The sequence below is a fragment of the Pseudomonas sp. AC169 genome (assembly GCF_979258515.1).
This window is the reverse complement of the sequence record NZ_OZ409866.1, coordinates 339,686-397,356: the sequence shown is the minus strand read 5'-3', so window position 1 is coordinate 397,356 and position 57,671 is coordinate 339,686. Positions and strand designations below refer to the sequence as shown.

General features: G+C 60.9%; 40 protein-coding genes and 2 pseudogenes (2 of these 42 running past the window's edge). 23 read left to right on the top strand and 19 right to left on the bottom strand.

The window, feature by feature from the left end:
- The 3 genes in view from ACZZ0G_RS01720 to ACZZ0G_RS01710 are tightly spaced (at most 3 nt apart) and all read left to right on the top strand, a layout consistent with a single transcriptional unit that may run on beyond the window.
- A protein-coding gene (locus tag ACZZ0G_RS01720; protein ID WP_038362521.1) for a PepSY domain-containing protein crosses the window boundary here: on the top strand, positions 1 to 101 show its 3' end. The gene continues 211 nt to the left of window position 1, outside the view; 101 of the gene's 312 nt are visible here — the last part of the coding sequence; the start codon falls outside the window, past its left edge; the stop codon is at positions 99 to 101.
- 3 nt (positions 102 to 104) lie between these two features.
- The gene (locus ACZZ0G_RS01715) at positions 105 to 773 is read left to right on the top strand and encodes a response regulator transcription factor (protein WP_007915592.1); all 669 of its coding nucleotides are present in this window, start codon (positions 105 to 107) and stop codon (positions 771 to 773) included.
- Positions 770 to 2,083, top strand: coding sequence for a sensor histidine kinase (locus tag ACZZ0G_RS01710; protein ID WP_463555075.1), 1,314 nt, complete (start codon positions 770 to 772; stop codon positions 2,081 to 2,083). The genes ACZZ0G_RS01715 and ACZZ0G_RS01710 overlap by 4 nt, the downstream gene beginning before the upstream one ends.
- Before the next feature lie 249 nt (positions 2,084 to 2,332).
- Here the strand turns inward: ACZZ0G_RS01710 and ACZZ0G_RS01705 are convergent, their stop codons facing one another.
- Both ACZZ0G_RS01705 and ACZZ0G_RS01700 read right to left on the bottom strand, forming a co-directional pair.
- Positions 2,333 to 3,088 carry a methyl-accepting chemotaxis protein gene (locus tag ACZZ0G_RS01705; RefSeq protein WP_430947413.1) on the bottom strand — a complete coding sequence of 252 codons (756 nt, stop codon included), beginning with the start codon at positions 3,086 to 3,088 and terminating at the stop codon, positions 2,333 to 2,335.
- 102 nt (positions 3,089 to 3,190) lie between these two features.
- Positions 3,191 to 3,337 (bottom strand): annotated as a pseudogene (locus tag ACZZ0G_RS01700) (HAMP domain-containing protein); the annotation flags it as partial.
- A 1,399-nt stretch (positions 3,338 to 4,736) separates the two neighbouring features.
- On the opposite strand from ACZZ0G_RS01700, the gene ACZZ0G_RS01695 reads away from it, so the two are divergent.
- The 3 genes and pseudogenes from ACZZ0G_RS01695 (at position 4,737) to ACZZ0G_RS01685 (ending at position 7,938) form a co-directional block, all read left to right on the top strand.
- Positions 4,737 to 6,053: a Na+/H+ antiporter family protein gene (locus ACZZ0G_RS01695; protein ID WP_016987944.1), complete on the top strand. Its 1,317-nt coding sequence runs from the start codon at positions 4,737 to 4,739 to the stop codon at positions 6,051 to 6,053.
- A 202-nt stretch (positions 6,054 to 6,255) separates the two neighbouring features.
- A pseudogene (locus ACZZ0G_RS01690) lies at positions 6,256 to 7,032 on the top strand (cache domain-containing protein); the annotation flags it as partial.
- Between the two features lie 84 nt (positions 7,033 to 7,116).
- Positions 7,117 to 7,938, top strand: coding sequence for a methyl-accepting chemotaxis protein (locus ACZZ0G_RS01685; protein ID WP_463558809.1), 822 nt, complete (start codon positions 7,117 to 7,119; stop codon positions 7,936 to 7,938).
- A 206-nt stretch (positions 7,939 to 8,144) separates the two neighbouring features.
- Here the strand turns inward: ACZZ0G_RS01685 and ACZZ0G_RS01680 are convergent, their stop codons facing one another.
- The gene (locus tag ACZZ0G_RS01680; RefSeq protein ID WP_463555074.1) at positions 8,145 to 9,080 is read right to left on the bottom strand and encodes a LysR family transcriptional regulator; all 936 of its coding nucleotides are present in this window, start codon (positions 9,078 to 9,080) and stop codon (positions 8,145 to 8,147) included.
- Between the two features lie 112 nt (positions 9,081 to 9,192).
- On the opposite strand from ACZZ0G_RS01680, the gene ACZZ0G_RS01675 reads away from it, so the two are divergent.
- The 3 genes from ACZZ0G_RS01675 (at position 9,193) to ACZZ0G_RS01665 (ending at position 11,246) form a co-directional block, all read left to right on the top strand.
- Positions 9,193 to 9,678 (top strand): DMT family transporter, encoded by a 486-nt coding sequence (locus ACZZ0G_RS01675; protein WP_463555073.1) that lies wholly within the window; start codon positions 9,193 to 9,195, stop codon positions 9,676 to 9,678.
- 3 nt (positions 9,679 to 9,681) lie between these two features.
- Positions 9,682 to 10,137: a DMT family transporter gene (locus ACZZ0G_RS01670; RefSeq protein WP_463555072.1), complete on the top strand. Its 456-nt coding sequence runs from the start codon at positions 9,682 to 9,684 to the stop codon at positions 10,135 to 10,137.
- Positions 10,138 to 11,081: 944 nt separating this feature from the next.
- The gene (locus tag ACZZ0G_RS01665; RefSeq protein ID WP_007919030.1) at positions 11,082 to 11,246 is read left to right on the top strand and encodes a metallothionein; all 165 of its coding nucleotides are present in this window, start codon (positions 11,082 to 11,084) and stop codon (positions 11,244 to 11,246) included.
- Positions 11,247 to 11,271: 25 nt separating this feature from the next.
- Here the strand turns inward: ACZZ0G_RS01665 and ACZZ0G_RS01660 are convergent, their stop codons facing one another.
- Positions 11,272 to 11,544, bottom strand: a complete 273-nt coding sequence (locus ACZZ0G_RS01660) for a hypothetical protein (protein ID WP_095121132.1) — start codon at positions 11,542 to 11,544, stop codon at positions 11,272 to 11,274.
- Positions 11,545 to 11,583: 39 nt separating this feature from the next.
- Positions 11,584 to 11,811, bottom strand: coding sequence for a DUF6555 family protein (locus ACZZ0G_RS01655; protein ID WP_007919026.1), 228 nt, complete (start codon positions 11,809 to 11,811; stop codon positions 11,584 to 11,586).
- Positions 11,812 to 11,947: 136 nt separating this feature from the next.
- Here ACZZ0G_RS01655 and ACZZ0G_RS01650 point away from each other — a divergent pair, with 136 nt between their 5' ends.
- From ACZZ0G_RS01650 to ACZZ0G_RS01640, 3 genes are all read left to right on the top strand, one after another.
- On the top strand, positions 11,948 to 12,730 hold the full coding sequence (locus ACZZ0G_RS01650) for an AraC family transcriptional regulator (RefSeq protein WP_463555071.1): 783 nt from the start codon (positions 11,948 to 11,950) through the stop codon (positions 12,728 to 12,730).
- 224 nt (positions 12,731 to 12,954) lie between these two features.
- The gene (locus ACZZ0G_RS01645) at positions 12,955 to 13,128 is read left to right on the top strand and encodes a DUF1427 family protein (protein WP_007969534.1); all 174 of its coding nucleotides are present in this window, start codon (positions 12,955 to 12,957) and stop codon (positions 13,126 to 13,128) included.
- 31 nt (positions 13,129 to 13,159) lie between these two features.
- Positions 13,160 to 14,116, top strand: a complete 957-nt coding sequence (locus ACZZ0G_RS01640; protein WP_463555070.1) for a quinone oxidoreductase family protein — start codon at positions 13,160 to 13,162, stop codon at positions 14,114 to 14,116.
- A 123-nt stretch (positions 14,117 to 14,239) separates the two neighbouring features.
- Here the strand turns inward: ACZZ0G_RS01640 and ACZZ0G_RS01635 are convergent, their stop codons facing one another.
- Together ACZZ0G_RS01635 and ACZZ0G_RS01630 are read right to left on the bottom strand one after the other, a co-directional pair.
- Entirely contained in the window at positions 14,240 to 15,262 is a 1,023-nt protein-coding gene (locus ACZZ0G_RS01635) for a purine-nucleoside phosphorylase (protein ID WP_463555069.1), read from the bottom strand.
- A gap of 15 nt (positions 15,263 to 15,277) precedes the next feature.
- On the bottom strand, positions 15,278 to 16,237 hold the full coding sequence (locus ACZZ0G_RS01630; RefSeq protein WP_463555068.1) for a nucleoside-specific channel-forming protein Tsx: 960 nt from the start codon (positions 16,235 to 16,237) through the stop codon (positions 15,278 to 15,280).
- A gap of 510 nt (positions 16,238 to 16,747) precedes the next feature.
- Here ACZZ0G_RS01630 and ACZZ0G_RS01625 point away from each other — a divergent pair.
- The 7 genes from ACZZ0G_RS01625 (at position 16,748) to mnmH (ending at position 37,504) form a co-directional block, all read left to right on the top strand.
- Entirely contained in the window at positions 16,748 to 27,271 is a 10,524-nt protein-coding gene (locus tag ACZZ0G_RS01625; RefSeq protein WP_463555067.1) for an autotransporter-associated beta strand repeat-containing protein, read from the top strand.
- Between the two features lie 211 nt (positions 27,272 to 27,482).
- A complete protein-coding gene (locus tag ACZZ0G_RS01620; protein ID WP_463555066.1) occupies positions 27,483 to 29,486 on the top strand; it encodes a type VI secretion system Vgr family protein in 2,004 nt (667 codons plus the stop codon).
- Entirely contained in the window at positions 29,483 to 30,349 is an 867-nt protein-coding gene (locus tag ACZZ0G_RS01615) for a DUF4123 domain-containing protein (protein WP_463555065.1), read from the top strand. Before ACZZ0G_RS01620 ends, ACZZ0G_RS01615 begins: the two co-directional genes overlap by 4 nt.
- Complete coding sequence (locus ACZZ0G_RS01610; RefSeq protein WP_463555064.1) at positions 30,346 to 33,936, top strand: toxin VasX; 3,591 nt, start codon at positions 30,346 to 30,348, stop codon at positions 33,934 to 33,936. Before ACZZ0G_RS01615 ends, ACZZ0G_RS01610 begins: the two co-directional genes overlap by 4 nt.
- Before the next feature lie 355 nt (positions 33,937 to 34,291).
- Entirely contained in the window at positions 34,292 to 35,035 is a 744-nt protein-coding gene (locus ACZZ0G_RS01605) for a hypothetical protein (RefSeq protein WP_463555063.1), read from the top strand.
- Between the two features lie 331 nt (positions 35,036 to 35,366).
- Positions 35,367 to 36,401: a selenide, water dikinase SelD gene (selD, locus tag ACZZ0G_RS01600; RefSeq protein WP_463555062.1), complete on the top strand. Its 1,035-nt coding sequence runs from the start codon at positions 35,367 to 35,369 to the stop codon at positions 36,399 to 36,401.
- On the top strand, positions 36,401 to 37,504 hold the full coding sequence (gene mnmH / locus ACZZ0G_RS01595) for a tRNA 2-selenouridine(34) synthase MnmH (RefSeq protein WP_463555061.1): 1,104 nt from the start codon (positions 36,401 to 36,403) through the stop codon (positions 37,502 to 37,504). Before selD ends, mnmH begins: the two co-directional genes overlap by 1 nt.
- Positions 37,505 to 37,618: 114 nt before the next feature.
- On the opposite strand, the gene ACZZ0G_RS01590 is transcribed toward mnmH, so the two are convergent.
- Complete coding sequence (locus tag ACZZ0G_RS01590) at positions 37,619 to 38,293, bottom strand: histidine phosphatase family protein (protein WP_099756731.1); 675 nt, start codon at positions 38,291 to 38,293, stop codon at positions 37,619 to 37,621.
- 405 nt (positions 38,294 to 38,698) lie between these two features.
- On the opposite strand from ACZZ0G_RS01590, the gene ACZZ0G_RS01585 reads away from it, so the two are divergent.
- The 3 genes from ACZZ0G_RS01585 (at position 38,699) to hemB (ending at position 42,116) form a co-directional block, all read left to right on the top strand.
- Complete coding sequence (locus ACZZ0G_RS01585) at positions 38,699 to 40,105, top strand: hypothetical protein (protein ID WP_463555060.1); 1,407 nt, start codon at positions 38,699 to 38,701, stop codon at positions 40,103 to 40,105.
- Between the two features lie 84 nt (positions 40,106 to 40,189).
- Positions 40,190 to 40,888, top strand: coding sequence for a glutathione binding-like protein (locus tag ACZZ0G_RS01580; protein ID WP_463395540.1), 699 nt, complete (start codon positions 40,190 to 40,192; stop codon positions 40,886 to 40,888).
- A gap of 253 nt (positions 40,889 to 41,141) precedes the next feature.
- Entirely contained in the window at positions 41,142 to 42,116 is a 975-nt protein-coding gene (gene hemB / locus ACZZ0G_RS01575) for a porphobilinogen synthase (protein ID WP_038363454.1), read from the top strand.
- 123 nt (positions 42,117 to 42,239) lie between these two features.
- Here hemB and ACZZ0G_RS01570 read toward each other — a convergent pair whose 3' ends face one another.
- Positions 42,240 to 43,775 (bottom strand): FAD-dependent oxidoreductase, encoded by a 1,536-nt coding sequence (locus ACZZ0G_RS01570; protein ID WP_463555059.1) that lies wholly within the window; start codon positions 43,773 to 43,775, stop codon positions 42,240 to 42,242.
- Positions 43,776 to 44,090: 315 nt separating this feature from the next.
- Positions 44,091 to 46,295: a TonB-dependent receptor gene (locus ACZZ0G_RS01565; RefSeq protein WP_463555058.1), complete on the bottom strand. Its 2,205-nt coding sequence runs from the start codon at positions 46,293 to 46,295 to the stop codon at positions 44,091 to 44,093.
- A gap of 268 nt (positions 46,296 to 46,563) precedes the next feature.
- Between ACZZ0G_RS01565 and ACZZ0G_RS01560 the strand changes: the two genes are divergently transcribed.
- Positions 46,564 to 47,655 carry a DUF1615 domain-containing protein gene (locus ACZZ0G_RS01560; RefSeq protein ID WP_463555057.1) on the top strand — a complete coding sequence of 364 codons (1,092 nt, stop codon included), beginning with the start codon at positions 46,564 to 46,566 and terminating at the stop codon, positions 47,653 to 47,655.
- Between the two features lie 70 nt (positions 47,656 to 47,725).
- Here ACZZ0G_RS01560 and ACZZ0G_RS01555 read toward each other — a convergent pair whose 3' ends face one another.
- The 9 genes from ACZZ0G_RS01555 to ACZZ0G_RS01515 form a co-directional block, all read right to left on the bottom strand.
- Complete coding sequence (locus ACZZ0G_RS01555; protein WP_463555056.1) at positions 47,726 to 48,127, bottom strand: hypothetical protein; 402 nt, start codon at positions 48,125 to 48,127, stop codon at positions 47,726 to 47,728.
- Positions 48,128 to 48,259: 132 nt separating this feature from the next.
- On the bottom strand, positions 48,260 to 48,952 hold the full coding sequence (locus tag ACZZ0G_RS01550) for an anti-sigma factor (RefSeq protein ID WP_463555055.1): 693 nt from the start codon (positions 48,950 to 48,952) through the stop codon (positions 48,260 to 48,262).
- Positions 48,949 to 49,482 (bottom strand): sigma-70 family RNA polymerase sigma factor, encoded by a 534-nt coding sequence (locus tag ACZZ0G_RS01545; protein WP_463555054.1) that lies wholly within the window; start codon positions 49,480 to 49,482, stop codon positions 48,949 to 48,951. Before ACZZ0G_RS01545 ends, ACZZ0G_RS01550 begins: the two co-directional genes overlap by 4 nt.
- Before the next feature lie 166 nt (positions 49,483 to 49,648).
- On the bottom strand, positions 49,649 to 50,170 hold the full coding sequence (locus ACZZ0G_RS01540; RefSeq protein WP_463555053.1) for a DUF3455 domain-containing protein: 522 nt from the start codon (positions 50,168 to 50,170) through the stop codon (positions 49,649 to 49,651).
- A 118-nt stretch (positions 50,171 to 50,288) separates the two neighbouring features.
- Complete coding sequence (locus ACZZ0G_RS01535) at positions 50,289 to 51,974, bottom strand: ABC transporter ATP-binding protein (protein WP_463555052.1); 1,686 nt, start codon at positions 51,972 to 51,974, stop codon at positions 50,289 to 50,291.
- A gap of 1 nt (position 51,975) precedes the next feature.
- Positions 51,976 to 52,998 (bottom strand): ABC transporter permease, encoded by a 1,023-nt coding sequence (locus tag ACZZ0G_RS01530; protein WP_077573741.1) that lies wholly within the window; start codon positions 52,996 to 52,998, stop codon positions 51,976 to 51,978.
- Positions 52,998 to 54,062, bottom strand: coding sequence for a microcin C ABC transporter permease YejB (locus tag ACZZ0G_RS01525; RefSeq protein ID WP_463555051.1), 1,065 nt, complete (start codon positions 54,060 to 54,062; stop codon positions 52,998 to 53,000). Before ACZZ0G_RS01525 ends, ACZZ0G_RS01530 begins: the two co-directional genes overlap by 1 nt.
- Position 54,063: 1 nt before the next feature.
- A complete protein-coding gene (locus tag ACZZ0G_RS01520; protein ID WP_463555050.1) occupies positions 54,064 to 55,929 on the bottom strand; it encodes an extracellular solute-binding protein in 1,866 nt (621 codons plus the stop codon).
- A 154-nt stretch (positions 55,930 to 56,083) separates the two neighbouring features.
- A protein-coding gene (locus ACZZ0G_RS01515) for a TonB-dependent receptor (RefSeq protein ID WP_463555049.1) crosses the window boundary here: on the bottom strand, positions 56,084 to 57,671 show its 3' portion. The gene runs 1,124 nt beyond the window's last position; 1,588 of the gene's 2,712 nt are visible here — the last part of the coding sequence; its start codon lies beyond the right edge, outside the window — the gene reads right to left on this strand; the stop codon is at positions 56,084 to 56,086.

The following is a 57,671-nucleotide window of genomic DNA, read 5'->3' as shown; positions in this document are numbered from 1 at the left end:
TCTACATTTACGAAGTCGAGTTGCTCACCGTCGAAGGTGTCGCCCGTGAGTTGCACTTGAAAGCCGATACCGGTGAACTTGTGAAAGACAAGGAAGATTGATCGATGCGTTTGCTATTGGTGGAAGACCACGTACCGCTGGCCGACGAATTGCTCGCCGGCCTGCAACGCCAGGGCTACGCGGTGGATTGGCTGGCGGACGGTCGCGATGCGCTGTATCAGGGCAGCAGCGAACCCTATGACCTGATCATTCTCGACCTCGGCCTGCCGGGTGTGCCGGGGCTCGAGGTGCTAGCGCAATGGCGTGCCGGCGGTCTGGCGATTCCGGTGCTGATTCTGACGGCGCGCGATTCCTGGGCCGAGCGCATCGAAGGTCTGAAGGCCGGTGCCGACGATTACCTGACCAAACCGTTCCACCCCGAAGAACTGCAGCTGCGCATTCAGTCGCTGTTGCGCCGCTCCAAAGGCCAGGCCAATCAGCCGACGTTGCAGGCTGCCGGACTGCATCTGGACGAGGGCCGCCAGTGCGTGGTTCGCGACGGCGCCGACATTCAACTGACGGCCGCCGAATTCCGCTTGCTGCGCTATTTCATGCTGCATCCGGAGCAGATCCTCTCCAAAAGCCACCTCGCCGAACACCTCTACGACGGTGAAACCGAGCGCGATTCCAACGTCCTCGAAGTGCACGTCAATCATCTGCGCCGCAAGCTCGGCAAAAGCGTGATCGAAACCCGTCGCGGTCAGGGTTACCTGTTTGGCGGACAAGCTTCGTGAGGTCGATCCAGCGCCGCTTGAGCCTGGGTTTGATCAGCGTGATGGTGATCGTCGGTGTGGTGCTGGCGCAAACCAGTCTGTGGTTGTTCGAAGTGGGTTTGCAGCGCTACCTCGAAGCCGGTCTGCGCAATGACAGTGAAAGCCTGCTGGTGGCGCTGGTGCGCGGCCCGCAGGGTTTGCAACTGGATGAGCGTCATCTGTCGCCGGCCTATCAGCGACCGTTTTCCGGGCACTATTTCCGCATCGATTTTGCCGACAGCCATTGGCGTTCGCGCTCGTTGTGGGATCAGGACCTGCCGCTGCTCGAACACCCAGGTCTGCACAGCAACCTGCAACTGGGCCCGGACGGTCAGCAGTTGCTGGTGCTGCGCTCGGACTATCGACGCCTGGGCCAGTCGATCTCGATCAGCGTCGCGCAGGATTACACGCCGGTGCGCGAGAGCTTTCAGCGTATGCGCCAGATCGGGCTGGGTTTAGGTCTGGCGGCGTTGCTGCTGATTCTGATACTGCAACGACTGACCGTGCGCCGCGCGTTGAAGCCGCTGGAAAGAGCGCGCGAACAGATCGCGCAACTGCAGCAGGGCCAGCGTTCGCAACTGGATGATGAGGTGCCGGTGGAACTGGAACCGCTGGTGGCGCAGATCAACCATTTGCTCGCCCACACCGAAGACAGTCTCAAGCGTTCGCGCAATGCTTTGGGCAATCTCGGGCACGCGTTGAAAACGCCATTGGCAGTGTTGTTGAGCCTGGCGTCCAGCGAAAAACTTGATGCCCATCCTGAGCTGCGCAAGGTACTCAAGGAACAGCTGGAGCAGGTGCAGCAACGGCTCAATCGCGAATTGAACCGTGCGCGGCTATCCGGTGATGCGTTGCCGGGGGCGCTGTTTGATTGCGATGCGGAACTGCCGGGGTTGTTGGCGATACTGAACATGATTCATGGCGAGCATCTGGCGCTGAGTTATGTCGCGCCGGCGGGGTTGCAATTGCCGTGGGATCGCGAGGATTTGCTGGAGTTGCTCGGCAATCTGTTGGACAACGCCTGCAAGTGGGCGGACGCCGAAGTGCGCTTGAGTGTGATCGAGCGTACAGATGGCTTTGCCCTGAGCGTGGAGGATGACGGGCCGGGGATCCCTGAATTGCAGCGCGCTCAGGTCTTCAGCCGGGGGACGCGGCTGGATGAGCAGACTGACGGGCATGGCTTGGGGCTGGGGATTGTCCGCGATATTGTCGAAACCTGGGGCGGGTTGCTGGTGTTGGGCGAGAGTGAGTGGGGCGGGTTGAAGGTGGTGATCGAGTTGCCTCGGCGGTGAGCCTTTAGAAGCCCCTCACCCTAACCCTCTCCCGGAGGGAGAGGGGACTGACCGAGGTGTATGTTCGAGTTACACCGACCTGAAACACCGAGTCGAGCTCAGGTTTTGAAAGCTTCCCCGTGACCTGAAACACCGAGCCGAACTCAGTTTTCAATGACATGAAGATCGGCTCCCTTTCCCCCTCGCCCCCTTGGGGGGAGAGGGCTGGGGTGAGGGGGGGAATCCAGCTGACACCCCACAAACTTCGAATCAAACCCGGAACTGATCCATCAAACTCTGCTGCTGATTCGCCAGACTATTGAGCGACTGGCTCACCCGCGCCGACTCATTCGCCTGCCCGGACAACGACTCGGTCACATCACGAATCGTCGCCACGTTGTTGTTGATCTCTTCGGCCACCGCGCTCTGCTCTTCCGCCGCGCTGGCAATCTGCAGGTTCATGTCGCTGATCACCGTCACCGCCTCGCCGATCTGGCGCAACGCGGTCACGGCTTGGCCAACCTGTTCGACACTGCCCTGGGCCTGACGATGGCTGTTGCCCATCGAACCAACCACATCCTGCGTGCCGCTCTGCAACTGCTCGATGACCTGACGGGTTTCCTCCACCGACTCCTGTGTGCGGCGGGCGAGGTTGCGTACTTCGTCGGCGACCACCGCAAAACCTCGTCCGGCTTCACCGGCACGCGCCGCTTCGATCGCAGCGTTGAGCGCCAGCAGGTTGGTCTGTTCGGCGATGGCGCGAATGGTTTCCAGCACCGCGCCGATCTTCTCGCTGTTGGCGGCGAGGCCTTCGACCTGCACCATCGCAGCGCTCATGTCGGCGGCGAGGGTGTCGATGCTCGCGGTGGTGCGGTCGATCACAGTCAGGCCCTGGCGGGTCGCGCGATCGGCATCCTTGGCCGCCTCGGCAGCCTGCGCGGCGCTGCGCGCGACGTCTTGCGCGGTGGCGCTCATTTCGTGGGACGCAGTGGCGACCTGATCGACCTGACGGTATTGCTGTTCCATGCCGGCGCTGGTCTGGGTGGCAATCGCTGAGGACTGGTCGGCGGTGTTGCGCGCGTCCTGCACCGAGCGTTTCACTTCGGCGATGATCGGCTGCAACTTGTCGAGGAACTTGTTGAACCAACCGGCCAACTGACCCAGTTCGTCCTGCTTGTCGTAGGCCAGGCGCCGGGTCAAGTCACCTTCGCCGCTGGCGATGTCCTCAAGCATGTGCGCCACGCCGAGGATCGGTTTGGTCACACTGCGCGCCATCAGCCACACCAGCAGCAAGCCGATCAGCGCGGCCAGTACGCCGAGGCTCAATTCGATCAAGGTGCCGGAGTTGTTGCTCGCATCCAGTTGTTGCTTGAGCGCTTCGGCGCGGCTGACCAGGACTTTCTCCGGCACATCGAGCAACACGCCCCAAGACGGGCCGCCGGGAATCGGCGGGAACGGCGACAGCACTTTCAACTGGCCGTTGCTGTGCAGACTGCTGACGCTGCTGCTGGCAGCGAGTTTGCTGAGCAACTCGGCGCCGCTGGTTTTATCCACCGCGTCCAGACGCTGGCTGAGCTTGCCGGCGTCCGGGCTGTGACCGGCGAGCAGGCCGGCGGGGCTGATGATGCTCACAGCGGTCTGGCCGTCGTAGAGTTTTTTGCTCGCGCTCTGACTGATCGCCTGAAGGCTGTTGAGGTTGATATCGACGGACAGCGAGGCGATGACTTTACCGTTGACCATCAGCGGGAAAACGATGCTGGTCATCAGCACCTTCTGCCCGTCGATCACATAGAAGTAGGGTTCGATCACGCACGGCTTGAGCGTGGCGCGCGGGCAGGTGAACCAGGCGTTGGCCGCTTGACCGCTGGGGCCGGTGCTGGTGTCGGCCATGTCGCTTTCCGGCAGGGCCATCGAAGTGACTTTGCCCGGGGTCGGTTGCGACCAGTACAGGGCGAAACGGCCCTTGTCGTTACTGCCCAGTTCAGCCTGACCGGCGAACAGTTCGTCTTTGCCGTCCAGTGCGTTGGCTTCGAACACCAGCGACAGGCCGAGCAGATCCGGGTTGGCTTGCAGCGCGGATTTGACCTGACGGGTCATGTCTTCGCGCAGGTCGAAGGCGTCGAGGAAGCGCTTCTCGGCCTGTTCGCGCAGAAACAGCACCTGCCGCGAGAAGCCGTGGCCGTACTGATAGGCGTCCATGAACTGCTGGCGAATGCCGGCGGCCTGCACTTCACCTTGCGACTCGATACGCGCCTGCGCCGATTCAGTGAGCATTTCCATGCTCGAAGCTTTCACCAGTGCAGAACTGTGCTCCATGCGATACAGCGAAAGACCCACCAACAGGGTCACGATACCGGCCAGGCAGAGGCCGGCGAGCAGGGTGATTTTCCATTGGATGGAAAGTTGTCTGAGCGACATGGAGACGTCCTTATTCGATAAATATCTGAGACTTTGCACTGTAACGGCCAAAGAGCAGCTTTCTTGAGCTTCGAGCCGCAAGCTGCAAGCGAAAAACGCAAAAGCTTGCGGCTTGTGACTTGCAGCTTGCCGCTGCTTCATTCACAGTGCGCGCCCTTCTAATAAGACCCTCTTTGCAAATCCGCCGGTAAAGCGTTGGCGGACTCATTCTGTCTGGCGGTCGGTTTTCCACCGCAGTGTTTTTCGAGGTAGTGAAATGAATGCAGTCATAGCGGCGGTTGGCGTCATGCTGATACTCAGCCTGTCCCGCGTGCACGTGGTGATCGCCCTGATCGTCGGCGCACTGGTCGGCGGCCTGACCGGTGGTCTGGGCATCGATGCCACGCTCAAGGCCTTCAACAGTGGTCTGGGTGGCGGCGCCACGGTGGCGTTGTCCTACGCGTTGCTCGGCGCTTTCGCCGTGGCGATTGCCAAGTCTGGCCTGGCCCACGCGCTGGCCGACAAGGCTCTGGCCATGGTTGATCGTCAACATGCGACCGGCGGTGGCAGCGTCAAATGGCTGCTGATCGGCCTGCTGTGGGTGGTGGCGATCGCTTCGCAGAACATCCTGCCGATCCACATCGCGTTCATTCCGCTGCTGGTGCCGCCTCTTCTATATGTGCTGACCAAGCTGCAACTCGACCGTCGCTTGATCGCCTGCGTGATGACGTTCGGTCTGATCACGCCGTACATGTTTCTGCCGGTAGGCTTCGGTAACATTTTCCTCAACGAGATTTTGTTGGCGAATGTTGCGCGTAGCGGCGTCGACATCAGCGGCATCAACGTCACCCACGCCATGGGCATTCCGGCGCTGGGCATGGTCTTCGGCCTGGCGATGGCGTTCATCACATATCGCAAACGGCGCGTGTACGACCTGGCGAAGATCGAACAGGTTGAGCAAGTTGCGGTGCAGTACAACCCGCTGAGCCTGATGATTGCCGGCGTGGCGATTGCCGCCGCGTTCATTGTGCAACTGCTGCTGGACTCGATGATTATCGGGGCGCTGGTCGGTTTTCTGATCTTCTCGGTATCGGGCATCGTCAAGTGGCGCGAGACCGATGACCTCTTCACCGAGGGCATGAAGATGATGGCGATGATCGGCTTCATCATGATCGCCGCGTCCGGGTTTGCCGAGGTGATGAAAGCCACCGGTGAGGTGCAGACCCTGGTCGAGTCGTCGGCGTCGTGGATCAATCACAGCAAAGGCGTGGGTGCACTGTTGATGCTGCTGGTCGGGTTGCTGGTGACCATGGGCATCGGTTCGTCGTTTTCCACGGTGCCGATTCTGGCGGCGATTTTTGTACCGCTGTGCGTGCAACTGGGCTTCAGTCCGATTGCGATTGTCTGCATCGTCGGCACCGCTGGTGCGTTGGGCGATGCCGGTTCGCCGGCCTCCGACTCGACCCTCGGGCCGACCTCCGGCTTGAACATCGACGGCCAGCATCACCACATCTGGGACACCGTGGTGCCAACCTTCCTGCACTACAACCTGCCGCTGCTGGCGTTCGGCTGGGTGGCCGCGATGGTTCTCTGAACCTCACCGGTGATCGTTCCCACGCTCTGCGTGGGAATGCCTCTTGTGACGCTCTGCGTCACGTTGTTGGACGCGGAGCGTCCGGGGCTGCATTCCCACGCAGAGCGTGGGAACGATCCTCATACCGAAGCTCAACTTTTGTGATGGCGTGCCGTTAAAGCCTTTAACCACGCCAATAAAATCAAAAGAGTGAGCTCCCACAATGCGCCTGAGCCTTAAGGCTAAAGTCCTCTCCCTCGCTGTTCTTCCGGTGTTGCTGTTTGCGCTGGTCATCAGTCTGACCACGCTGTTCATTCTCCAGGAACAGGCGCACAAAGAGGTCGAACAGACCCGCGAACGCCTGCTCGGCGATGCCAAAGCCACCCTGCAAAGTTACGTTGCCGTGGCCATGACCACGATCAAACCGCTGTATGACGCGGCCGCGCCGGGCGATAACGAGGCACGCGCCCAGGCGATCAAACTGCTCTCCGGCATTCGCTACGGCAAGGACGGCTACTTCTTCGGCTACGACTCCGAGACCGTGCGCCTGTTCAAGGCCAACGACCCCGAAGGCGTGGGCAAAAGCTTCAAGGACAACCGCGACCCGAACGGCGTCTACGTCAACCGCGGCCTGGTGAGCGTGGCGAAGGACGGTACCCACTATCTGCAATACAGCTCGCCACTGCCGGGTAACGCGCAAGTGCTGGTGCCCAAACTCGGTTACACCGAATACCTGGCCAAGTGGGACATGGCGGTCGGCACGTCGGTCAACCTCGACGGCATCGAGGCGCAAGTGGCACTGGTTGAAGCGCAGGTGCAGGAACGCATGCAGGGCGTGGTGCTGAGCATCGTTGGTGTGGCGGTAGTGGTGCTGTTGGTGATTGCGGCGGCGGGGATGTTGCTGGCCAATACCATTTTGCGTCCGCTGACCCTGATGAAAGCCAACCTCGATGACATTGCAGCGGGCGAGGGCGATTTGACTCGTCGCCTGAACATCACCAGCCAGGACGAGCTCGGCGAACTGGCCGGCTCGTTCAACCGCTTCGTCGACAAGATCCATGGCCTGGTGCGGCAGATCACCGAGATGACCACGCAATTGACCGGGCTGGTGACGCAAGTGTCGGATCAGGCCCAGCGTTCCGATCAGGCAATGGAGCGTCAACGCCACGAGACCGATCAGGTCGCCACCGCGATCAACGAGATGTCCGCCGCCGCGCAGGAAGTCGCCAAGAGCGCGCAGAACGCCGCCGTCGCCGCCCAGCAGACCGATGAAGAAGGTCAGAGTGCCAAGCGTGTGGTGGCCGGCAGCATCAAGCAGATTCATGCGTTGGTGGATGATATTCGCAGCAGCGGCGTGTCGCTCGACAGCCTGCAGCAGGACGTGACGTCGATTGTCGGCGTGCTCGGGGTGATTCGTTCGATCGCCGAACAGACCAACCTGCTGGCGCTGAACGCGGCGATTGAAGCGGCACGCGCCGGCGAGGCCGGACGCGGCTTTGCCGTGGTGGCGGACGAGGTACGGGCGTTGGCCAGCCGTACGCAGATCAGCACCCAGGAAATTCAGGGCATGATCGACCGCTTGCAGGCGGGCACTCAGCAAGCGGTCGAGGCGATGCGCCGCTCCAGCGAGGCCGGTGACGGCACTTCGCAGCAGGCCAATCAGGCCGGGGCTTCGCTGGATGCGATGGCGGCGCTGATTGCGACGATCAACTCGATGAACGCGCAGATTGCCAGTGCGGCGGAAGAGCAAACGGCCGTGGCGGAGGAGATCAACCGTAGCGTGCATCAGATTGCGGTGGCGGTGGATAACGTGGCCGATGAAACGCAGTTGGGCGCGCAGACGTCGCGCAGTCTGGCGGATCTGGGGCAGCGGTTGGGCAAACTCGTGGGCCAGTTCCGGATTTGATCGCTTGAAAAGCCCCTCACCCTAACCCTCTCCCAGAGGGAGAGGGGACTGATTGGGGGATGCTATGGAGCTACGCCGACCTGAAACAGCTTTACCGAATCCATAATCGACTGAATCTTTCAGGTCGATGGATGACCCGAGACACCACGGTCAGTCCCCTCTCCCTCCGGGAGAGGGCTAGTGAGGGGCTCTTGATCTTCAGCACCTCAAGGTCTATCCCAGTAAGGCACTTCCCCGAAGCATTCAATAAAGAAATCAATCACCGTCCGCACCTTCACCGACAACCGCCGGCTCCCAGGCCACAACACCGCAATCTGCTGCGGTTCCAGGCTGTTCGACACCTGATATTGCCCCAGCACCGGCACCAGCGTGCCTTCGCGCACTGCCTCACCAATCAGCCACGACGGAAACATCACCAGCCCCAAACCCTGTTCGGCGGCTTGGGTGAGGGTGTCGGCGTGGTTACCGATGATCGGGCCTTTGACCGAGTAGGGCGTCCAGTCCTCGCCATCGCGGCGGAAAAACCAGCGCTGCTGGCCGCTCGCGCCTTTGTAGGCCAGGCATTGGTGCTGCGCGAGGTCTTCGGGAGTTTGCGGCGTGCCGTGGCGCTTGAGATACGCCGGGCTGGCCGCGACCTGAAAGCGGTGCGGCGCCAGGATCCGAGCCTGCATACTCGAATCGTGCATCGGGCCGATGCGGAACAGCAAATCCGCGCCTTCCTGAAGCGGGTCGACGTAATGATCGGTTTGCTGGATATCCAGTTGCAGCTTCGGATAGCGCGCGCACAACTTGCCCAGCCACGGCGTCAGATGGCGCTGGCCGAACACCACGGGGGCGTTGATGCGCACCAGGCCGGTGGGTTCACTTTGCTGTTCCTGCAACGCCTGTTCGGCTTCTTCCAGTTGCACCAGTACCAGCCGCGCATGATGACCGAGCATGCGCCCGGCTTCGGTCGGCGTCACCGCGCGAGTGTGGCGGTAGAGCAGTTGCTGGTTAAGTGCCTGCTCCATCAATTGAATCTGCCGAGAGATCGAGGAGGGCGCCACACCCTCGCGACGGGCCACTTCGGAAAAACTGCCATGGTCGAGCACCGCGACAAACAGTCGTAGCGCCTTGAATCCGAGTTCGTTTAGCCCGTGCATCGTTTGTCCTGCTGTGCGGGTTACGCAAAAGTGTTGTCCGGATGCTCCCATTTATCGCACAGCTGCGCCAGCCGATAATCCGCGCCATCGTTTATTTGAGTGGAAGTTGTTTATGCAGACGTTGGATGAGATGAGCGTTAGCGCACCGGCGACGAAATCGGGATTGCGCTTGTTGTTGCTGCCGCTGGTGATTCTCGCGGGCATGGGCTTGTCGGTGGAGGCGGGGTTGCTTGGGCCGTTGGGTGTGCAGGTCGGGCATCTGTGGGCCACCTTGAGCATCTTTGGCGTCGGCTCGGCGATTCTGTTTTTGCTGCTGTTGTTCGCTGGCCCACAAAAAGGGCCGGCGCTGACTGATCTGCCGCGCTGGCAGTTGATTGGTGGGTTTCTGGGGCCGATGTATGTGGTGGTGCTGACCCTGGCGACGCCGCATATCGGCATTGCCATGACGATGATCGCGATTCTGTCGGGGCAGGTAGGCAAGAGTGTGCTGATTGACCATTTCGGCTGGTTCGGGGCGACGCGCAAGAAGGTCAATGCCGAGCGATGGCTGGCGTTGGGGTTGATCGTGGTGGCACTGGTTTTGATTGCGCGGGGGTGAGTGATGAGTCTGGTTATTTTGTTGGCGGTGGTGGTGTTGGCCGGTGCGGTGTTGAGTGTGCAGGCGGCAATCAATGGGCGTTTGGGTGAGAGCGTTGGGGTGTTGCGCAGTAGTTTGCTGACATTCGTTGTCGGTGCGGTGTCGACCGGGTTGTTGATTCTGTTTTTTGAGCCTGCGCATGCGGTGAGCCTTTTGGATGTGCCGAAGTGGCAGTTGACCGGGGCGCTGTTTGGGGTGGTGTACATGATGGTGATGGTCGGGGCGGTGCCGGTGGTGGGGACGGCTGTGGCGACGGTGGCGGTGATTGTCGGGCAGTTGGGGATGGGGATGTTGATTGATAATTTTGGCTGGTTGGGGAATCCGGCGATTGAGCTGTCTGGTTCGCGGATTTTGGCGATGGTGTGTTTGGGGGTGGCTTTGGTGTTTATGTATCGGAGCAGTTCGCGTCGGGTTGGTTGATTTGATTTGATTTGAGTACATATCCGTTGCTGCGGTAACGGCTGCTTAGGGTTTCGCCCTTACGGCGACTCACTTTTTTTACAAACGCCTAAAAAAAGTAAGCAAAAAAACGCTTGCTCCTGCGTGCGGCCCGCTCGCTGGGGCTCGGGGTTCCTTCGCTCCGGGATCGATCCGGGCGCAGCGCCTACGGTTTGCTTCGCTGCACCTCCTCTCGCTGTGTTTGGCTTCGCCAAACGGTCGCTGCGCTCCCACGCCCGGATCAATCCCTCCACTCAGCCTTCCGACGTCGCCTTACAGATCAAGAGCTGCAGCCGAGCTAACGCTCATCCTGTTGAGTGGTGGAAGAGCACAGCGTGTTCGGCTTTGGTTTTGTGTTGGATTCGCCCCTCACCCCAGCCCTCTCCCGAGGGAGAGGGGGCCGATTTTTGTGCTTTTCAAAGCCTGAGTTCAACGCGGAATCGCACGTCGGCGTACATCTCCCAAACCACTCGGTCAGTACCCTCTCCCTCCGGGAGAGGGCTAGGGTGAGGGGCTCTTGATCTGGCTTTTGATTCGGCTTTTGATCTTGCTTCGGCTTTTGATCTTTTGCCCCTTCGGCAGGCCGAGCGAAGGTGTTCATCCGGGGGTAGGCGCGCAGCGCCGTTCGACGAAGTCGAACACATCGAGAGGAGGTGCAGCGAAGCAAACCGTAGGCGATGCCCCCGGATGGACACCGTAGCGAGGGGACACTGAGCCTCAGCGAAGTGCCGTACGCCGGGGCAAGCCTTTTTGGTTACTTTTTCGGCGTCTGGAAAAAGTGACCCGCCGTAAGGGCGGAACCCTAAGCAGCCGTTACCGCAGCAACGGATATGCCCCAAAAAAACCAAAACCCGGGCACCTCCTACACTGATTATCACGGCTTGCCCTTCAAGCCCCAGACAACCCCCACCCAAGGAGTCTGTCCCATGCCCGATAGAAAATGCGATTGTCCCAACTGCAAGTGCACGATCAAGGAAGGCGAGCATGCCTACGCCGTCCACGGCAAACACTATTGCTGTGAAGCCTGCGCCCACCACCACAAGAGTGGTGAAGAGTGCTCAACCAAAGGCTGTAAATGCGCCCACGGATAATGAGCGACGCATAAAAAAGTGGAGCCTAATCAGGCTCCACTTCCAGTTTCAGGCTCTCATCATCCAGCCGCTCCGCATGCCTTACCGTACCTTGCAGCCTTCGCCCTTCAACCCTGACCACCACGGTTTTCGCTTGATCAAGGTCTTCCGGCAGCGGTGCCGGCACACGCAGCGCAAAGCGAAACGGATCATCCTCGACCGCCTCCAGTCCAACGCGGCAGTCCACGCTTTTGGTGATACGCCCGAACAACGTATCGAGGCCGTAGTCCAGATGCGCCGGGCTGCTGATGTTAGTCATGGTGCATTCCCCCGAATGATGCCGGTCCCCAGGCTGAGCTTAGCTGGTCGGTCGCCACACGACGTTTTCCACGCCGAATTTTTCCGCCATCGGTTTGCTGGTCTTCTGCACCTTTTCGCGGCCAAAGCGCGGAATGCGACCGACGCCAGCGTCGCAGCTCGCCCAATGCCACGCCTCGGTATTGTCCATTTTGTCCGAGCGGATAATGAACGACTTGGGCGTGCCGTGAAGGGTGTATTCGATGACATAGAGTTTTGCGTTGTTCATAAAGCCCGTATTCCTCCCTGTGGTAATAGAGGGATCGCGGCGCACCGGGAAAATTCACTCGGATTGTCCGACGGTATCTATCGTTGGCGACGCCGTGGCGCACTGGTTACCATGGCGTTTCCGCCAAGCCCAATGAATGCTCGCCATGGCCCTCGCCGCACCCCCCGATCTCAGTGACACCGATGTGCCCGTGCAACGTGTGGCACGCACGTACCCGCGCGGCTTGTTCATCGAGCCGCACGAGCATGTCTGGGGGCAGTTGCTGTATGCGATGAGCGGGGTGATGTGGGTCGAAACCCCGCACGAGGCGTTGGTGGTGCCGCCGCAGCGCGCGGTGTGGTTGCCGCCGGGTGTGCCGCACGGGATTCGCGTGGTGTCGGATTTGCAGATGCGCAATATCTACCTGCGCCCGGCGCTGGCGGCGACGCTGGATCAGACCGTGCAGGTGATTGAGGTCGGCGGTTTGTTGCGCGAGCTGATTGTCGGGCTGGTGGAGCAGGGCGACAGCGGTGATCCGGGGTATTACGAAGCGTTGGTCGGGTTGGCGTTGCTGGAGCTGAAACGCGCACGGCGTTCGCAGTTGAAGATCCCGATGCCGGATGACTCCGACCGGCGTCTGATGAATCTGTGTCAGGCGGTGATGGCGGCGCCGTCGCTGGAGATACCTTTCGAGCAGCACGCGGAAAATGCCGGCGCCAGTGTGCGTACGTTGGCGCGGTTGTTCAAGGACAGCCTCGGCATGGGCTTCGCCGAGTGGCGGCGGCAGGTGCAACTGGCGACGGCGGTGGCGGAGTTGATTCAGGGCGTGGCGGTGAGTGTGATTGCTCGGGAACTTGGCTATTCACCCAGTAGCTTCAGCGACATGTTCCGCCGTGAATTGGGTGTCGCTCCTTCACAATTTGCTGTCGAACACGATTAAGCAAACCTGCATAAATCCACTGTGGGAGCGAGCTTGCTCGCGAATGCGGTGTACCAGTGAGTTGAGAGTGGACTGACACACCGCTTTCGCGAGCAAGCTCGCTCCCACAGGGTCTTGTGGCGACTGCGGCAGGTTTGTCCGAAATTCAGAAGTCCTTGGCCGATGCCATCCTCGCCGGTTCCCTAAACTTTGCCCATTCCTCTCCACGGGCGGAGTTCCTCCCCATGAACTACCTGATTTCGCTGGCCATCGGTCTGGGCGTCGGCCTGTTGTACGGCGCGCTGGATTTCCGTTCCCCTGCGCCACCGGCCATTGCGCTGGTCGGTTTGCTCGGCATGCTCGCGGGTGAGCAGTTGTGGCCGATGGGCCGGCAACTGGTCGCGGGCTGGCTGTCCTGAATTCCCTTTTTCTCCTTCGGTGGATGTGTCCATGAAAGCTTTGCAATTCGATAAAACCGGCGACCTGTCTTCCCTGCGTTATGTGGAGGTGCCGACCCCGGTTCCTGGCGCGAACGAAGTGCTGGTGCAGATCAAAGCGGCGGGTCTGAATCCCAGCGACGTGAAGAACGTGCTCGGGCGTTTCCCCTACACCACGCTGCCGCGGATTCCCGGTCGGGATTTCGCTGGTGTCGTCGTCGAAGGCCCGCAGGCGTTGATCGGTCAGGAAGTCTGGGGCACCGGGCGTGAGCTGGGTTTTTTTGCTGATGGCTCCCACGCAGAGTTCGTCAAACTGCCGGCCAATGGCGTGGCGCACAAGCCTTCGCACCTGAGTTTCGCCCAGGCCGCCAGCCTCGGCGTGCCGTACACCACGGCGTGGGATGCTTTGGAGCGCAGCCTTGTAACGGCCGACACGCGTTTGCTGGTAATCGGTGGCGGAGCAGTGGCGAACGCAGCATTGGCGCTGGCGAAAGTGCGTGGCGCGCAGTTGCTGGCAGCCGCGCGGCGTCCGGAGCAGGTGGCGGAGTTGCAGGCGCAGGGTTATCAGACGATTCAGCTGGATAAACCCGAAGCCCTCGGCGCGCAGGTCAACGCGGTGTATCGCGGCGGCGCCGATGTGATCTTCGACACCACCGGTTTCTGGTTGCCGGCGTCGGTGGCGGCATTGGCTACATTCGGGCGCATCGCGATCATCGCGGCGCCGGTGGATGGGCATGTGCAATTACCGGCGCTGGCCTTGTATCGCAAGGGCGGGTCGGTGGTCGGGATCAATTCGTTGTTGTATGGCGTTGAAGCTTGCGCGGCGATGCTCGAGGAGTTCGGGCGGTTCTTCGATGAAGGCTTGCTGCCGCTGCCGCAAGGGTTGGTCGAGGCGCCGTTGGCCGAAGGCCTGTTGCGCTACGCCGACGTCAATCAGGGCAGTGGTGACAAGGTCATCCTCATTCCCTGACACAGCCCAAAAAACCTGTGGGAGCGAGCCTGCTCGCGAAAGCGGTCTGTCAGCCAATATCTTCGTCGACTGACACAACCTCTTCGCGAGCAGGCTCGCTCCCACATTTTTTTGGTGTTGGGCTCAGGATTGCGGGACGCCGTTTTCCCAGGATGACCAGTTTTTCAGGATGTCCTGCACCAGCGGATTACCCGCGCGATAGAGATTCTCCAGCGCTGGCACAAAACCGCCCTGATCGGCGTATTTGAGTAGGTTGTCCACCTCACTGCCGCCGGGCTCAGGGCGATCAAAATCGGAGCCAGCGCGCACCACGGCCAGACGTTGCACATCCACCAGACCTTCGCGACTGGCACGCAGCAAGGCCTCATAGGTGGAGTTGTCTTCCTGCTGCGTCGTGCAGTATTCGCCCTTGTTGTCGGTCAGTAACTTGGTCCAGACCTCGGCCCGTTCGCTCAGCCGCGTGCCGGAAAACCAGGTGTTGCCTGCCAGTGTGTCGCAGCGCGTCACCACCGGTGGTTGATTGGCTGGCGCCGACGGATATTTCAGACGCCACGCGGCGGACTCCTTGCTTTCGCTCAGCTCGACCTTGTGGCTCAGGGCGAAGGCCTTGGCCTGCAGCTTCGGGTTGAGTTCGAAAACTTCAGTCTTGTAATCCAGCGGCGGTTTTTCGTTCGGGCCCTTGGTGTTGATGCCCAGATAGCCGGTTGGCCAGGTCGACGGCGCATCGCGCGAATCAATCTCCCATTGTGTGCCGAATTCCACCAGATAATGCGCCCATGCGGCGGTGCCGATAGTCCCGTGTTTCGGGCTGATCCCGGCAATGCCAGCGATCAGGAAGTAGCTTTTACGCAGGTCGAACTTCGGCGACAGGGCCAACGCCAGGGTCGAGGCGGCGGCGTTGGTCTGGCCCATGCCGGTGGTCAGCAGGCACACCTGCTGCGTGTTGCAGCGGATGCTCGGGTACTCGGCGGACAGGCCTGGCACGCGGATTTCCTGCTTCAATTCCAAACGGTCGATCCAGTGTTGTGCCTCCGGGGCGAACATGGTGATCAGCACGACTTTCGGTTGTATCGGTGCCTCGGCTGCCCACGCGGTGGAGGAGAGCAGGGCTGCAGCGGTCAGGGTCAAACGCATCATTGCTTGCATGGAGAACTCCTTGATTCAGAACTGATAACCGACGCCGGCGTAGTAACCCCAGCCGTTGGAACGTGCGCGGAAATTGCCATCGCCAAAATTCAGCTCGCTGCCGTCCTCCCAGTTGCCGCCGTTGTGGAAGTAACGGCCGACCAGGGTGAAGCGCAAGTGGGTGAACGAGTAGAGCAAGACGTTGGTCGCCACTGTCGCGTTGGCCGTGCGAGCGGGGTTGTCCTTGTGGATGTCCGAGCCGAAATCGAAGTTGGTAAAACCGATGTAAGTCAGCGAGGCGCCGTTGCTGAATTTGTCGATTGGCACGATGTACTTGAGTTGCGCGCGGTAGCCGTCCCACGAATATTCGTTGCTCGCGCCGTAGTTTTCCCACTGATAGCGACCGTACAGGTTGGCCGATAGATTGACCCGCGAATGGGTGTCGATGTCGGTGCCGAAACCGCTGTAAAGCGTGTTGGCGCGGTTCTCTTTGCGGCTGCCGTGGTCGTAGATCCAGTCGAACGCCACATACCATTCCTTGAACGGGCCGATGGCCAGGCTACGGCCGGCGAGGTAGTCGATGGAGATGCGCGGTTCGTGCTCCATGAACACCGGCGAGCCGTGATCCCACACGCCTTTGTCGTGGCTGTTGCCGATATTGAAGATCTTCGGGATGTCGACGTAGCCGTACAGTTCGAACGGGCCTTTGCGGCCGAAGTATTCGTATTCCAGATAGATGTCGTCGGCCGGTTGCGGGCCGAAACTGATGTCTTTGCTGCCGATCAGCATCAGGTCCTGGTTGTACCAGTCCGACAGGTAGGCGCCTTTTTTCGGCGGGCTGGCTTCGGGGCTGAGCGCTTCGCCTTGGGCGGATTCTTCTTGGGTTGCCGGTTGCGCCAGAGCGCTATGGCTGAGAAGTCCGGTAACGCCGGTCAGTAGCAGGGAAACAGCAAACGTGCACGAGAAAGGTGCGCGAACAGGGCAGGCGATGGGCATTCAAAGTCCTTTTTTCAGATCAAGGCCCGTGTTCCGTGGGCTTGTACGGTTTTGTTACGAAAACGTTGGTATTGACGTTACGCAAACGTTTGCACAAGGCGTACCAAAACCGTCAATCGGCTGAAAAATCTGTCCTTTTTCAGTATTTTCTGATGGATCGGTCAGGCGCGGGTTTGCAGACCCTACAGTTCCCTGTGGGAGCGAACTTGCTCGCGAAGGCGGGGAATCAGAAAAGTATCCGCAAGCTGCCACAACGCATTCGCGAGCAAGCTCGCTCCCACAGTTTTAACCTTTTCACAGTCAATGACTGCGGGCTGAAACCCTCATTCCAGACCCCTCTAGTATTAAAGTATTAACACCATTTAATCCGTGCCCCATTGCCGGGCGTCTACTAGCTTTGTCCCCAATCAGCGGTTTTTGTGATGACCGTCGCAGTCTTGATTCGCGTGTGGAATAAGCACGGCTCTTCGCGCGCTCAAGGAAGAAATTGGCCACGACAAGGAGTAGCCCGTGGAAGCAAGGTTTGGTGTCGCCCTCGTATCGCGCTTTTCCCCTCTTTCCCTTGCTGTGCACTTGAGCGTTGCCGGGCTGTTATTCGGCGGCGTCAGCGCACCTGCGTTGGCCACGTGCTCCACGGCGGGTTCAACGGTGACCTGTACCGGCGTGCCCAGTCTGCCGCTGTTTCTCAATAATTTTTCCAGCGCCACCAGTGGCCTGACGGTCAACGTCAACAGCGGGGCGCAAATGAACGCGACCCTCGGCGGCCATGTGATGGACCTGACCGGGGTGAACATTTCCCTGAACAACTCCGGCACCCTCGACCCGGCGCTGCTCGGCCTGGTCTCGGTGTTGAGCGGCGGTGCGTTTATCGGCAGCGGCGCAACGAGCACGGTCAGCGTGCTCAACAACGCCAGTGGCATCATGCGCGGCACCGGGATGCTGCTTGGGCTCAACCTGACCAGCATCGACGGTCTGGCGCTTGGCGTGAACAACGCGGCGGCCGGCACCACCAGCATCACCAACAACGGCACCATCACTTCGACCGGGCTCTCGATCGGCGGCATTACCCTGGCCGATACCCCGGTGATCGGCGTCTATGGCGGCTCGCAGGTCAACATGACCAACAGCAGCACCGGCGTCATCAACGGCCGGATCGCATTCGAGACGTCGGCGGCGGGCAACACCTTCACCAACGCCGGTGCGATTACCGGCGGCGTGTCGATGGGCGCGGCGAGCACCAACACCTTTACGGCGGTGACCGGTTCTTCGGTGCAGGTGGGTGACGGCGTGCAGATCAGTGTCGGCCTTGGTGGTCTGGTCAATATCAACCTGACGTTCGCCCCGACCGGTACGGTGGATGGCGGCGCGGGCGGCACCAACAGTCTGATCCTGCAAAACCCGGCGGGCGTCGGCGGCGGCACCACGGGTGTCGGCACTGCCTCGAGCGCGACTTACGTCAACTTCAACAACCTGACAATCAACAGCGGCACCTGGACCTTGCAGGGACCACTGGTCAGCGGCGCGACCACGCTCAATGGCGGTATCGCCCAGTTCAACAACAACGCCACGTTCGGCAGCGGTGTGCTCACTTCCAACGGCGGGATTCTGCAGGCCAGCAACGCCGGGTTGAACATCAGCAACCTGATCTCCCTCGGTGCCGGCGGCGTCAGTGTGCAAGGCACCAACGCCACCACCCTGAGCGGGGTGATTTCCGGCAGCGGCGGCTTGAGCAAAATCGGTTCCGGCCAGTTGACGCTCAGTGCCGCCAACACCTATCTGGGCAACACCACGCTCAATGGCGGCACCGTGCAGTTGGGCAACAATCAGGCGTTCAGTACTGGCACGCTCAACGTCATCGCCGCGACAACATTGAGTGCACCGGGCACCATTAGCCTGGCCAACGCCATCAGCCTCGGCGGCACCTTGACCGCTGGTGGCACCGGCGCACTGACCCTCGGCGGCCTGATCAGCGGCAGCAGTGGCTTGACCAAAACCGGCACCGGCAGTCTGACTGTCAGCGGTGCCAACAGCGGTTTCACCGGCACCACTACCCTCAGCGCCGGCAGCTTGCTGGTCACCAACAACAACTCGCTGGGCAGCGGCGCGCTGAACACCGCCGCCGGCACCAGCCTGGACAGCACCACCAACGTCACGCTGGCCAATAACATTGGCATGACCGGCGCGCTCAACGTGCTCGGCAGCAACGCGCTGACCCTCGGCGGCGTGTTGAGCGGAGCCGGCGGCATCACCAAAAGCGGCACCGCCAGCCTGACCCTGACCGGCAACAACAGTAACTCGGGCAACACCGCTCTCAATGCCGGCACGTTGTTCGTTGGCAGCAACACCGCGCTGGGGACCGGCGCACTGAATGCGGCGGCCGGCACTACGCTGGATGCCACCACCGCAGTGACACTGGCAAATGCCATCGCACTGGCCGGAGGGGTGACCCTTGGGGGCACGCAGGCACTGGGCCTGAGCGGCATCGTCAGCGGCACCGGCAACCTGATCAAGAACGGCACCGCCAATCTCAGCCTCAGCGGCAACAATACCTTCTCCGGCGGTACGGCATTGAATGCCGGGACGCTGATTGTCGGTTCCAACACCGCGCTGGGCACTGGCGCATTGACCACGGCGGCGGGCACTACGCTCGACGCCAGCACGGCAGTGGCGCTGACCAACGCGGTCTCGCTGGGCGGTAACCTCAACGTCGGTGGCAGCGCCAATCTGACCCTCGGCGGCATCGTCAGCGGCAGCGGCGGACTGACCAAGAACGGCGCGGCCAACCTGATTCTCAACGGTACCAACACCTTCCTCGGTGCCGTCGCGTTGAACGCAGGCACCATTACGGCAGGTGCCAACGCGGCGCTCGGCAGTGGCAACATCACCGTTGGCGGCGTGGCGACGCTCGACAGCAATGCAGCGGTAACGCTGAACAACAACATCATTGTCAACGACACGCTGAGGATTGGCGGCAGCAACGCGCTGACCCTCGGCGGCGTCATCAGTGGCACCAGCCAATTGGTGAAAAACGGCACTGCCAATCTCACCCTCAATGGGGTCAATACTCACAGCGGCGGTGTCGTGCTCGATGCCGGCAGCCTGACCGTCGGCAACGGCGCAGCATTGGGCACGGGTGCCTTGACGGTCGAAGGCGCAGGCACGCTCAACAACAGCTCCGCCGTGACCCTGAACAACAACGTGATTCTCAATGCCAACCTCACCGCTGGCGGCGCCAACGCGCTGACCCTTGGCGGGGTGATCAGTGGCAGCAACGGCTTGATCAAGACCGGCGCATCCAGCCTGACCCTCAACGGCAACAACACCTACACCGGCACCACGGCGCTGAATGCCGGTTCACTGATTGTCGGCAGCAACACCGCGCTGGGCGCCAGCACTCTGAACGCTTCAAACGGCACCACGCTGGATGCCAGCACCGCCGCGACATTGGCCAACAACGTCAACCTCGCCGGCAACCTGACCTTGGGCGGCACCAATGCGCTGACCCTGGGTGGCGTCGTCGCCGGTATCGGTGGGCTGGTCAAGAACGGCGCTGCCGACCTGACCCTCAACGGCGCCAACACCTATCTGGGCAACACCGCATTGAACACCGGCAAAATCACCGTCGGCAGTAACACGGCGTTGGGCAACGGCGCACTGAATGCAGCGGCCAACACCACGCTGGACGCCAATACGGCGGTCAGCCTGAACAATGCGCTGGCACTGGCCGGTGCCTTGAACATCGGCGGTACGGCGAACCTGACCTTGACCGGGCTGGTCAGCGGCGCCGGCAGTCTGGTGAAAGACGGTGCGGCCAATCTTATTCTCAACGCCGCCAACAACTACCTCGGCGGCACCACACTGAACGCCGGCACCCTGACCGTCGGTAACAGTTCGGCGCTGGGCTCCGGTGCGCTGACCGTCGCTGGCGCGGCAACGCTGGACAGCAATTCGCCGCTGGTCAGCCTCAACAACGCCGTCGCCCTCAATGCGGCGCTGACCGTGGGCGGCACGCAGAACCTGACCCTCGGCGGCGTCACCAGCGGCACCGGCCAACTGATCAAGAACGGCGCGGCCAACCTGACCCTTAACGGCAACAACACGTTCAGCGGCGGCACCACGCTGAATGCCGGTACGCTAACCCTTGGCAATGCCAACGGTCTGGGCAGTGGCGCATTGATCGTTGGCGGCACGGCGACGCTGGATAACAGCGCTTCGTTCGGCATCGGCAACGCGATCACGCTGAACGCTGGATTGACCGTCGCCGGCAACAACGATTTGAGCTTGAACGGCATCATCGATGGCGCCGGCAGCCTGACCAAAAACGGTCTTTCGGACCTGACCCTGGCCGGCAATAACACTTTCACCGGCGCGCTGAACATCGTGTCCGGCAGCGTCACCACCCTCAACACCAACGCCTTGGGCAACACCTCCGGGGTCAATATCAGCGCCGGCGCCGGGCTGAATCTCGGCAGCGACGCCAGCCTCGGCGCGCTGACCGGCAGCGGCAGTGTTCAGCTCACCGGCAGCAACACCCTGACCGTCGGCGGCGGCAACGTCACCAGCACGTTCGACGGCGATCTCAGCGGCAGCGGCGGCCTGGTCAAAGTCGGTACCGGCACCTTGAATCTCACCGGCATCAACGGCATTACCGGCAACACCGCGATCAATGGCGGTACGGTCGATCTCAGCGGTTCGCTGGGCAGTGCTCAACTCAACGTCAATACCGGCGGCACCCTGACCGGTACCGGCTCGGCGCTCGGCGCGGTCAACATCAACAGCGGTGGGCATCTGGCGTTGTCGTCGGGCAACACCTTGTCGGCGAGTGCCCTGACTCTCGGCGCCGGCAGCAACGTTGATGTGGCACTGGGCACACCGTCGACCGCGTCGCTGATGAACGTCGGCGGCAACCTCACCCTTGACGGCAATCTCAACGTCAGCGATGCCGGCGGTTTCGGCGTTGGTGTGTATCGCCTGTTCAACTACACCGGCGCCCTGACCAATCTCGGTCTCGACGTCGCCAGCGTGCCGGTCGGTTACGGCCTCGGCGACCTGGTGGTGCAGACCGGCGTGGCCAATCAGATCAACATTCAAGTCTCGGCGCCAAACGTCAACATCCGTTACTGGGATGGCAGCCAGACCATTGCCAACGGCGTGGTCGATGGCGGCAGCGGCACGTGGAATGCGGTCGGTACCAACTGGACCGACGCCAACGGTCTGGTCAACCAACCTTGGGCCGGCGACTTCGCAGTGTTCCAAGGCACCGCCGGCACGGTGACGGTGAACGGCACGCAAGCGTTCACCGGCATGCAATTCCTCACCGACGGCTACAACGTGGTCAACGGTGCGGCGGGGCAACTCACGGCGGTCAACGGTACCGGCGGCACCACTTCGTTGCGCGTTGATCCGGGCGTGACCGCGACCATCAATGCGAATATCGATGGCAGCGGCATCCTCAACAAGCTCGACGCCGGCACCCTGGTGCTCGGCGGTGCCAACGCTTATACCGGCGGCACGCAACTGGACGGCGGCAAAATCATCGTCGGCAGCAACACCGCGCTCGGCACTGGCACGTTGACCGCGAATGCCGGCACGCAACTGGACAGCAACGCAGCAGTGACACTGGCCAACGCCGCGACGCTCAACGGCAACCTCACTGTGGTCGGTAGCAATGCGCTGACCCTCAACGGCGTGATTGGCGGCACCGGTGGCCTGATCAAAACCGGCACGGCGAACCTGACCCTCGGTGGCAACAACGCCTTCCTCGGCCCGGTAGCGCTGAACGCCGGCGGACTGATTCTGGCATCGAACTCGGCGCTGGGTTCCGGCACGTTGAACGCGGCGGGTGGCACCACGCTGGATGCGAGCACGGCGGTTTCGCTGAACAACGCGGTCAACCTCGCGGGCAATCTTGGCATTGGCGGCACCGCGGATCTGACCCTGGCCGGCACGGTCAACGGCGCTGGCAGCCTGAGCAAAAACGGCGCGGCCAACCTGACCCTCAGCGGCAACAACAACTTCCTCGGCGGCACCACCCTGAACGCCGGCACCCTGACCGCCGGCAGCAACTCGGCGCTGGGCTTGGGCAACCTGACCGTGGCGGGTGCCTCGGCGCTGGACAGCAGCAGCGCGCTGAGCCTGGGCAACAACGTCGTGCTCAACGCCAATCTGAGCAACACCGGCAGCAACAACCTGACCCTCGCCGGCGTCGTCAGCGGCGCGGGCGGGTTGATCAAGAACGGCGCGTCGAACCTGACGCTCAACGGCATCAATACCTACTCCGGCGGCACCACACTGAACGCCGGTACGCTGACGCTCGGCAATGGCGGGTCGCTGGGCAGCGGCGCGCTGACCGTGGCCGGTGCTTCCACCCTCGATAACTCCGCACCACTGGTGCTGGCCAACAACGTCAACGTCAATGCCAATCTGGCCTTGGCCGGCAACAACAACCTGACCCTCGGCGGTGTCATCGCCGGCGCAGGTACGTTGACCAAGAACGGTCTGGCCGACGTGACGCTGAGCGGCAACAACACCTTCAGCGGCACCTTCGATGTGGCGTCCGGCAGCCTGACCACGCTGAGTGGCGCGGCGCTGGGCAACAACGCCACGGTCAATCTCGCGGGTGGCGCGGCGTTGAATCTCGGTGCCTCGGGCAGCCTCGCCAGCCTCACGGGCAGCGGCACGGCGCTGATCGGTACGGGCAATACGTTGAGCCTCGGTGGCAACAACGTCAGCGGCACCTTCGCCGGCATCCTCAGCGGTGACGGCAGTCTGAGCAAACTCGGCAGCGGCACCCTGACCCTCAGCGGCATCAGCGACCTGACTGGTGATACCAACGTCAACGCCGGCACCTTGCAGGTCAACGGCTCACTGGCCAGCGGCAATGTGTTGGTCAACAACGGTGGCACCCTCGGCGGCAGCGGTACGTTGACCGGTGCCGTGACGGTGGCCGACGGCGGTCATCTGGCGGGCGTTACCGGCAGTACTCTGAGCGTCAGTTCGCTGGTGTTCAACGGCAATTCCAACTTCGACGTCGGCCTCGGCACACCAGTGTCCGGCGGAGGTAATGCGTTGGTCAGCGTCGGCGGCAACCTGACCCTCGATGGCACCCTCAACGTCAGCGACATCGGTGGTTTTGGCAGCGGCGTCTATCGCCTGATCGACTACACCGGCGGCCTGACCGACAACGGCATGCTCTTCGGCACACTGCCGGGCAGCGTGACGCCGGGCGATTTGACCTTGCAAACCGCACTGGCCAATCAGATCAACCTGCTGGTGACTGCACCGGGCGTCACCGTGCAGTTCTGGGACGGCAATCAGCTGGTGGCCAACGGTTCAGTCGAAGGCGGCAGCGGCACTTGGGGCACCGGTACCACCAACTGGACCGACGTCAACGGCACCACCAACCAGGCCTGGACCAACAGCTTTGCGGTGTTCCAGGGCGCGGCCGGTACGGTCACCGTCAATGGCGCGCAAACCATCACGGGCATGCAGTTCGTCACCGATGGCTACAGCTTGGTGAATGGCACGGCGGGCTCGCTGAATCTGGTCAACGGTTCGCTGGGCAATGCCACGGTGCGGGTTGACCCGAATGCCACGGCAACCATCGGTGTCGCGCTCAACGGCAGCGGCACGCTGGGCAAATACGACACGGGTACGCTGGTGCTCAACGCGGCCAACGGCTACACCGGCGGTACCGCGCTCAATGGCGGCAAGATCGTGGTCGGCAACAACGCGGCGCTCGGCAGCGGTGTGTTGACCGCCGCCGACGGCACGGCGCTGGACAGCAATGCGGCCGTCAGCCTCGGTAACGACGTGGTCGTCAACGGTGGTTTGACCGTGGCCGGTTCCAACGCCTTGACCCTCGGTGGCGTAGTCAGCGGCAGCGGCAGCCTGATCAAGTCCGGCGCCTCAAGCCTGACCCTCAACGGCAGCAACACTTACAGCGGCGGCACTCAGCTTGCCGGTGGCACGCTGATTCTCGGCAACAACAGTGCAATCAGCAGCGGCGCGCTCAACGTAACCGGCAACGGCACACTCGACAGCACTTCGGCGCTGCAACTGGCCAACGCTGTCAACCTGGGCGCACAACTGACCCTTGCCGGTAATCAGAACACCACATTGATCGGTGCTGTGACCGGCACCGGCAGTCTGGTGAAAAACGGTGCTGGCGATCTCGTACTCAGTGGCGCCAACACCTACAGCGGCGGCACCACGTTGAACGGCGGCACCACGCGCGGTGACACCAGCAGCCTGCAAGGGGCGATCGTCAACAACGCGACGCTGACGTTCGAGCAAAACGCCGATGGCAGCTACACCGGCAACCTCACCGGCACCGGTACGCTGAACAAAACCGGCACGGGTGAATTGCTGCTGACCGGCAACAACACCTTCACTGGCAACACCTCGGTGCAGGCCGGTAACCTGATCGTCAACGGCGTGCTCAACAGTGCCAACGTCAACGTCGCCAGCGGCGCGAGCATTGGTGGTGGCGGCCAGCTCGGCGGCGCCGTGCAACTGGCCAGTGGCGCGACGCTGGCCGGCGGTGGCACCGCGACGCCGTTGTCAGTCGGTTCGCTGGCGCTATCGTCGGGGACCAATCTGGACTTCAGCCTCGGCTCGGCAGCGAGCTCGACCACCGTGGTCAACGTGGCTGGAAATCTGACCCTCGACGGCACATTGAACATCAACAATGCCGGCGGTTTTGGCACCGGTGTCTATCAACTGTTCAGCTACGGCGGCAGCCTGACCGACAACGGTCTGGTGTATGGCAGCCTGCCGGTGTCGGCGGCCAATCTGACGCTGCAAACGGCTATCGCCAATCAGATCAACCTGCTGGTGCAAGGCACGCCGGGTGAGGTGCAGTTCTGGAACGGTGGCACCACCAATCCGGACGGCAGCATCGGTGGCGGCAGCGGCGTATGGGGGCCGGGCACCAACTGGACCGATCCGAGCGGTACTCAGGCCCTGGCTTCAAATGGTCAGTTCGCGGTGTTCGGCGGTCAGGCGGGTACCGTGACCGTGCAGGGCAATCAGAACTTCACCGGTCTGCAATTTCTCACTGGCGGTTACAGCCTGGTTCCGGGGGCTGGCGGTACGCTGACGCCGGTCAATGGCACGGACGGCAGCCTTGCACCGGTGCGCGTCAACGCCGGTGCGAGTGCGGAAATCTCCGCACCGCTGGTGGGCACTGGCGGGATCGAAAAACTCGATTCCGGCACACTGGTGCTCAGTGGCGCCAATACCTACAGCGGCGGCACCACGGTCAGCGGCGGTACGCTGGTCGGTAACACCACCAGCCTGCAGGGCAATATTCTCAACAACGCTTCGCTGTTTTTCGCGCAAAACGTCGATGGTCAGTTCAACGGTCGCCTCAGCGGCCTCGGCGCGACGGTCAAACGCGGCGCCGGCACGTTGCTGCTGACCGGTGATAATCCGTTCAGCGGTACCGTGTCAGTCGACCAAGGTGTGCTGCAAGTCGGCAGTCGTCTGGCCCAGGCTTCGTTGGGCGGCCAGGTCACTGTGGCCAACGGCGCAGGCCTGAGCGGTAATGGCAGCGTCGGTTCGGTGATCAACCATGGTGTGGTGGCTTCCGGCGCCGAGGCCGGAACCCTGAGCGTGGCCGGTAACCTGACCAACGCATCCGACGGTGTGCTGGCGCTGACGGTCAGTTCGCCAACCGCAACGCCATTGGCGGTCGGCGGCACCGCGACCCTGGGTGGAGGCCTGCAGGTCAACACGCTGGCACCGTTCACCGGCAACACCACCTACTCGCTGATTACCGCGGGCGGTGGGGTTAACGGCACCTTCAGCGCTGCGGATCTGCCGCAATACGCGTTCCTCAACACGGCACTGGTGTATGACGCCAACGCGGTGAACCTGGTGGTCAGCCGCAACGGCAACTCCTTCGCTAATGTCGCCGCCACTGGCAACCAGTCCGGGGCCGCTACTGCGCTGTCGAACAACGGCCCGGCGGGCGCGGCATTGCAGAACGAGATCGTCAACCTCAGTGTCGCCGGTGCGCGCAATGCCTTCGACAGTCTGTCGGGTGAGATCCACGCCAGCACCGCCAGCGCCATCCTCGAGGATTCGCGTTATGTGCGTGACGCGGTCAACGATCGCATGCGCCAACCGTCGTGCAGCGCGGCGGATGATCCACGCCGTGCCCTGGCGCCAAGTGACAACCAACTGAGCAGCAACGGTTGCCATGGCGAAATGGTCGGCTGGGCGCGGGCTCTTGGTGCGTGGGGCGAGTCGGATGGCGACAGCAACGCGGCGAAGCTTGATCGCAACCTCAGCGGCTTCATGCTCGGCACCGACAAGCAGCTCGACGATCAGTGGCGCGTGGGCATGGCCGCCGGTTACACCCGCAGCGACCTCGATGCCCATGACCGTCGCTCGGATGCCACCGTCGAAAGCTACCACCTGGCGGCGTACCTCAACTCGCAGTTCGATGCCCTGGCCGTGCGCCTCGGCGCGGCGTACAGCTGGCACGACATCGAGACCAAACGCAACGTCAGCGTCGGCAGCTACAACGACCGCTTGAAAGCCAACTACGACGCACGCAGCGCCCAGGTGTTCGGTGAAGTCGGTTACGCCATCGACGCTGGCGGCATTGCCCTCGAGCCGTTTGCCGGTCTCGCCTACGTCAACTACGACACCGACAAAGCCAAGGAGAAAGGCGGAGTAGGGCGCCTGGAGGCCGATGCCGATCAAGACATCACCTTCTCGACCCTCGGCGTCCGCGCGGGCAAAGTCATCACCCTGGCCAACGGCGGGCAATTCACCCCGCGCGCGGCCATCGGCTGGCGCCATGCCTTCGGTGATACCAAGCCTGACGCTGATCTGACCTTTATCGACGGCGGCGCGTCGTTCAGCACCCAAGGCGTACCGATCGCCAAGGACAGCGCCATTGTTGAAGCGGGGGTCGACTTCCAGATCAGTCCGACCGGCAAACTCGGGGTCGGCTACTCGGGCCAACTGTCGAACGACAGCAACGACCATGCGATGACCATCAGCTTCAGCCTTGGCTTCTGATTTAGGGTCGAAGCACTTTTAGCCGCCCGTGAGGGCGGTTTTTTTTGCATGGGCAAAAAGTCGCGGTCATGTCTGTAGGAAATATGGCCTGAGTTCGACCGTCTCTCCCCGGTCGGAAAAACCTTACGTCAAACATCGAATCATCTGACTTCACCGATTCAGACGTTGCCCCCCAAAGTCCTGTGTCTTAAACAGACACAGGGAAATGTGGATGCTGACTGCTGGCAAGTCCGTGATATTCAGACTCGATATCGAAGGTTTTTCCCATGATCTCCAGGTATACGAATTCAGCGCGAAGGAGGCGCTCAATCGAACCTATGAGGTCGAACTGGACGTGGTCAGCGAACGCCCCGACCTTGATCTCGAATCCTTGCTGCACCGTCCCGCCTTCCTGTGCTTCAGTGCAGACGGCTCCGGCATTCATGGGCAGGTCTATCGAATTGCCCAGGGCGACTCGGGCAAACGTCTGACCCGCTACCAGATCGCGCTGGTGCCGCATCTCGCCTATCTGGCGCATCGGCACAATCAGCGAATCTTCCAGCAACAGAGCGTGCCGCAAATCATCGCCCAAGTGTTGCGAGACCACGGCATGCAAGCGGATGCCTGGCGTTTCCAGCTCAGTGCCGATTATCCGCCTCGGGTCTATTGCGTGCAGTTCGCGGAGACTGACCTGCACTTTATTCAGCGCTTGTGCGAGGAAGAAGGCATTCACTTTCATTTCCAGCACAGCCGCGATGGGCACTTGCTGGTGTTCGGTGATGATCAGAGCGTTTTCCTCCCGCCAGCCCAGCCCACGGTCTATGCACAGGGCAGCGGCATGGTTGCCGACGCGGCAGTGATCGACCGTTTCAACGTGCGCCTGGAAACGCGCACCACGCAGGTCAGTCGCCGTGATTACCACTTTGAAAAACCCAATGTGCAACTGGATGCCGACGCCAAAGAGGCGCGGGTGCCAGCGCTTGAGGATTACGCTTTTCCCGGGCAGTTCACCCACCGTGATCGCGGCAAACACCTGAGCCAGCGAGCCCTTGAACGCCATCGTGCCGATTACCGGCAGAGCCACGGGCGCAGCGACCAGACCCTGCTGCGCAGTGGCAGTTTCGTCGACATGCGTGAACACCCGCGCGACGATTACAACGGTTTATGGCTGCTGACCAGCGTCGATCATCTAGGTCGGCAACCGCAGGTACTGGAGGAGTCGGCGAGTACCGAATGCCCTGCGGATGGCTTGACTCAGGGCTACCGAAACCACTTCATCGCGACGCCTTGGGAGGTCAATTTTCGCCCCGCACTCGCCCATCAAAAATCGCGCATCCACGGCAATCAGCACGCCGTGGTGACGGGGCCGCCAGGCGAAGAAATCTACTGCGATGCCTATGGCCGAGTGAAGGTACAACTGCTGTGGGACCGCGAAGGGCAACGCGATGAGCAATCCAGTTGCTGGCTGCGCGTCACCACCGGCTGGGCCCATGACCGATACGGCAGCGTGCAGATTCCACGCGTCGGCATGGAGGTGCTGGTCGGGTTCACCGAGGGCGACCCGGACAAGCCGTTCGTGCTGGCGTGCTTGCCCAACGCGGTGACACCGGTGCCGCTGGACCTGCCGGCCGAACAGACGCGCAGTATCTTTCGCAGTCAGAGCAGTCCCGGCGGCGGTGGCTACAACGAGCTGCGTATCGAAGACCGCAAAGGCGCCGAAGAAATATCCATTCGCGCACAGCGTGACTTTACGCAACTGGTGCTCAATGACCAGCGCGTGCAAGTCGACCATCAGCGCACCCTGGTCGTAGGCGGTATCAGCAGCCAAGAGCTGCGCAGCGACGAACATCAAATGACCCATGGCAATCGTCTGACCGAGCTCAAGCAGGACGATCACCTGTGGGTACACGGCGACCGTCATATCCGGGTCGGCAGCCAGCGGCTCAGCGCTTCGCAGCACCTGCATTTTGGTGCCACTGCGCAAGTCGTTATCGATGGCGGCACGCAGTTGGTGCTGCAGTGCGGGGGGCATTGGTTGACGCTGGGGCCGGAAGGAATTTTCAGCAGCGTGCCGATTGTTCAGGGCGGTATGCCGGCGGTCGGATTGACGGCAGAGCCGTTGGTGCCAGGGGCGGTGCCCTTGTTGACCGTGGCATTTGAGCCGGTTCAACAGCGACAGGCACTGGTTTCCAAGCGCCCTGCGCGCTGCCAGATTTGCGAGGCCGCGCAAGCATGAGCGTGCTGACTTCTTTTCCAGAGGGTTTGCCTTGGGGCGAGCAGCAGGCCTGTGTACTGCTGGACGGCGCGACGATCATCGATTTGCCGCAGCGTCTGAAACAGATCAGCCCGACGGCCAGCACCCTTGCCCTCTACGACCAACCGCCATTCTCAACATTGCGCGATGTCTCGCCGTTGTTGGTGGCGATCGAGCAACCGAACGATCCATTGGCGCAGTTCTATCTGCACAGCGCGCAGGAGGAGTGGGGCGTGTTGTTGTTCAGTGCCGCGCCGATCCACGGCGTCGCCGAACACCTGCGCAAGCTGATCACCGTCGGATTGCCGAGCGGCCCGGCAGTGCTGTTGCGTCTAGCGGATGCGGCAGTGGCGCAGGCGTTGTTTGCCAGTGCCGATCAGTCTTTGTTCGGGCCTTTGACCTGTGTAGTGACAGCCGACGTCGTCAATGACTTTTGGCACCTTCAGTGGCCCCGGCAGGCGCAGAATCCAGAGCTTGCCGTGCCTTACCGTTTGAGTCCGGAGCAGGACGCTGCGCTGGATCAGGTTGACCGGCGCCGAACGCTGCTTGAGCTCGATGCGCATTTGCTCCGCTACTTTTCTGAGCGCCATAGCGGCGAGAGCCTGGCACAACGCTGGAGCGTACTTGATCAGTTGGAAACTCAAGCGTCTGCCCTTGGCCTCGGCGGGCCATCGGCGTTGTTTTATTACGCCAACATCGTGTTCTGGCTCGGTAGCAGCGAGTTCGCGCAGCATCCGCAAATCCATCACTTGCTCCACACGCCCTCGCTGCAATCACCCGGCGAGCGCGTCGCGCTGGCTGCAGCTTTGGCGCATCAGTGGGCAGCTGAACGAGGTCAATCATGAACCATCCCGCCAACCTCGCTGCTGCCGCCGCGTCCAAAACCCCCATCGGTTCTCCCGGCGCTTGCCCGCTTCGGCAAACCCATGTGCAACTGTTGCCGTTGGCCTATGGCCTGGTGGAAAGAGCTTACGACCCGGTTGCCGAGTTGCAGTTGCCGTATGTCCTGACCGCGCGGCCAATGGGTATTCGCCGGTTACGCGACGGCTGGCTGTACATCATCGACAGCCTCGGTGGCGAGTTGTACGAGTACCGCGTACTCGACGGCATCGTCACCGCGCTTCTGCATCAAGGTAAAACCGTCACGGAAGATCAGCGTGCAGCGATCGAAGAGCGTCCAGCGTTGATCTTTTCGCGCAAGAGCACGCTGTACGTGACGTTTGCCGAGGTGCAACTGAGCGCTGCCAAGTGCCGGCAAGTGCTGGACAGCAGCGAGGAGCGCGAGCACTTCATGCAGGCAGTCGATCTGGGGCCGGTCAATTGCCTGGTTGGCGGCGAGCACTTGTTGACCGTCGAGCAGACCCGGAAATGGCTGGCGGAGGTGGCGGTGGGGGCTGACCCGGTTGCCGAAACCGATACGACGCGAATGCCGGCGGTGCAGGTCAGCGACGCCCCCGAACACGAACGCGAGCCTTATCTGTGGGAGCAGCCGCGACGCTTTCGCGAGGCGCACATCGGCGAGTTTCTCGGTCGGGTGCGCGGGCCTTATCAGGACGACACGCTGTTTCTGCTGGTCAATGATGACTTGGGCGTGATGCGTGATCTGGCCGAGTATCAGGACACCGTGGTCGGCTGGGTCGAAGAGTGGAGCAACAGCGGCAACAATGAACGTGATTATCTGCTGGCCAGTTACATCGAGTCCCTGAGTCAGCTCGGCAGCGAAGATTTCGATGATTTGGCCAAGGCCAGTGACGATCCGCAGGCCAAGGCGTTTTATGCCGAGCTGGAGCAACTGCCCGAGCCGGATCGGGAAAATACGCGCAAGGCGTTGCTTGAGTATTTGAACAAGGGCGGCACGGTTGAGCCCGCTTCTGCGGAGGCAACGCCAGAGCTTTCGCAACTTCGCGAAAAAGCCCTTGATGATACGTTGGCGTTAAATCGATTCGATGGTTTAGCGCCGGACGCCAAGGCTTATGGTCGCGCTACCGCCGAGGCGGATCGACGTTTTTATACGCGCGAGTATTTTGCCGAAGTCGCCCCGCGAGACTTTGTCGAACGGCACCTTTCGACACTGGTCGACCTCGGCAAGGATCAGGATCGGCGCATGCGCGACGTGCTCGACGGGCCGATCCTCAGCGGCAAACGCGGCATCAACGACCTGATCGACCGCCCGGCGATGGACGAAGTCCTCAACCGTCACCGCGACAACCTCGGCCGCTGGAACCGCCTGCTCGAACGCATCACCGCCGACCGCACGCAACTGCTGGTCGCCGGGCGCTTCCATCGTTCGGCCTGGTATTACGACGCGCAAGTGGCGGTGCAAATCGGCCAGGCCCTCAGCACCGAATACGCCTGCCTCAAGGACCTGTGCCGCAGCGACGCGGCCAGCGAACAGATGCTCGGTTTTCTCGAACAGCACCCAGAACTGACCCGCACGTTGTTCTACACCTTGCCGCTGCGCCTGCAAACACAGCAGGCCGGGCAATATTCAACGCTGTTCAACGCCGGCATGGCGATGTTCAACAACCTGCCAGAATGGCTGGCCAAACTGCGCAAAGTCGAGCATCCGCAGTTGCCGGCCCTCGACGAACTGCCCGAACACACTCGCGTCGTCGCGGCAGCCGTGCAGGACACCTACAGCCCGGCGCTGAATCTCGGTCTGACCCGCGTACTGGAAGGGTTCGACCTCTCAGGTGAAAAAGTCCCCGAGCTGGATGAACTGTTCCAGCGCCTGCCCAAAGCTTTGCGCCTGCGCCTCTTCGACGCCGCCAGGACCAGCGGCGTGACCTTCACCGTCGCCAGCCCGGCGGAACAGACCGCGTTGCAAGGCGCGATCAAGGAATTGCTCAGAGAACGCGAACACCTGAAAACCCTCAATCGCGAACGCAACCAGCTCACCCACAACAAAAATCGCCAGGGCCACAAAACGGCGCGGGCGGTGGAATTACAGGAAGAAATCGTGCGGGTGCGGGCGCAATTGGCGCTGTTCGAAGGACGTTTGGCAGCGGCGTTGAGCCCGATTGAAGAACTGCCGGATCGCTCGGCGCGGTTGTATGGCGCAACGCCTGCAAGAGCGGGGGTGACGGTGGTGTTTCCGCCGGCGCAGCAGGGGGAGTTGAGGAGCTTGTTGGGGAATATTCGGTTGGGCGTGAGTGGGGTGTCGGCGGGGAGTTTGGTGAAGACGGAAGGGATGGGGTTGGTGGTGGTTTTGGTGCAGGTGGTGAATTTGGTGGGGGCTATTAAAGAACTGACCAAACAGACCAAAAACAAGCGGGTGTGGGCTCCACTTTACAGTGCATTGGCGAGTACTGGAGCCGCAGGGTTCACTGCGGCTCAAAGTCTCGCTGATACAGCATTGAAAGCTAGGAGCAATGCGCTTATTGCTGCGCTTCAATCCCATGCCTTGCAGCACTTATATGTACAAATGGGAAAGGCGCACGTAGGACTAGGCTTTTTAAACTACTTCTTAGGTTTAGTGGCTTCCACAAGTAGTCTTCGCACGCAAAACAGAAACTGGCAGCAGGCCACTCGAAGTGGAAATCGAGCGGCAATGAGTAGTGCAGCGCTTGGTACATTCGGCGCAGTTGGAATGGTGACGGTAAACGCCTATGGCTTGAGTAACACTGCGCACGCCACGTTCAAGGTGTTAACTGCACCGAATCGTACAGCGCGAACTGCTGCTTGGGCTGCCGCAGGCACACGTCTGTCTAGTGTATTTTTCCGTTTCAATCTAGCGGGGGCGCTGTTCACTGTGCTGGAACTAGGCGGCACCTGGCTATTCAACCGCTATAACCTCAACGCTCATGATGAATGGCTGAAAATCACGCCTTGGAGCCGGGATACGGAAATGCGCGGCGACCACTCCCTGGAGGACTATCAAAGCTATCTGGCCTTTCTGATCCACGCGCCTTATGCGCAACTTGGCCCAAATCCGTACGACTCCTGGTTGAAAAACCTTTTGTTCAAAGCCAAGCCCAGCGATATCCATCTAGTGCTCCCCAGACTTACGCTGAGTGATCTGCTGCGTCCGCTTGGCGGTAAGTCGACACATCGCCTAGGCATCGGCGCTCACCGAATTTCCATGCCATTACACAATCAAGGAGCGCCGCGAGAACGCAAGGATGTAATCAGCGATGAGGTCGCTAGTAGCTTGCGCATCGTCAAGTCATCAGCAGAGGGGTTGGTGCTTTGTCTTCAGTACCCGGTGGATCCCGATTCTGAATTCACTCCAGCAAAAGAAACGCTAGAGCTGGCAGTTTGCGTCCAAAAATTGAACGACAAAGGCGAGTGGGCGTCGAGAACCCATGTGATACATCTGGATCCGAAGGGGGATGGTCATTTTTCAGTGGTTGCTCCTGAGTCAGTAAAAGAAAAACCACCGGTTTTACTTGTTGAGACCCAGTTTTTAGAGCAGGCCGATCATGCCGAATAATCTCGTTCAGCCAATAGGTATGCCGCAGGCTGAACAACCACGGAAAGCAGGCGACATCGAACCGTTCTCAAGTGGAAAAGTTACTTATCTCGCTCCGCTGCCCCTACCAACTCAGATGCCACCATACGGCCCACATATAGGTGAACTGAATGATGGTTACATGGACTTTGGGTTGGGTTCACCGCAAGTCTTTTCATGGCAGGTCGTATTGGGTGGGCCATTGAGTGGCACTTTCATGGCCGCCTGTTTGTTCCCTCTCATCGGCGGTTTCATTTTCCTTTTATTTGGCATGGGATGGGATGACGTCTCTCACGCCATAGTGGGACTTTTTCATGAGGCTTACGGAGTATCTTTAATGGCAGGCTTTCTAAGCCTCTTCATAGGCCTTGCCGTCTGGCACCACAACCACAAAAAACGCGCCCACATCATCCCAACCCGCTTCAACCGCCAACGCCGCGAAGTCTGCTTCATGCCCGAAGGCGCCACAGACCCCGTCTTCGTCCCCTGGGAATCCCTCTCCGCCTGGGTCATCGAAGCGCAAGGCGCGACCCAGTACGGCATCCACCGCCAATACGGCATGGGCATCGGCTTCTACCACGGCGAAACCCTCACCAGCCTCGAGTTCCCCTGCGCCGGGCTGCTGCTCGCCATCAGCCACTGGGAAGCGATTCGCGGTTACATGGAATACGAAGTCAACGACCTCAAATCCATACAGGACCTGCAAGACCTGCAAGGCCCCGACGACCCACCCCACGAAGGCCTGCACACTTTTCGCAATGCTCGCACGCGCATGCACCAGCAAATCCGCGACGGCTCACGCACTCGGCTGTCCGGGTTTTTCTGGTACCTCTACCACGTCATGACGTTGTGGACGATCCCCAACCACCTCGTCGAATGGGAAGTGCGTCGCCTCGAAAGAATCGGCAAACAAGCGCTGCCCGACGTCATGCGCGAATGGTCGGAACCGCTGCCGCGAGACCAATGGGCCAAACCCAGTGAAGAGCTGCTGCGGCTGACCGAACAAGTACGGCAAATGCAAAAGCGCCAGCCACATCGACCAATCACCGAAATTTTTGCGCAGGTGCAGCGCGAGCGTTAACAGAGCAAAAAACCGCAGGCTGCGATTTTTTGATCGTGCGCACTAAGGTAAAGCCAAATATCGCAAACAGAGACGTACAGTTTGCGCAGTTCGATGCGGAGCCGGCGGGGGGAGCAGTGGCCGTTGGTTTTTCATCAAAAAATCTCTTGCGCCCTTCAGTGCCGTTTGCGGTGGCTGGTTGATTGCATTCGCGAGCAGGCTCGCTCCCACAGGGGAGTGCGGTGCAAATGTGGGAGCGAGCCTGCTCGCGAAGGGGCCGCTCGGTCAGTGCAAAAATCTGCTGCGTCGCGCTCTGCTAGAATCGGCCCCATCAACAGCCTGAGACTCCCCCATGAGCGAGCCGATTCGTCTGACCCAATACAGCCACGGCGCCGGTTGCGGCTGCAAGATTTCCCCACAGGTGCTGGAAGTGATTCTGGCCGGCAGCGGTGCGCAGAATCTCGACCCGAAACTGTGGGTCGGCAACGCCTCGCGCGATGATGCGGCGGTCTACGAGATCGATGCCGAACGCGGTGTGGTCTCGACCACGGACTTCTTCATGCCGATCGTCGATGACCCGTTCGACTTCGGCCGCATTGCCGCGACCAACGCGATCAGCGACATCTATGCGATGGGCGGTGATCCGCTGATGGCCATTGCGATCCTCGGCTGGCCAGTGAATGTGCTGGCCCCGGAAGTGGCGCGCGAAGTGATTCGCGGTGGCCGCGCGGTATGCGACGCGGCGGGCATTCCACTGGCGGGCGGGCATTCGATCGATGCGCCGGAGCCGATCTTCGGCCTCGCTGTCACCGGCCTGGTGGAAAAACGCCACATGAAGCGCAACGACACCGCCACCGCCGGCTGCCTGTTGTACCTGACCAAACCGCTGGGCATCGGCATCCTTACCACCGCCGAGAAGAAGGGCAAGTTGCGCCATAGCGACGTCGGTGTGGCTCGCGACTGGATGTGCACCCTGAACAAACCCGGCAGCCGTTTCGGCAAACTTGCCGGCGTTACTGCCATGACCGACGTTACCGGTTTCGGTCTGCTCGGGCATTTGGTGGAAATGGCCGATGGCAGCAGGCTCACCGCGCGCATTGCCTATGACCGAGTACCGCGCCTGGAGAGTGTCGAGTATTACCTCGATCAGGGCTGCGTGCCCGGCGGAACGCTGCGCAATTTCGACAGCTATGCAAGCAAGGTCGGCCGCGTGCAAGAGCTGCACAAACGCGTGCTCTGCGACCCGCAAACCAGCGGTGGCCTGCTGATCGCGGTGACGCCTGAAGGCAATGAAGAATTCCTCGCCGTCGCCGCCGAACTGGGCCTGAACCTTGCGCCAATCGGCGAACTGGTTGAGCGACAGACGAACGCAGTCGAGGTGATTTGATGCTCCGCGACTGCACCGACTACCGTGACATTTTCCTCAACGACCGGCCGCTGATGGACGCCCGCGCGCCGATCGAGTTTCACAAGGGCGCGTTCCCCGGCGTGGTCAACCTGCCGCTGATGAACGACGTCGAACGGCAGAAGATCGGTACCTGCTACAAGCAGCACGGTCAGCAGGCCGCCATCGAATTGGGTCATCAACTGGTGTCTGGTGCGGTGAAAACCGAGCGCATTCAGAACTGGGCCGATTTTGCCCGTGCCCATCCTGACGGTTATCTCTATTGTTTTCGCGGCGGCCTGCGCTCGCAGATCACCCAGCAATGGCTGCGTGACGAGGCCGGCATCGACTATCCGCGCGTCGGCGGTGGTTACAAGGCGATGCGCAACTTCCTCATCGACACCCTTGAGCAGGCCATCGCGCAATGTGATTTCGTCTTGCTGGGCGGCATGACCGGCACTGGCAAGACCGAAGTGCTGGTGCAACTGCAAAACGGCCTGGACCTTGAAGGTCACGCCAACCATCGCGGCTCAAGCTTCGGCAAGCGCGCCACCGGGCAGCCGTCGAACATCGATTTTGAAAACCGTCTGGCCATCGACATCCTCAAGAAACGTGACGCGGGGTTTGCGCAGTTTGTGCTGGAAGACGAGAGCCGGGTGGTCGGTAGCTGTGCCTTGCCGCTGCCGCTGTATCAGGGCATGCAGCAGTACCCGATGGTCTGGCTGGAAGACCGTTTTGAAGACCGCGTCGAGCGGATTCTGCGGGACTATGTGGTCGATCTGTCGGCGGAGTTTGTGGCCGTGCACGCAGAGGAGGGTTTTACCTTGTTCTCGGAGCGCCTGTTGGAAAGCCTCAACAATGTGCAAAAGCGCCTGGGTGGCGAGCGCCATCGGCGAATGCTGATTTTGATGGAAGACGCGTTGGCGGAGCAGGGGCGCAGTGGCGGAGTAGATCTGCATCGCGGCTGGATCGAAGGCTTGCTGCGTGAGTATTACGACCCGATGTATGTGTTTCAGCGCGAGAAGAAGGGCGGGCGGATCGAGTTTGCCGGGGAGCGTGGGGCGGTGCTGGAGTATTTGCGCGAGCGGGTGAATCAGAAGGTTTGAGGTTGTTGCGGCTGGCCTCTTCGCGAGCAAGCTCGCTCCCACATTGGATCTGCGTGAAATACAAATCCCCTGTGGGAGCGAGCCTGCTCGCGAAAGGGCCAGGCCACACAAAACTCAGGTCGGACAGGTTTCCTTGCCATGATCCAGCCCCTGCTTGTAACTATGGCTCTGCAGACTGGCCTTGCCGTTGTGCCAGGTCAGGGTCAATACATACAACGAATCAAAGTCGTTGCCCGCCCAATCATCGGTGATGTTCTGCTTCTCGCCGACCGCTTTGCCTGCCACCTTGTTGATCAGCTCCGGCAGATAGCCGTGGGACCAGGCGGTGTAGATCGTCGAGTTGTGATACTTGTCTTCCAGCAGTTCGCGGGCCAGATCGCTGGTGTCGTTGGCCGAGAACTCGATGTTCACCGGCAGGCCGAGCTTGATCGCCGCCGGGCTGATGGTCATCAGCGGCCGAATATAGCTGTAGGAATTGTCCAGCTCACCTTCCTCGACATTGCGCGTCGGGTTGGCGGCAAACACGTAATCGGCTTTGCCGAATTTTTCCGGCAGCAGCGTCGACAGGTCGATGGCGCGGTTCAGGCCCTGACAGTTGAGCTGGCCGAGACCACCTTCGGGCTTCTCCGCGTGGCGCAGGAACACCAGCGTCTGGGTGCCGTCCACCGGTTGCGCGCGGCTTTCGCTGGACTCCAGCGACAGGAACAGCGCACTGACGGCCAGCAGGGAAGGCAGGGCCACATACGCGCGGTGTTTGAAACGTTTGGCGAATCGCATAAGGATCGTCATGAAATAAAAGGTTCTTCAGCAAATTCGGTTAAGGCTGACAAACCTTTACACCGCGGGCTCCCAGCACCGGGTGTTTTCCCTGTCATGAACGGCTTCCTTTGCAATAAAGGCATAGCTCAGAGTCCCCTGAGGCCGATTTGGTTCGATCCATCCGAGTGCGTGGCACTTTAGCGGCAAACTTCCACGGCTTGGGCACAGGTTAGCGACAGGATGTTACGGTTCGAAGCGGCTGTAGACGACCTTTTGATCCCTATCCACAAGAACGCATAAAACGACCACGCAGGTGCAATACATATGTACCGCACCTGGCGATTTGTAATCGATTGCAATGGCGCAGGTGCAATGGCGTTTATCGCGACGTCTGCCCGGCTTTTCGTTTGGCAATTTTCTTGAATAGGGATTTTCATGGTCATCGTTCGTAATACCGCCACCTCCTCGTCGCCCGGCCTCGGACCGGGAGACGCAGGCACGGGTCGTAAAAGGGGCCGCGGCGTGCTCCCCGGTGACGGGCCCGCGAGGAAGACTTCTCACTTTGATGACAATCAAGTGCAGGAGCCTGCTGCCAATCAACCGGAATCGCTGGCCCGTGTCAGGCTTTCTCCATTGAAGTCTGCCGAGGTTTTGCCGATTGGTTCTGTTGTCCGGTCACTTGACGACTATCGCTTGAAAGCGCCCGCCAGCTTGCCTGCGGCCAATGCACAGGGCTTGAGGGTGATCAAGGATCGGCTGTACGCAGATATCGCCCCGGGCGAGATCGTTCTGGTTCGGCAAACCGCGACAACCGGCGAGTATCGGGCGACGTTGACCTCTGAGTTGACCGCTTCGGGGCCGGCGCTGGCCTATGATCCGCAAAACAGGCTATGGAAGTTTGAAGGCCCTCAATCGCCCCCTGACAAGGGCGATGTCATTGATATCGATATTGATGAGCTGATTCGCGGTTTCAGTAATGATTCGCCGCAGAAAAACCGGGCTCATGATGGTAACGACGACTCGATCGAGCGCGATACGTTAATGGATGTCACTCTGGTTGCCCGTGGGTTGACTCGGTTTTCGCCCCGACAGGCCGAACTCATTCGCTCGGAGTTGCGAGTGGTCGAAACCGTGTTCTCTGATGCCAACGACGTCATCGCCATGAAGCTGCCAGACGCCGATACGGTTTACGAAAACTTTTTTGGCGCTGACCACCGAACCATTGCCGCGCAATTCGCTGATTCAGTCGCGCGCGGCCTGGCGCTTTCGAGGGAGTATCAAGGTGTCTGGGGCGGCGATAAATTCATCGGCGTCGATATCGACAACCAGAGCTCGGCATGGATGTACAAAAGGGATTTTCATGGTCGGTTCTTCATCAATCGCAAATTCATGAAGCGCGGTATGTTGAGTGTGTCGTTGGGCCATGAAATGTTGCACACCAACAGAGTCGATCGATTCAAGGCCATCGGGCCGAACGCTGCCGATTTTTTCTATCTGCACGATAATCTGCAGACTTTGCTGGATTCGGACCCGCAGATTGTTTACGACCTCTCGGAGCGCAGCGTTTCCGACGCGATCATGCGCGGTGGGCTGACTGCCGAGTACATGAAAGCCACCAGTGACTATCACGACAGCTTCCTGTTCGGTGTCAGCGATTACCTGGGAATTGCCGACGATGTGGAGCTCGATGAGGCGGTAGGGCTGTTCAATGCCAATTCGCAACTGCGCGCGCACATGGCCGCGAACAATGCCGACAGCATTTTTTTTGCGGCCAAAAGCCTGCAAGCGTGGTATCGCAGCAAAATTGAATACATGCGGCTGGATAGCCTTATCGATGAATGATGCCGGTGAGCATCGGCCAAAAGCTCACAGCCTGCGGCGGCTCTGAATTATGATCTGGCTTTAAATTGTGACTGGATGCTTCCCATGACCGATCTGTCCGCGTTCCCGATCACCCAGAAATGGCCGGCGCAGTACCCTGACTGGATTCAGCTCTATTCCTTGCCAACGCCCAACGGCGTCAAAGTCTCGATCATGCTCGAAGAAATCGGCCTGCCGTACGAGCCGCACAAGGTCGCATTCGACAGCAACGATCAGTTGTCAGCCGAGTTCCTCTCGCTGAACCCGAACAACAAGATCCCGGCGATCCTCGACCCCCACGGTCCCGAGGATCAGCCGCTGCCGCTGTTCGAATCCGGTGCGATTCTGATTTATCTAGCCGACAAGAGCGGTCAGTTGCTCGCGCAGGAAGGCGCGCAGCGCTACGAAACCATCCAGTGGCTGATGTTCCAGATGGGCGGCATCGGCCCGATGTTCGGCCAGCTCGGTTTCTTCAACAAATTCGCCGGCAAGGATTATGAGGACAAGCGTCCGCGTGATCGTTACGTCGATGAAAGCAAACGTCTGCTCAAAGTGCTCGATGGTCGGCTTGAGGGCCGAGACTGGATCATGGGTGAGCGCTATACGATCGCCGATATCGCGACGTTCCCGTGGGTGCGTAACTTGATCGGGTTCTATGAGGCCGGTGATCTGGTCGGCATCAGCAACTTCCCGAATGTCACCCGCGTGCTGGAGCGATTTCTCGCGCGTCCGGCCGTGGTTCGAGGCCTGACCATTCCCTCATGATTTTCGAGATGTCCAAATAACCCTGTGGGAGCGAGCTTGCTCGCGAATGCGGTGTATCAGAAACAGATAAGTTGACTGATTCGACGTATTCGCGAGCAAGCTCGCTCCCACAGGGGATTCGGGTGTGCTTGAGGATTATTACACCCCCGGTAATGCACTCTTGATTGATCCAGGTTTGTACCGCGCCCCTCGCAAGGCATAAGCTTCGCCCCCTACGACTTTCGTCTCATCTGCCGTTTTCAGGAAAGGCCCCATGTCCAGTCAGTTCCCCGAAGCACGTCCCCGCCGTCTGCGCCGCAATGCGAGCCTGCGCAGCCTGTTCCAGGAAACCGAGTTCAGTCTGAATGATCTGGTGCTGCCGATTTTCGTCGAAGAAGAAATCGACGACTTCGTGCCGATCAACAGCATGCCCGGGGTGATGCGCATTCCCGAGCGCAAACTGGCCAGCGAAATCGAGCGTTATGCGCGTGCCGGCATCAAATCGGTGATGACCTTCGGCGTGTCGCACCATCTGGACAGCAACGGCAGCGACACTTGGCGCGAAGACGGTCTGGTTTCGCGCATGTCGCGGATTGCCAAAGATGCCGTGCCGGAAATGATCGTGATGTCCGACACCTGCTTCTGCGAATACACCGATCACGGCCACTGCGGTGTGATGCACAACCATGAGGTCGACAATGATCAGACCCTGATCAACCTTGGCAAACAAGCCGTGGCGGCAGCCCGCGCCGGTGCAGATGTGATCGCGCCATCGGCAGCGATGGACGGTCAGGTGCGGGCGATTCGTCAGGCGCTGGATGCGGCCGGATTTACTCAGATTCCGATCATGGCCTACTCGACCAAATTTGCCTCGGCGCTTTACGGCCCGTTCCGCGAGGCCGGTGGCAGCGCGCTGAAGGGCGACCGCAAAAGCTACCAGATGAACCCGATGAACCGCCGCGAAGCCCTGCGCGAATCGCTGTTGGATGAACAGGAAGGCGCCGATGCGCTGATGGTCAAACCGGCCGGTGCGTACCTCGACATCATCCGCGATATTCGCGAGGCCTCGAACCTGCCGCTGGCGGCGTATCAGGTCAGTGGCGAGTACGCGATGATCAAGTTCGGCGCACAGGCCGGTGCGATTGATGAAGATCGTGTGGTGCGTGAAAGCCTGGGCGCGATCAAGCGCGCGGGTGCGGATCTGATCTTCACTTACTTTGCGATGGATCTGGCACTGGCCGGGATCTAACCCCCACCGTATAACCCTGAGGGAGCGAGCTTGCTCGCGAAAGCGGTGTATCAGTTGACATGAATGTTGACTGACACGACGCCTTCGCGAGCAGGCTCGCTCCCACATTTGATTTGTGGTGTGTCAGGGGCAGTTGAAGAATGGCCGGATGCCGTGATCGCGGAAATAGCGTTCGATGACTTTTGGGTCGGCACTGTTCTCGGCAATCGCCACATAGGTATCCGGGCGCAGCAGATAAAAGCCGTTACGCCCCAACCCCGCCGTTTCAAACGCCGGGCGCCAGTCGAACACATGCAGCGGCAGGTGATGTTCCTGGCACCAGGCGATCATTTCGTCGCTGGTGTCGCCGTACACATGCACCTGCCAGCACGGCTGTCGCAGCGGTTCGTAATTGTCTCCCTCACCATCATGCGCCCACGGCAAGCGATCGCCGCCGTGGACGTGGCCGGCTGCGCCCTGGCTCAGCGGCATGCCACGATAGTTGAGGGTGACTTGCGACACCGTGCGAAAGAGGAATTCGCGACTGGCCTCGAACGAGGCCATTTTCGGGATCAGAAACGGCGCCACACGCATGCGCAGCAAGTCAGCCATGCGCCCCTCGGCGGTGACGAAGCTGAAGACTTTATCGGTGGTCGACACCAGCCTGCGGGCGAAGGCAATGCGTTCGGTTTCGTAGCTGTCGAGCAAACTCGGCTCGGCGCCGCCGCCGAGCACTGCGGCGAGTTTCCACGCCAGGTTGATCGCGTCGCCAATCCCGGTGTTCATGCCCTGACCGCCCGCCGGGCTGTGCACATGGGCGGCATCGCCGAGCAGAAACGTACGGCCACTGCGAAAGTGCTCAGCCACGCGGTGATGCACGCGGTAGGTCGAGAACCAGTGGACGTCTTCGATATGCACTTTCAGGTGTTCGATGGCGCGGCTGCTGACATCGGAAAATTCCAGGGTTTCGGCGCGATCTGCGCGTTCGTCACGCACGGTGCCGATCAGACGGGCACGGCCTTCGCCGGCCAGTGGAAACACGGCGAGGAAGTCCGCTTCATCCAGATCCAGGTGCAGTTCGCCGTTCATCGCCGGACCGCTGGCCTTGACGTCCGCCACGTAGAAAATCTGCTGGTACGTTCCACCGGGGAAGCCCGTGTCGAGGGTTTTGCGCACCACTGAGCGGGCACCATCACAACCGGCCAGATAACACGCCTGGCAGATTTCCTGTTCGCCATCGGGCAGGCGCAAGTGCGCGGTGAGGCCTTCGCCGGTTTCTTCGAAGCTTTCCAGCGCGGTGTCGCGTTCGACCGTGACGCCATAGTCTTCGAGGCGTTCGATCAACAGCCGTTCGTGTTGATCCTGCGGGAAGATTTCGACGAACGCGTAGGGCGTCAGGCCTTCGCCGATGCGGTTCAGCGGCAATTGCGCGACCGGTTTGCCGCTGACCCAGAAATTCGCCGCCGCCACGCGATGACCGTTGCGCACGATAGTGTCGGCGAGGTCCTGTTGCCGGTACAACTCGAGGGTGCGCGCCTGTACCGCCAGCGCTCGTGAAGTGGTGCCGGGTGCGGAGGTTTTATCGATGATGCGCACGCGCACGCCAAGTTTGCTCAGCCACAGGGCCAGCACCAGCCCGGTCGGGCCGGCGCCGATGATCAGGACGTCGCTGCGGTTCATGGGGCTGTCCTCCGTTTGCTGTGCAGCAAGTATGGATCAGGAGGAGAGGGTGGCCAGTTGATCGGCCAGGCGGAAAAGGCCCCGTAGTAGTGAGGCCTGTTTTCAGGTGTTCGGCAGGAAGGTTTCGGCGGTAGTGAAATTTACCCCCTCACCCCAGCCCTCTCCCCCAAGGGGGCGAGGGGGAAAGGGAGCCGATTTGGGTGCCTTTCAAAACCTGAGTTCGACACGATGGTTCAGGTCGGCGTAACTCGAAAGAACACCGCAATCAGTCCCCTCTCCCTCCGGGAGAGGGCTAGGGTGAGGGGCTTTTAAGCCTTAGAAATCAATAGTGCCGGACAACTTCGCCACTCGCGGTTCACCCTGAGTCAGATAACCACCCTGAGCCGATTCCCAATACTTCTTGTTCGCCAGATTCTCCACGCCCAGACGCACGGTCACGTCCTTCTCCGAGACCTTGAACGCATAACGCGCGCCCGCATCGAAACGGTTCCAGGTCGGCAGGCTGAGGTTGTTCGCCGCGTCGGCGTATTGACCGCCAGTGCGCAGCATCCGCGCATTCAGCGCTACGCCTTGCAGGCCCGGTACATCCCAGTCAGCGCCGGCGTTGAACTGGAAGGTCGGCACGCCGATCGCATGGTTGCCGTCGTTGGCGCCGTTGAGGGTGTTTTTCAGTTCGGTGTCCATCAGGGTCAAGCCGCTGATCAGGCGCAGGCCCTGGATAGGCTCGCCGAACACGTTCATTTCCACGCCTTTGTTGACCTGCTCGCCTTCACGCACGTAGGTGCAGGTGGTGGCGCTGTCGATTTCGCAGTAACCATCGCTCGGCTGTTCGATGCGATAAACACCCAGGCTCGCGCCGTAAGTGCCCATGTCGACTTTCACCCCGACTTCGGTCTGCTTGGAACGGGCGGGGGCGTAGACTTCGTTGCCGTTGGTCACGCGGAAGCCGCCAGAGCTGGTCGGCGAAGTCGGGCCCTGGGCCAGACCTTCGATGTGGTTGGCGTAGAACGACACGTGTTCCCATGGCTTGAACACCACGCCATACACCGGCGTGGTGATCGATTCATCGTAGCTAGAGGAGCGCGGGCCGCTGCCATAGCTGGCGTAGCTGTAACCCTGCACGACCAACTGCTGACGACGCAGGCCGGCGGTGACCAGCAGGCGATCATCGAAGAAACCGAGGGTGTCGGAAATTGCGATGCTGCGGTTGAAGGTTTTGCCGACGATGCCAGGGTCATTCAAGTCGCCGCCGGAAAAGTTGCCCACTGGCGACGGTGTTTGCACCGGGTGGTAGATGTTGTTGGCGTACCGGGTCAGGTCGAAATCATAGGCGCTGCGCTGTTCAGCCCAGATGCCGGTCAGGCCGAAATTGAGTTTGTGGCTGACCGGGCCGGTGTTGAATTTGCCGTTGAGGCCGGCCATGACGCTGGTGTTGTCTTCGTCGTGCGGAATGAACGAGCCGGTGGTGAACGACGCGCCGTTGTTACCGACCAGCGTGGTCGAGTTGTAGCGGCCGACTTCGCGGGTGTGCTTGGCGCCACCGGCCGCGTAGGCGGTCCAGTTGTCGTTCAGGTCGTACTCGGCGCGGAGCATGCCGAAGGTATCTTCGATCTCGGTGAAGCCCCACTTCGGCGCGTAGTTGGTGTCGGCCGATGGCGCATCCGGAATCTGCGTGGCAGTGCCGAGGTTGACCGAGTTGCGGCCACCGTTGACGCGCTCTTTCTGGTAGGCGAAGTCGCCGGAGATGCGCAGGGCGTCACCGCGATAGTCGAGGCCGATGGCGAACAGTTTCGAACGCTGGTTTTCGTGGTCGATACCGGTGTCGCCTTCACGCTGGGACAGGTTGATGCGGGCACCGAAGCGGTTGTCTTCACCGAAGCGCTGGCCGATGTCGAAGTGATGACCGATGCGGCCTTCGCTGTTGATGTCGGTGGTGTAACGACGCAGCGGCACGTCACCGGCGCGTTTCGGTTGCAGATTGACGCCACCGCCAATGCCGGAGCCGGTCGGGGTCACACCGTTGATAAAGGCGTTCGGGCCTTTGAACACTTCCACGCGCTCCAGCGCATCGGTGGAAATGATCTGCCGTGGCAGCACGCCGTACAGGCCGTTATAGGAAATATCATCGCCATTCAGCGGCAAGCCGCGAATCATGAAGACCTGCGCCTGGTTGGAGAAACCCGAGGCCTGACGTACCGACGAATCGTTGAGCAGCACGTCGGCGACGTTTTCGGCTTGCTGATCCTGGATCAGTTGTTCGGTGTAGGAGGCGGCGCTGAACGGCACGTCCATCATGTCCTGATTGCCCAGCACGCCAAGTTGACCACCGCGTGCGACCTGACCACCGCTGTAAACCGGGGGCAGGGCGTTGGGTGTTGGGGCCTGGGCGTTGACGTTGACGTCGTCGAGCACCAGCGCTTTGGTATCGCCTTCGGCGGCGTAAGCGGTGACAGTCAGGGAGCACAGCAGGGCGAGAAGCGTCGGGCGAAACGGGACGGCGAGTCGAGCTGGAGCGGGCATGTATGTACCTGGAGGCGCACGGCCAGTGAGAAAAATAAGGGCGGCGCGGGAACTCCTTGCGCAAATGCGACTCCAGGTGCAAATGATAGAATTTCTCAGTAACGTTTTGCAATCAGTTTGTCATCAGTCTTGGAAAGCTCTATTTCGGGGCACTTGGTGGTACTGGGAGATGAGCATCAAGGGAACAGGGTCCGCTCACCGCAGTCCTAGCCTGCGCTACACCATTGATCGTATGGTGAACCCGGCACAACAGACTGGATGAGGCTTCATGCACAACTTTCGATTACTGATCACGCTCGCCGCACTGCTGGTGCTCGCCGGTTGCGCAGGGCAGCGCAGTCAGGAACCGGTGCCGCGTGCGCCCGCTGAGGTGAAGGCCGAGATCGTGCGGCTGATGCCGGCCAAGACCGCTGATCGCCAGGGCTGGGCCACCGATATCTACGCCGCGTTTGCCGCGCAGGACATCAGCCCGACCACGCAAAACCTCTGTTCGGTGCTGGCCGTTGCTGAACAGGAATCGACCTTTCAAGCAGACCCCACCGTACCCGGCCTGGGCAAAATCGCCCGCGACGAAATCGACCGTCGCGCCGCCAAAGTGCACATTCCCAGCCTGTTGGTCAGCGGCGCATTGCAAGTGCGTTCAACCAACGGCAAGACCTACAGCGAGCGCCTGAATGCGGCGCGCAGTGAAAAAGAACTCAGTGGCATTTTCGACGACTTCATCGGCAGGGTGCCGATGGGCCGCACGCTGTTCGGCGGCTTCAACCCCGTGCACACCGGCGGGCCGATGCAGGTCAGCATCGAATTTGCCGAGCAGCACGCCAAGGATTATCCGTACCCGGTGGACGGCACGATCCGCCGTGAAGTGTTCAGCCGCCGCGGCGGCATGTATTTCGGCATCGCGCATTTGCTCGGCTATCCAGTGAGTTATCGCGAGCCGTTGTATCGCTTTGCTGATTTCAATGCCGGCTGGTACGCCAGTCGCAATGCCGCGTTTCAGAACGCGGTGAGCCGCGCTTCGGGCATTCCACTGGCGCTCGATGGTGACCTGATTCGCTACGACTCGATCATGCCCGGCGGCACGGAGCTGGCGGTACGCACCCTCGGCAAGTCGCTGGGCATGCGCAACCCGACCATTCGCGATCAACTGGAGAAGGGCAAAACCCTGGAATTCGAAGAGACCAAGCTCTATCAACGGGTATTCGAATTGGCGGAGCAAGCGGAGGGGAAAAAGCTGCCACGTGCAGTGTTGCCGGGGATCGTGCTGCAGAGCCCGAAGATCACCCGCAAACTGACGACGGCGTGGTTCGCCAAGCGCGTGGATGAGCGCTACAAGCGCTGCATGGCCAAGGCCGGATAAAACACACAGGCATAAAAAACCCGGCTAAGGGAGCCGGGTTTCTCTGGGGTGTTGCGCTTGTCGCCATTCATCAGGCAACGCGGCGTTCGAGCAGACGATCCGAGCCACCTTCAGCAACGCGGCGTTCGAGCAGACGATCCGAGCCACCTTCGGCAACGCGACGTTCGAGCAGACGATCCGAGCCACCTTCAGCAACGCGACGTTCGAGCAGACGATCCGAGCCACCTTCAGCAACGCGACGTTCGAGCAGACGATCCGAGCCACCTTCGGCAACGCGACGTTCGAGCAGACGATCCGAGCCACCTTCAGCAACGCGGCGTTCGAGCAGACGATCCGAACCACCTTCAGCCAAACGGCTTTCGATCAGTTTGTCCGAGCCGCCTTCAGCGATCATGGTGTGGGCCGGGGTAGCGGCGAAAGCGTTGATAGCGAAGACCGAGAAAGCGATACCGAGAAGAGTTTGGCGTTTCATGATGGTGTGCTCCGGGGTGTTGTTGGTTGGTATGGAGCTGATGTTACGCCGGAGATTTTTTATGAGAACTTCATTGCCGTGATGGTGAACATCGACGCCGATGATGGTAGCCAAGACCCGCAGAGCAGAGCCTTACAGCACCTTCACAGCGCGCCCGATCGCCTGAATCGGCCCGGTCGGTTTGCCGATCGGCGAGCCGTTGGCGCCTTCCAGCGTCAGCTCGAACAACTGGTTCGGTTGCAGAGGCGGCAGCTTGTCCAGCGGTACCGACAACGCCTGCCCAGGTTTGACCAGACCCAGCGACACCGGCCCCTGCCAGCCATCAGCCTTGGTCCAGAATTCCAGCGCCTTGTCCGCTGGCACCTCAACCACACCGAGCGGAATCAGCTGAATCTCCCGCGAATTGCTCGCCTGGATCACCCAGCCCGGCGCCTTGTCCTGCGGCGCGACCAGCACCACCAGAAAGCTTGGTGTTGGCGTGGTCTGGGTCAGCAGTATCGAACCCAGAATCAACGTCGCGGCCAATCCGGCCGCGCTCAAGCCACGCCAGAGTGGCAGCAGGTTCCACCATGAAGTTGACGGCGCTTTTGTCGTGAGTCGGTCGAGGCTGCGTTCGATGCGCGGCCACAACAGCGCCGACGGTTGCTGCGAGGGGGCAAGGTCGGTCAACTCCAGCAGACGCCGTTCCCAGGCATCTACTGCTGCGCGTAATTCGGGATCATTCGGCAGGCGTCGTTGTATTTCGATTCGCTGCTCGGCAGGCAATGTACCGAGCACATATTCGCCGGCCAGTTCATCGCGATCCTGCGCCGATTCAGTGGTCATCCCATGCACTCCCGCAAGGCGTTGAGGCTGCGTTTGATCCACGCTTTGACGGTGCCCAGCGGCGTGTCGAGGCGCGCGGCAATCTGCGCGTGGCTGTAGCCGTCGACGTAGGCGTGGAGGATGCAACTGCGCCGTTGCGGCTCCAGTTGTTCCAGGCAACGGTGAATGCGCGCCGAATGCGCGTGGGCGTCGAAGCCGCCATCGTCTGCAGCCACTTCGTGAGCTTCGTCGAATGGTGTTTCCCGGCCATGATCGCGCAGCAGATTCAGCGCCAGATGCCGGGTCACCGTGAACATCCAGCCTCTCGCTGAACCCCGCGCCGGATCGAAACCCGCCGCGCCGTTCCAGATCTTGATGAAGGCCTCATGGACAATGTCCTCCGCCAGCGCCGTATCGCGCACCAGCCGCTTGGCCACGCCGAGCAGGCGCGGGCCTTCCTGCACATACAAATCACGCAGGGCCGCGCGCTCGCCACGGGCACAGGCAGCGAGACAGGCTTCGTAATCGAACGCGGATTCGGCTAAAGGCATGTCGTGCAATCTAGCTCACATTCCCCAAACATCCACACAACCCACTTCCTTCCCCTGTGGGAGCGAGCCTGCTCGCGAGACGGCATGTCAGTCGATATATCTTTCTCTGACCCACCGCCTTCGCGAGCAGGCTCGCTCCCACATTGGATCTCGGTTAGTCCGGAGATCAGTTCGCCGCCCAGAAGATGTAGTCGGCCTGATACTTCACCACTTCCTGCTTGCCCTTGTTCGCCGCTGTGCATTCGCTGCCCGGCGCCACACCGCCCTTGAGCGCGACACGCTGGATGTAACTCACCCCCGTCATCGCGCCTTTGCCTTCGGCCGGGTTGGCCTTGACCAACTGATAGGGCAGGTTGCCCGGCGTCGACGGCGCCACGGCCAATTGCGTACCGGTGACTTTCGAACCGTCCTTGGCCTGCCATGTGGCTGGCGGGCCGAAGTAGGTGCCGACCTGCTTGCCGCTGCGATCATTGAGCACCGCTTTCGGGCCGACGAAGGTCCACTCGGTCTGCCCCGGCATATTGGCTTTGTCGCGGCATTCGTAAGTGATCTCGCCGACCCCGGTGGTTTCCATCGCGATCTTGTGGCCGTCCGGGACCTTGATCGCGTCGGGGTAACTGCTTTGGGCGAAGGTTGAGGCACTGGCGGTGAGCAAACCGGTGAGGCAGATCAGTCGGGTGATGTTCATCTGTGTTATCTCCGAAAAAGGTAGACCGCTGACAGCCGAAGAGGGCTGTTACAGGGACTACCCGTGGCGGAGGCGTTTGGATGCAGTGCCGAACAAATATTTTTTAAATCACTGCAAATCAAAACTGTGGGAGCGAGCTTGCTCGCGAATGCGTAGTGTCAGTCGCCCCATCTATATCTGAACCACCGCCTTCGCGAGCAAGCTCGCTCCCACAGGGTTCTTCAGCGGGCTTGAGGCCGGAGGCTTTCAGTAGTTCCTGGGTGTAGGGATGTTGCGGCGCGGCGAAAATCTCCCGCGACGAACCCTGCTCAACCACCTTGCCATCCTTGATCACCATCAAGTCATGCGCCAACGCATGCACCACCGCCAGATCATGGCTGATGAACAGATACGTCAGCCCATGCTTGATCTGCAATTGCCGCAACAACTCGACCACTTGTTTCTGCACCGTGCGATCCAGCGCCGAGGTCGGTTCATCCAGCAGGATCAGCGCCGGTTCCAGCACCAGTGCACGGGCGATGGAGATGCGCTGGCGCTGGCCACCGGAAAACTCGTGGGGATAACGATGGCGGCTCTGCGGATCGAGGCCGACTTCCTCCAGCACGCGAATCACCGCCGCCTCTCGCTCGGCCTCGGTGCCGATGCCATGGGTCAGCAAGCCTTCGGCAATAATCTGCTGCACCGACATTCGAGGACTGAGGCTGCCGAACGGATCCTGAAAGACCACTTGAATCTGCCGTCGCACCGGTCGCATCAAACGCTGATTGAGCAGGCTCAATTGCTTGTTGCCGAAACGGATATTGCCCTCCGATTCGACCAGTCGCAGGATCGCCTGACCCAGCGTCGACTTGCCCGAACCCGACTCGCCAACGATGCCCAAGGTCTTGCCGCGTTGCAGGGTGAAACTCACACCGTCCACCGCTTTGATGTAATCCTGCTGGCGACTGAACAACGCTTTGGGCAACGGGAACCACACCTTCAAATCATCGACTTCGAGCAGGTTGTGATCGTACTCACTCGGTACCGGCGCGCCACTGGGTTCCGCCTCGATCAACAAACGGCTGTAAGGATGCTGCGGCGCCCGAAACAGCGCTTCGCAATCGGCCTGCTCGACGATCTCACCGTGACGCATCACGCACACCCGCTGCGCAATGCGCCGCACCAGATTGAGGTCATGACTGATCAGCAACAGCGACATGCCCAGCCGTTGCTGCAACTCGATCAGCAACTCTAGAATCTTCTGCTGCACCGTCACATCCAGCGCCGTGGTCGGCTCGTCGGCGATCAACAACTCCGGCTCGTTAGCCAGAGCCATGGCAATCATCACCCGTTGCCGCTGACCGCCGGAAAGCTGATGTGGATAGGCTTTCAAGCGCTGCAAAGGCTGACGAATGCCGACCAGTTCCAGCAACTCCAACGTCCGTTCGCGGGCAGCGCGGCCCTTCAGACCCTTATGAATCTCCAACACTTCGCTGACCTGCTTTTCCACCGTGTGCAACGGATTGAGCGAAGTCATCGGCTCCTGGAAAATCATCGCAATGCGGTTGCCGCGCAAGCCCCGCATCTGCTGCTCGCTGGCGTGCAATAAGTCCACGCCGTTGTAGCGGATCGCGCCGCTGCTGCTGACGTTCTTGCCCGGCAACAAACGCAGAATCGAATGCGCGGTCACCGACTTGCCCGAGCCGGATTCACCGACCAGTGCCAGACATTCGCCACGGCGGATATCCAGGTTCAAACCGTGCACCACTTCCTGTCCGGCAAAGGCGACGCGCAGGTCGCGGATTTCGATCAAATTGTCTTTCATGTCAGCTCCGGGGATCGAATGCATCACGGCATGCCTCACCAATGAAAACCAGCAACGACAGAATCAGCGCCAACGCGAAAAACGCCGTCAGCCCCAGCCACGGCGCTTGCAGATTGCGCTTGGCCTGACCGATCAATTCGCCCAGCGACGCGGTGCCGGCCGGCATGCCGAAACCGAGAAAGTCCAGCGCCGTCAGGGTGGCGATGGCGCCGGTCAGAATGAACGGCAGGTAGGTGAGGGTGGAGGTCATCGCGTTGGGCAGAATGTGCCGGCACATCAGCTCGTTGTCGGTCAGGCCCAGCGCCCGTGCGGCTTTGACGTATTCAAGATTGCGCCCACGCAGGAACTCGGCGCGCACCACATCGACCAGTGCCAGCCAGGAAAACAGCGCCATGATCCCCAGCAGCCACCAGAAACTCGGCGAGACAAACCCGGACAAAATGATCAGCAGGTACAGCACCGGCAACCCCGACCAGATCTCCAGCACCCGTTGCCCGAGCAAGTCGACCCAACCGCCGTAATAACCCTGCAACGCCCCGGCAACGATGCCGATCAATGCACTGATACCCGTGAGGATCAGCGCGAACAGAATCGAAATCCGCGTGCCGAATATCACCCGCGCCAACACATCGCGCGCCTGATCATCGGTGCCCAGCCAATTGCTCGATGACGGCGGACTCGGTGCCGGTTCGCTGAGGTCGTAATTGACCGTGTCATAGCTGAACGGGATCGGCGGAAACAGCATCCAGCCGCCCTGATCCTCTATGAGCTTGTGCACGTAACTGCTGGCGTAATCCGGCTGAAACGGCAGCTCGCCGCCAAAATCGGTTTCCAGGTAATCGCTGAGGATCGGGAAGTAAAAAGCGTCGTGATAACGGATCACCAGCGGCTTGTCGTTGGCGATCAACTCACCGCCCAGGCAAATCAGGCACAGACCGATAAACAGCCACAGCGACCAGCGTCCGCGCCGATTGGCTTTGAATTGCGCAACACGACGTTGACCGAGAGGAGAAAGAGTGAACATCAGGCAGTCCTCGCCGAGAAGTCGATGCGCGGGTCGAGCAGGGTGTAGCAGAGGTCGCCGATCAGCTTGATCAGCAGGCCGAACAGGGTGAACAAAAACAACGCGCCGAACACCACCGGGTAGTCGCGCGACACCGCCGCCTCGTAGCTCATGCGCCCGAGGCCGTCGAGGTTGAAGATGGTTTCGATCAGCAATGAGCCGGCGAAAAACACCTCGATCAGCGCCGACGGCACGCCGGCCACCACCAACAACATCGCGTTGCGGAACACATGGCCGTAGAGCACGCGGCGCTCGGTCAAACCCTTGGCCCGCGCAGTGATCACGTACTGGCGGCTGATCTCGTTGAGGAAGCTGTTCTTGGTGAGGATCGTCAGCGTGGCGAAGCCACCGATCACCAGCGCCGTCACCGGCAACACCAAGTGCCAGAGGTAATCGCCGACCTTGCCCAGCGTGCTGAGGCTGTCGAAGTTATCCGACACCAGCCCCTGCACCGGAAACCAATTGACGTAGCTGCCGCCGGCGAACACCACGATCAGCAGAATCGCGAACAGAAACGCCGGCATCGCGTAACCGACGATGATCGCCGTGCTGCTCCAGACATCAAACGCACTGCCGTTCTTTATCGCTTTGCGAATGCCCAGCGGAATGGAAATCAGGTAAGTGATCAGCGTCGCCCACAAACCCAGCGACAGCGACACCGGCAGCTTCTGCACGATCAGATCGGTGACCTTGGCACCGCGAAAGAAACTGCTGCCCAGATCCAGCTGCGCGTAGTTTTTCAGCATCAGCCACAGGCGTTCGTGCAGCGGTTTGTCGAAGCCGTAGTGGTGTTTGATTTCTTCGATCAGCGCCGGGTCGAGGCCACGGCTGCTGCGGCCGGCACCGCCAATCGCGGCCACCTCGCCACCGCCGCCCATGCTGTGCCCGCTGAATCCTTGCAAGCGCGCGATGGCTTGCTCCACCGGACCACCCGGCGCGGCCTGCACGATAAGAAAATTGACCACCAGAATGCACAGCAGCGTGGGGATGATCAGCAGCAAACGTCGACTCAGATAACGCAACATGTCACTGGCCCCCCGCAAGCTGGCTGTGCATCTGTTGCGTGCTCAATGGCTTGGTCGACACCTGCCACCAGGTGTTGAGGCCTTCGTCATACGCCGGTTGCACGGGCGGCATGCCGAAGCGGTTCTGATACACCGTCGGCGTGCCTTTGGAGTAGTAGTTGGGAATCATGTAGTAACCCCATTGCAGCACCCGGTCGAGGGCGCGCGCGTAATGCACCATGGCCTCGCGGGTATTGGCCTGGACCAGCCCGTCGATCAGTTGATCGACCGCCGGATTGGCCAGCGCCATCGAATTGGAACTGCCGACTTGCGTGGCACTTTGCGAGGCGTACAGGCTGTACAGCTCACGGCCGGGGGAGACGATCGGATCGCCGCTGCGCGGGAACGCGGCGACGATCATGTCGTAGTCGCGGGCGTTCAGGCGGTTGATGTATTGCGCCGAGTCGATCCGCCGCAGGTTGAGGGTGATGCCGATCTGCGCGAGGGTGCGTTTGAACGGCAGCAGCATGCGGTCAAAACCGCCCTGACCGTCGAGAAAGGTGAACTCCAGCGGCTCACCGGCAGCGTTGACCAGACGATTGTGCTGCGGCGTCCAGCCCGCGTCGGCGAGCAGCTTCAGCGCTTGCAGTTGTTTGTCGCGGATGTAGCCGCTGCCATCGGTTTTCGGCGCCTGATAAACCTCAGTGAAGACCTCGTCGGGAATCTGCCCATGCAGCGGTTCGAGGATTTTCAGTTCCTCGGCATCAGGCAGGGCGGTGGCGGCCATTTCACTCTTCGGCCAGAAGCTGTGCTGACGCACGTAAAAGCCGCGCATCATTTGCTTGTTGGTCCACTCGAAATCCCACAGCAGACTGATCGCCTGGCGCACGCGGCGATCCTGGAAGATCGGGTTCTGCAGGTTGAACACGAAGCCTTGCGCCGCCGTCGGTTTCTCCGGTGCCAGAATCGATTGTTGCAAGCGGCCGTCACGCAACGCCGGGCTGTCATAACCGACCACGTAACCGGACGAAGAAAACTCGCGGTTGTAGTCAAACGCGCCGGCCTGCAGCAGTTGGCGGGCGACGTCGGTGTCGCCGTAGAAATTCACCGTGAGGTTGTCGAAGTTGTACATCCCGCGACTGACCGGCAGGTCCTTGCCCCACCAGTCCGGATCGCGCTGGAAACTGATGCTGCGCCCGGCGTCGACCTTGCTCACCCGGTACGGACCGCTGCCCAGCGGTGGCTCGAAACCGCCGCCATTGGCGAAGTCGCGGGTCTTCCACCAGTGCTCGGGGACGATGCGCATCGTCGCCAGGTCCAGCGCCAAGGTGCGGTTGAGGTTGTTCTTGAAGGTGAAACGCACCTGCCGTGGGCCTTCGATGAGCACGTCCTGCACGTCGGCGTATTGCTGGCGATAACTCAGGCTGCCCTTGGTCATCAGCAGGTTGTAGGTGTAGCGCACGTCTTCGGCGGTGATCGGCGTGCCGTCGGCGAAGCGTGCTTTTGGATTGAGGGTGAAACGCACCCAGAGTCCATCGGGGTCGCGCTCGATCTGCTGCGCGACCAGTGCGTAAACGGTGTAGGGCTCGTCGAGCGAACGGAACGCCAGCGGCGAGTACACCCAGTCATTGACCTGCACCACGGAAATGCCCTGATCGGCATACGGGGTGATGTAATTGTACTGGCCGATTTCCATCGACGCGCGACTGAGCGAACCGCCCTTGGGCGCGTTGGGATCGACGAAATCGAAATGCTGGAAATTGGCCGGATACTTCGGCGCCTCGCCGTACACCGTTAGCGCATAACTGCCAGCGGCCAGCGCCGAGGTGCCGGAGCACAGCAGCGTACTGCCCAAAAGCAGGCCAGCCATGTTGCGCAAAAAACTCATGCAATCACTCCTGAAAATCCCTGAAAGTCCACGGACCCAATGTGGGAGCGAGCCTGCTCGCGAAGGCGTCTTGTCAGCCGACATTTTTCTTGCTGATCCAACGCTTTCGCGAGCAGGCTCGCTCCCGCAGGGGGGGGATGTGTTCTGTTTCCGGTTAGAAGTGGTAAGTCATGCGCGCAAACAAGGTGCGGCCCAGCGGGTCGGTGTAGCGCGGGTCGTAGCCGCTCTGGAAGTTGTAGGCCTGGTTGGAGAACGGTGGGTTGCGGTCGAACACGTTCTTCATCCCGGCGTCGACATCCAGCACCTTGTTGAAGGTGTAGCCGGCCGACAGGTCCCACACCGAATACGACGCCACGCGCGCGTGGGTGTCGCGGTCGTAGTCGTTGTAACCCGTGGTGAAGCGGTTGGTCAGTGCCGCCCGCGCCGCGCCGAAGGTCCAGCTGCCGGTGAGGTTGTGCTTCCAGCGCGCGATCACGCCGTCACCCTCGAAGTCGCCGACCTTGTCGGTGAACGGGCCTTTGATGGTGCTCTGGAAGTCGTACTCGTCAACGTAAGTGCCTTGCAGGCCCAGACCGAACTGACCGTACGGCGTGTTCGGGAAGCGGTAATCCAGCGACACATCGACACCGTTGGTTTCGACAATGCCAAGGTTGGCGTTGCCGGTGACGATGTAGTTAAGCGTGCCGTCGGCATTGCGCACGAAGCGGTCCGGGTAGGAACCGGCCTGATCAAACACGGTGGATTCCGGGAACGGCTGGATCTGGTTGGAGATGTGAATCCACCAGAAATCCAGACCCACCGAGAGGTTGTTGATCGGCTGATAGACGAAGCCGAGGGTCACGTTGCGCGCCTTCTCCGGGGCCAGGTCTTCGTTGCCGCCGATCTGGTTGAGGAACTGCTGACCGCAATCGCGGCCGCCGTTGCCGCCCGGTTGCACCACGCCGCCAGTACACAGCACCGGGTCGTTGTAGTAGCCCTGGGTGAAGGTGATGCTGCGCGGCGAATACAGCTCGTACAGCGACGGCGCACGGAAACCTTCGCTGTAGGCGCCACGCACGACCAGCTCTTTCAACGGCTGATAACGGAACGAGTATTTCGGGTTGGTGGTGCTGCCGAAGTCGCTGTATTTGTCGTGACGCACGGCGGCGGACAGTTCGAGGCTGTCGAGCACCGGCACGTTGATTTCTGCGTAGGCGGCTTTGACGCTGCGATCACCCTCAACGCTGCCGGCCGGGTCGATGCCGAGGCTCTGGATGTCGCCAGCGAACGACTCGAAGTCCTGATGGAATTTTTCTTTGCGGTACTCGCCACCCAGCGCCAGACCGGACGGGCCGGCACCGAACCAGTCGCCGATTTCACGACTGATACGACCATCGAAACCGGCGACACGGCCAACAGCGGTGGAGTAGGCGCCGTGGTACGCCGCGTCGTCGATGTACTGTTGACCGGCAGCTGATTGCGGGCCGAACGGGTTGAGTAGACCGCTGGCCAGACCGTCGATCATTGCCTGATCGCTGACATAACCGCTGGTGACACTGGAGACGATTTTGTTCTGGTTGTACGAGGCGCCGACGTTGTAATCCCAGCCGCCAACCAGACCATCGAAGCTGAGCAAAAAGCGTTGGCTGGTGTTCTGGTCTTTCGATTCACGCGGGCCGGCAGCGGTTTCGCGCCAGTTCACATCGACGGGCTGTGTCGGGTCGAGGGCGAAATCGGTCGGCGCCGGGGTGATGCCATTGCCG

Excerpts from the sequence above, each read along its gene's own strand:
- ACZZ0G_RS01715 (WP_007915592.1), top strand. The coding sequence starts at position 105 with ATGCGTTTGCTATTGGTGGAAGACCACGTACCGCTGGCCGACGAATTG.
- ACZZ0G_RS01705 (WP_430947413.1), bottom strand. The coding sequence starts at position 3,088 with ATGGAACAGCAATACCGTCAGGTCGATCAGGTCGCCACTGCGTCCCAC.
- ACZZ0G_RS01695 (WP_016987944.1), top strand. The coding sequence starts at position 4,737 with ATGAATGCAGTCATAGCGGCGGTTGGCGTCATGCTGATACTCAGCCTG.
- ACZZ0G_RS01685 (WP_463558809.1), top strand. The coding sequence starts at position 7,117 with ATGACCACGCAATTGACCGGGCTGGTGACGCAAGTGTCGGATCAGGCC.
- ACZZ0G_RS01680 (WP_463555074.1), bottom strand. The coding sequence starts at position 9,080 with ATGCACGGGCTAAACGAACTCGGATTCAAGGCGCTACGACTGTTTGTC.
- ACZZ0G_RS01675 (WP_463555073.1), top strand. The coding sequence starts at position 9,193 with ATGCAGACGTTGGATGAGATGAGCGTTAGCGCACCGGCGACGAAATCG.
- ACZZ0G_RS01670 (WP_463555072.1), top strand. The coding sequence starts at position 9,682 with ATGAGTCTGGTTATTTTGTTGGCGGTGGTGGTGTTGGCCGGTGCGGTG.
- ACZZ0G_RS01665 (WP_007919030.1), top strand. The coding sequence starts at position 11,082 with ATGCCCGATAGAAAATGCGATTGTCCCAACTGCAAGTGCACGATCAAG.
- ACZZ0G_RS01660 (WP_095121132.1), bottom strand. The coding sequence starts at position 11,544 with ATGACTAACATCAGCAGCCCGGCGCATCTGGACTACGGCCTCGATACG.
- ACZZ0G_RS01655 (WP_007919026.1), bottom strand. The coding sequence starts at position 11,811 with ATGAACAACGCAAAACTCTATGTCATCGAATACACCCTTCACGGCACG.
- ACZZ0G_RS01650 (WP_463555071.1), top strand. The coding sequence starts at position 11,948 with ATGCTCGCCATGGCCCTCGCCGCACCCCCCGATCTCAGTGACACCGAT.
- ACZZ0G_RS01645 (WP_007969534.1), top strand. The coding sequence starts at position 12,955 with ATGAACTACCTGATTTCGCTGGCCATCGGTCTGGGCGTCGGCCTGTTG.
- ACZZ0G_RS01640 (WP_463555070.1), top strand. The coding sequence starts at position 13,160 with ATGAAAGCTTTGCAATTCGATAAAACCGGCGACCTGTCTTCCCTGCGT.
- ACZZ0G_RS01635 (WP_463555069.1), bottom strand. The coding sequence starts at position 15,262 with ATGCAAGCAATGATGCGTTTGACCCTGACCGCTGCAGCCCTGCTCTCC.
- ACZZ0G_RS01630 (WP_463555068.1), bottom strand. The coding sequence starts at position 16,237 with ATGCCCATCGCCTGCCCTGTTCGCGCACCTTTCTCGTGCACGTTTGCT.
- ACZZ0G_RS01620 (WP_463555066.1), top strand. The coding sequence starts at position 27,483 with ATGCTGACTGCTGGCAAGTCCGTGATATTCAGACTCGATATCGAAGGT.
- ACZZ0G_RS01615 (WP_463555065.1), top strand. The coding sequence starts at position 29,483 with ATGAGCGTGCTGACTTCTTTTCCAGAGGGTTTGCCTTGGGGCGAGCAG.
- ACZZ0G_RS01610 (WP_463555064.1), top strand. The coding sequence starts at position 30,346 with ATGAACCATCCCGCCAACCTCGCTGCTGCCGCCGCGTCCAAAACCCCC.
- ACZZ0G_RS01605 (WP_463555063.1), top strand. The coding sequence starts at position 34,292 with ATGGCAGGCTTTCTAAGCCTCTTCATAGGCCTTGCCGTCTGGCACCAC.
- selD (WP_463555062.1), top strand. The coding sequence starts at position 35,367 with ATGAGCGAGCCGATTCGTCTGACCCAATACAGCCACGGCGCCGGTTGC.
- mnmH (WP_463555061.1), top strand. The coding sequence starts at position 36,401 with ATGCTCCGCGACTGCACCGACTACCGTGACATTTTCCTCAACGACCGG.
- ACZZ0G_RS01590 (WP_099756731.1), bottom strand. The coding sequence starts at position 38,293 with ATGACGATCCTTATGCGATTCGCCAAACGTTTCAAACACCGCGCGTAT.
- ACZZ0G_RS01585 (WP_463555060.1), top strand. The coding sequence starts at position 38,699 with ATGGTCATCGTTCGTAATACCGCCACCTCCTCGTCGCCCGGCCTCGGA.
- ACZZ0G_RS01580 (WP_463395540.1), top strand. The coding sequence starts at position 40,190 with ATGACCGATCTGTCCGCGTTCCCGATCACCCAGAAATGGCCGGCGCAG.
- hemB (WP_038363454.1), top strand. The coding sequence starts at position 41,142 with ATGTCCAGTCAGTTCCCCGAAGCACGTCCCCGCCGTCTGCGCCGCAAT.
- ACZZ0G_RS01570 (WP_463555059.1), bottom strand. The coding sequence starts at position 43,775 with ATGAACCGCAGCGACGTCCTGATCATCGGCGCCGGCCCGACCGGGCTG.
- ACZZ0G_RS01565 (WP_463555058.1), bottom strand. The coding sequence starts at position 46,295 with ATGCCCGCTCCAGCTCGACTCGCCGTCCCGTTTCGCCCGACGCTTCTC.
- ACZZ0G_RS01560 (WP_463555057.1), top strand. The coding sequence starts at position 46,564 with ATGCACAACTTTCGATTACTGATCACGCTCGCCGCACTGCTGGTGCTC.
- ACZZ0G_RS01555 (WP_463555056.1), bottom strand. The coding sequence starts at position 48,127 with ATGAAACGCCAAACTCTTCTCGGTATCGCTTTCTCGGTCTTCGCTATC.
- ACZZ0G_RS01550 (WP_463555055.1), bottom strand. The coding sequence starts at position 48,952 with ATGACCACTGAATCGGCGCAGGATCGCGATGAACTGGCCGGCGAATAT.
- ACZZ0G_RS01545 (WP_463555054.1), bottom strand. The coding sequence starts at position 49,482 with ATGCCTTTAGCCGAATCCGCGTTCGATTACGAAGCCTGTCTCGCTGCC.
- ACZZ0G_RS01540 (WP_463555053.1), bottom strand. The coding sequence starts at position 50,170 with ATGAACATCACCCGACTGATCTGCCTCACCGGTTTGCTCACCGCCAGT.
- ACZZ0G_RS01535 (WP_463555052.1), bottom strand. The coding sequence starts at position 51,974 with ATGAAAGACAATTTGATCGAAATCCGCGACCTGCGCGTCGCCTTTGCC.
- ACZZ0G_RS01530 (WP_077573741.1), bottom strand. The coding sequence starts at position 52,998 with ATGTTCACTCTTTCTCCTCTCGGTCAACGTCGTGTTGCGCAATTCAAA.
- ACZZ0G_RS01525 (WP_463555051.1), bottom strand. The coding sequence starts at position 54,062 with ATGTTGCGTTATCTGAGTCGACGTTTGCTGCTGATCATCCCCACGCTG.
- ACZZ0G_RS01520 (WP_463555050.1), bottom strand. The coding sequence starts at position 55,929 with ATGAGTTTTTTGCGCAACATGGCTGGCCTGCTTTTGGGCAGTACGCTG.